Origin of the sequence: Thiocapsa rosea, from assembly GCF_003634315.1 — a bacterium.
GTDB classification, from domain to species: domain Bacteria; phylum Pseudomonadota; class Gammaproteobacteria; order Chromatiales; family Chromatiaceae; genus Thiocapsa; species Thiocapsa rosea.
Genome location: NZ_RBXL01000001.1, coordinates 3708083 through 3765544, shown reverse-complemented (window position 1 = coordinate 3765544; position 57462 = coordinate 3708083). Strand labels below are relative to the sequence as shown.

Here is a 57462-nt window from a genome sequence, read left to right as displayed (position 1 = left end):
GAAAACACGTCATCTCGGCGTTCTTGACCCGTCGCATCCAGCCACTGAGTTTGCGCTTGGCCTGACCTTTGGACAGGGGCATGTCGTAGACCTCGGTGAGGGCTTGGCTGAGGGCATGAGCTTGCGCGAGTTGCGGGGAATAGGCGAACAACCGGGCGCGGATCCGCCGTTCCTCGGCGCTCAAGTCGGATTCGCGCTTGCGCAGGATCCAATGGACGTTCTTGAGCCCGCCGTACTCGGTTTTCGACAGGTCGCGCTTGAGCCGGCGCAGTTCTGTCTTGCGCAACGTCTCCACGGCGTCGCGATACAAACGCGCGACATGGAAGCGATCGGCGCAGATGGCGACGTGCGTGCCGAAGACGGCCTTGGCCGCACCGATGAAGCCGCTGTACAGGTCGGTGCACACGACGCGAACGGTGCGCCGCAAGGATTTTGGGATCGTGCGCAAAAACGCCTCGATGGTCGCGCGCTTACGGTCCTTGAGCACGGCGAGGATGCTCAGGGTGTCCTCGACCCTGGCGCTGACGATCACCACGAAATTGCCGTGGCCTTTGGTCAAGGCGATCTCGTCGAGCCCGAGCACGGGCAGCGCCGTGAGCGTCGTCCAGTCGATCTGGCTCGGGACGCACCGATCGAGAATACCGTCGAGGTGCTCCGGGGTGACGGCCTCCTTGTGCGCGACGTCTTCCAGGGTGCTGTTGATCAGGGCGCGCATCAGGCTGTGTTCGAACGCACGGGTGAAGCCGCTGCGCGGGTCGTACCAGTCCACCCGTTGGGTGGTGGTGGGATGATCCCGGCAATCGGGGCAGCGATACCGTTTGGGACGAATGAGAATTTCGGTGCGATGCTCGAAGATCGACAGATGGCGCAACCGCCGTTCTTCACCGAGTCCATGCGGCTCAGTGATGCGTCGGCCGCAGCTCCGGCACTGCGTGCCCTCCTCGGTGCTGTGCACATGAATTTCCAGCACAGCGGCGTCCGTGATCTCGACGCGGTCGATGGCGATCTGCGGCAGTCCGAGCAGGCGCAGGAGTTGGCTCTGGTCAATCATCGGTTTTCCATTGAGTTAAAAGCGTTCGAATGGAAGTTTACCAAGATTGGCTGCGTAGAACACTGATTTTACTAAACTTGGCGTTCCCTGAGATCCGGGAGAGCCTCTTGTTTTGTACGGTGGCGAAGAAGAGCTGGGTTTCGCGCTCGCCATCGCGGTAATCGCTCGCGAGGGCGAAGATGTCGCGGATACGCTGGTAGACCCGGGCTTCGCTGGCGCGGATGTCGCGGATACGCGCAAGAAGCTCATCGAAATAGTCCACCGGGCTCGCCGTGCCTTTGAGCCGCTCATCATCGAGCGTGAAGCCCTTGACTAGGTACTCGCTGAGGCGTGCGGTAGCCCACTGCCGGAACTGAGTGCCGCGGGTCGAGCGCACGCGGTAGCCGACGGAGATGATCATCTCCAGGTTGTAGTGGTCGACGAGGCGCTTGACTTGCCGCTTGCCTTCGGTTTGAACAATTAAGTATTTCTTAAGAGTTGCCTCCGGCCGCAGCTCTTCCTCTTCGTAAATGGTTGTTATATGTTGGTTTATGTTGGGAACCGAGGTGCCGTAAAGCTCAGCGATCAGGCGCTGGGTCAGCCAGACGGTTTCGCCTTCGAGCAAAACGCGAATGGGCGCCGCGCCCTCGCCCGCGCGGTAGATCAGCAGGCCGCCACCGGGATGGTTTTCCTGTTGCTCACTCATGCGATGAGTCCATTCAGCAGCTCGGCGATTTCCCCTTCCAGTTGGCTGATGTCGGCCTCGATCTCGTCCAGCGGGCGCGGCGGCTTGTAAACATAGAAATGCCGATTGATCGGGATCTCGTAGCCGACCTTGGTCTTGTCGTAATCCACCCAGGCATCTGGCACATGAGGCAGTACCTCGCGCGCGATGTAGGCGTCGATCTCGGCTCGGAAGGCTGCGACCAGCCGATCGTTGGGCTTGTCCGGGCCGAAGTCCATCGGTAGGGGCAGCGCGGTGCCGGGCGGGAGCGGGATGTTTTCGGTGTCGCGTAGCTCGCTGTCGGGCTCAGGTTGACCATTGGTGTCTCGGCAGATCTCGGCGTCCGGATCGCGCTCGCCGAGAGCGGAAAAGATGGCCTTCTTGATCGGCGCCGGGAGCTTGATTCCCGCGTCCTTCGCGGCCTGCGTCAGGTCGGCCCCGAACGCGGCGCGGTCTATGTACCGCCCCTTGCCTTCCAGCGTCGTCAGCATTTCGCGGATTACGTCCTGAAGCCCCTGCCCCTCTAGGATCTCGCGTTCAACCGCCGCGGTGTGCTTGCGCTTCTTCGAGGTCGCCAGATTGGCGAAGGCGGTTTGGTAGTCGAGCTTCGCAATGCGCTCTGCGCTGGCCTCGAAATTCATCCGCAAGGGGCGCTCAACCGTGACCTTGAGGAAGCCGAATTCCCGGTTGTCGAAGATGCGGGAGATGACGCGGGTCTCCGTGTCGCCGTTGATCGGCACCTCGGCCGTCTCCCCGTCCTGGTAGTTGCCATAGACGCGGGTCAGATGGCGGATCTGCTCCTCGGTAATCTCGTTGCGCTTGTTGTTGAGGCTCTTCTTCATCTTCCGGAAGAAGCGGGTGCCGTCGATGAGCTGCACCTTGCCGCGCCGCTCGGTTGGCTTGCGGTTGGTCACCAGCCAGACGTAGGTGAAGATGCCGGTGTTGTAAAAGAGCTGGTCCGGCAGCGCGACGATGGCGTCGAGCCAGTCGTTTTCGATGATCCAGCGGCGGATGTTGGACGGCCCCGATCCGGCATCCCCGGAGAAAAGCGGCGAGCCGTTGAAGACAACCGCAATCTTGGAGCCCACCCGGTCCTCGTCCCCCGCAGCAAAGGGATGCATCTTGGAGATCATGTGCTGAAGGAACAGCAGCGAGCCGTCGTTGATGGCCGGCAGCCCGGCACCGAAGCGGCCCGAGAAGCCCAGGGTTTTATGCTCGCGCTCGACGGAGTCTTTTTGGTCCTTCCACTCGACGCCGAAGGGCGGGTTGGCCAGAAGGTAGTGGAAACGCCTGCCCTCGAAGCCGTCTCGGGTTTTGCCGTCGCCGAGGGTGTCGCCGAGCACGATGTTGGCCGTGTCCTCGTCCTTGATGAGCATATCCGAGCAGCAGATGGCCCAGGACTCGTCGTTGTATTCCTGGCCGTAGAGTGCAAGCTGCGCGCGTTTGTTCTGGTCGAGGATCAGCTTCTCCGACTCGGAGAGCATGCCGCCGGTCCCGCAGGCTGGATCGTAGATGGTGCGGTAGATGCCGGGTTTGTAGACGTCCTGCTCGCCGGTGTAGATGAGGTTCGCCATGAGGCGGATGACCTCGCGCGGGGTGAAGTGATCCCCGGCCTCCTCGTTGGCCTGCTCGTTGAAACGCATCACCAGATGCTCGAACAGGTAGCCCATCTGGAGGTTGTTGATCCGATTTGGGTGAAGATCGATCTCGGCCATCGCCTTGACGATGGTGAAGAGGCGGTTGCTGGCGTCCAGCTTCTCGATCTGGTCGGCGAACTTGAAGCGCTCGAAGATGCTCCGCGCGGTCGGCGAGCAACCGTTGATGTAGGAGACCAGGTTCGGGGCGATGTTCTCGGAGTCGCCGAGCAGGCGGGCGAAGGTGTAGGGACTGGTGTTGTAGAGCGGGTGTTTGCGGTTCGGATCGGCGGCCTTGCCGAGCAGCCGATCCATGGCCGCCGTGGGCATCTGCTGCGCCTCCAGCACGGCGCGCTGCTGCAGAACGGCATCCTTCGTAGGCTCCAGGACGCAATCGAGCCGGCGTAGAACAACCATCGGGAGCATGACCAGGCGATATTGCGGCGGCCGATACGGCCCCCTGAGCCGATTCGCGATCTCCCAGATCTTTCCTTTCAGCTCTTCGTGCGCCTGCATGTTCACGGATGGATTTCTCTTTCTTTGGTCGTCGGCACTCTTCGCCGCACTTCCCGGGGGGTCGCTCGCTCATCCACGGACCGATCTTATCGACCCCACAGCCGGTGGCATAGAGGATTCGCGAGCAAAAAAAAGGGCTTGCGGCGGTTAACCGTAAGCCCTTTTTCTATTTGGTAGCGGGGGCAGGATTTGAACCTACGACCTTCGGGTTATGAGCCCGACGAGCTGCCTGACTGCTCCACCCCGCAACTGAGTCGACAAGATTACAGGGGAAAGGCCGAGAGTGCAAGCGCTTTTTGATCGTCGATTCGCTCGACCCGCGTCCGACCTCCCCCTTCCTGCGCTGCATCACCGCCACCCGAAGCCGGAGACGGCGACGGGTCAAGGCTCACTCGGACGCGGACGAGACCGCCGGCTTGCTCGGTTTGAAGCGCTGCATGTACGGGTTGTCGTGCCGTCGCTCGACGATGAGATAGGGGCGGTTGGCTTTCTCGTGGCACTGGTTGCAGGCACCGAGCAGCCCGTTGTAATCGGCATCGACACGCGCCTCGTCGCCCGATTCAAAAGACGTCTCGAGGCTCTCGAAGCTCGGCACAAGGATCTCTTTGACGAGCTTGCCGATGGGGACACCGTCGGCATCGTCGATGTCTTCGATCTTCTCGATGACCTCTTCCACCTCGTGGATGTAGTAGGCGGCCAGCGGCTTGTTTCCGGCATCGACGGCGAGACCGAGCTTGTGTGTGTAGTACTGGAGGCGCCCCATCCAGGTCACGAGCCCGAGATCATGCTCGTCGTCGCCGGCAAGGATCGGCACCGGGGCGGTCAGGAGTGCGGCAGCCAGGATGACGGGGATGCTTGTCGTTCGAATCATGTGGGTTGTCCTCTTTTATGATGTCTCGAAGGTTTTCCGATGGTCGAAACCGCGCCAACTCCAACGGCAGTCAAGTCCTCGGGGGCCGACCTCATCCAAAAACACCGCATACCGCGCCGGGCGCGGTTTAAAGGGTCTTGAGATATTCGAGCAGGGCCAGACGCTCGGGGTCAGTCAGATCGTCGCCGAACACGTGGCCCTGATTGCCGTAGCCGGGAAGGCTCGTGTCGTAGATGTGGTTGCGCTCTTCCCAGCTCATGGCACCGGCCTTGCCGGTGTCCAACGCCCGATAGGTCCAGCCGAGGCTGACCTCATCATAGACGGGCCGTTCATCGCCTTCCCGATCGAACCGCCAGAAGGTCGGGCGCGAGCGGCTGTCGAGCAGGGCTGCAATCGTCGGCACCGAGCCGTTGTGCAGATAGGGCGCGGTCGCCCAGACCCCGTCCAGCGGCGGTGCGACATAGCCCAGCGCAGGCGCGGCCTGCGACAGCTCGCCGTAGAAGGAGCTTCCGAACCACTTCAGAAAGCGGTCGGCATCGCTGAAGCCATTGCGCGCGAGCTCGGGATCGGTCTTGACCTTACCGAGCGCGATGACGCGGTTCGGATAGGTCGGCGTCTCGCCGTAGGTCCCGTGACACTCCTTGCAGGTCTTCTCGAAGACCGCGGCACCGCGTTCGGCGAGCGCCCGATCGATGGCGAAGGGATACTCGGGCGGCTTCAGGGTTGCCAGATAGGCACGCACGTCGACGAACCAGGCGTCGATCTCGGCGGCCTCCTCCACCGAATCGGTGCAGGTGGTCGAGGCGAGGATCATGTAGCGGACATGGTCGCCGCGCCCTTCGCCGTTGTAGAACATCGCGTGCTTTTTGCCGACGTTCCACCAAGGCGGCACGCTCACCGGGAGCGGTGTCTGCGGCGGCGGCTCGATCAGCGGGGTGTCGGACCAGGCCAGCGTCTCCGGGTCGCGGTGTGCCATCAGGGCCAGCGTGAGGTTGTTGGCCGAGTTCACGCCGACGGTGTCCGTCATCATGTAGTCGGCAATGGCACCGACCCGATCGGCCCAGCGCCGCCACTCCGTCGCTTCGGGTCCGTCCGCGACCAGCGCGGCGGCGGCCTCGATCCCGACCAAGGGATCCTCAGTGAGATCGAGAAATTCGTTCCCCAGACCCATGACCAGCTCGCCGTTGAAGGTCGACGCATGACAAGCCAGACAGTTCGAGGTCACGATCTCGACACCGGAAGCCGCCACATGGGAGGTCAACATGTAGGGAAGCTCGGCGTTGCGTCCCGTGCGGCCCGGGAACTGCGGACCCGCATCCTGCGCGGCACCCCGGGTCTTGAGATAGGCACTGTAAGGTAGACCGCAGGTGACGACCGAGCGGTTGAGGAGCGCATCGTAACCCGTGTCGGGATCGCCCGGACGCTGGGGCGATGCCGGGATCTCCCCGACCTCGGCCTTGAAAACACCGTCCTTCTCGGTCGGACCTCGATCGCAGGCGACCAAGGACAGCGTCAGCAGGATCAGAGGGACGTGAAGGAACCTATCAGGGCGAGTGGCGAGTGGCGAGTGGTGAGTGGCTGGAAACCGTTTTTTGAACAGTGACTGCGCGACCTGTAAGCCAAAACCAGGGTGCGCATTGGGTATAAAAGGGATAGTGAACACCATAATGATCCGGTTGGATTTAAACCGCGCCCTGCTGCGGTATGCGTCGTTTGTTGGATTGGATTGGCCGCGCCGACTCCGATCATTGTCGGAGCCGGCGCGGTTTAAGGTATTAAAAAATATAAAATTCTAAACCGCATCCCCGCTAAGGCCCGTGGATGGACCAAACGTCGAACTCACTCGAAAGTGAGCATCTCGCTCGGGACGCGGTTAAGAGGGTGACGCGATCAGATCCCGGCCGGCCCGGCCACCTCGGCCGTGGTCTCGATCCGCCCGTGCCCGGCGATGGCGTCGCCGCCCAAACGACCGACGGCCTGCACGGCGCCGCTCCAGAGTCGGACCGCGTCGTCGGCCTCTTGATCCCGAGTGCGCGGGACGAGTTCCAGCTCCAGATCCAGGATGGGGATGCCCAACCGCCAGGCCACCGGGTAACGTGCCCCGGTGCGGGGGCTAAGCCAGCGCTCGAACGGCTCGAGCCGGATCTCGCGGCGCCGAAAACTCTGCACCTGACCGTCGGCGAGGATTAGGGCGCAGGCGGGGATGGGGGTGCCCGTGCCGTCTTCGCGACGCAGTTGGAGACAGAGCAGCTCGCGGTCTTGATCGAGCTGGATCGAGAATCGATTCAGGCCAACCTGCCCCCCGCTCCTCGGAAGCGTCCCCCAAGCATGATCGAGCCAGACCTGCCCCTCCACCGACCGGGACTGACTGTCCAGGATGAGTGTGCCGACGGCTGCCATGCGCGGGAGGAGGTACGCCTGAAGTCCGATCTCGCCGATGTCACCGCCCAACAAGCCCAAATCGGCAAATGGGAGGGGTGACTTGCCCGCAATCAGATCCAAGGTCAGGGCCGGCCCCTCGCCGCCTGCGACCAGATGCATCCGTGGCCGATTCGGTTCGCCGTCGGAGACCGACAGAAACCAGTCCTCGATCCAGACCGACATGGGTTGCACGTCGGCTCCGGCGAGTCCCGAAGCAGCTCGCGTCAACCGCTCGGCGGAGCGCACCCCGGGCTCGTCGGCCCGAACGAGCGTGAGTCGACCGCGGTAGACGGCGTTGGCCGCCCAGGCGGATGCACGTGGCGGCGGATTTGCAGCGAGGCCGAGACGTGTGATGCCGAGCTGGAAGGCGTAGCGTCCACCCTCGGCGTCGGTCAGCTGTCCGAACAGATTCCACAGCTCCCCCCGATACTCGGGATGGGCGCCATGATCCTCCGGGAAGCGCAATGGCCTGTCCTCGACAACCTCGGCAAAACCCTCCGCGCCGAGATCGAGATCGAGATCAAGCAGGGCGTCCAACGAAGGCGTAGGCATCGATTCAGGCCCCCGAGATCCGAGGGTCCAGAGCGAGGCGAGACCCGCGAGCAGGACCAACAGGCTGATCAGGACCAAAAGTGGCTTCATGCGCGCATCAACGCCGCGCGGCTTCATATTCGGCGATCGCCTGCGGGAGGAACCGCTGGATCTGGGCGATGCGCGCATCGTCGAGCGGGTGCGTGCTCAGGAACTCCGGCGTGCGGGTCCCGCTGCCCCGATTTTTGGCCTGAAAGCGCTCCCAGAACCCGACCGCCTCGGTCGGATCGAAGCCGGCTCGGGCCATATAGAGCAGCCCGACCCGGTCGGCCTCGTACTCCTGGGTGCGTGAATAGGGGAGCATGACACCGACCTCCGTGCCGATGCCGTAGGCCTGCAAGGCCAGATCACGGGTAACCGGCGATCGGCTGCCGAGTGCGGCAGACAGCGCCGAGCCGCCGACCTGCACGAGCATGTCCTGAGACATCCGCTCGGCCCCGTGGCGGGCCGTCACATGCGCGATCTCGTGTGCGATGACGGTGGCGAGTCCAGCCTCGGTCTGCGTGATCGGCAAGATGCCGGTGTTGATGCCGATCTTGCCGCCGGGCAGCGCGAAGGCATTGGGCTCGTCGGACTCGAACAGCACGAACTCCCACTGCGCATGCGGGATGTTCACAACGCTCGCAATGCGCCTGCCGACGGATTGGAGCTGGGCATTGGCCTGTCGGTCTCGCGAGACAGGCGTGTCTTGCTTGATCTTCTGAAAAGCCTGAAGCCCCAGCTGGGCCTCTTGCGCGCTGTCGATCAGCAGGACCTGGCGTCGGCCGGTCTCGGGTGCCGTGGCACAACCGGCAACCGCAACCGTGAACAGGAGGCAGGAGACGGCCAGCAGGCGCCGCCATCGCGCTGAATCCCGCCGCGGCGCCACCGCGAGCGCGGATGTGCGGCTCCTGCGAGGTTGTCCCCGGCGAGGCTTGCAGGGGGCACACCAGCCGAGGATCGAGCAGGCTTGTTGATGGGCTTGAATACGGCTTTGTCTTTGCATGACACCAGAGTGGGGGCATGCCGCTCGGCACACCAGAGGCTCGACCCATCCGGATGCGCATCGGCGTCCGGTCAGGTCTCGGGCGCGTCGTAATAGCTCAGGTCGAGCCAACCGGCGGCATCGCCGCGGTGCTCGACATTCCAGCGATTGATCCAATCGTAGAAGGGCCAGAACCGCGCGCTGTCGCGCAGGATCCCATAGCGCGACGCGAACCGATTCCAGTCGTCTTTGCCTTGAACGGCACGCAGATCCGTGAGGAAACGGCGCGCATCGGCGAGGTCCAGATCGATGAAGAGATTCGGGAAGCCGTTGACCAGGGTCGGATAGACACTCAGAGTGTCCTCCTCCGGGAGTGCTTGTCCGTTTTGAAACATGAGCGTGTACTGGGACTTGTAGACCCGGTTCGCCACCAACGAATAGACCCGATGCCGATCCTGCGGCGGACCCTCGGAACGATTCAGTCTCAACACCAGAACACTCGGCAACTCGGGGACAAAGCGCTGACCTTGGACCGCCGTCAGCATGGAGACAGCGGCCTCCCAGTCCTCGAAGTCCTTGATCGGGGCATCGACGGCGACCTCGGGCTTGACCCGCGGGTTCAGCCGATCCGGCAGGCCGCTGATGCGCGGCCCGAGGCGGTGCGCGATCTGCTCGACCAGGTCGCGGAGAGGATCCGGCCCACGAACGTCGACCCGGGTCGGCTGGTCCGCGGTCTCGAACGGGATCAGGCTCAGGGCCACGGAGCCGATACCGCGCGTCCATTGATGACGGATCCGCTCGCGCTCCTCGCGCGGCAGCAGCCCGAGGAAACCGTCCTCGAACTCCTGCCGCAGCATGTTGAAGAAGAGCAGGGTCTCGAGCTTCGGTCCGTCGCCGGCCCAGTATTCGAAGCTGGCCACGGTGTCGTAGTAGAGACGCTCCAACCCGCTGTAGCCCATCAGCCAGAAGGTCTGCGGCATGCCTCCCTGCGCGCCCTGGAGCACCGAGACGTTGGTCTCGTGACGCAGCACGGTCAGCCAGGCGTTGCGGTTCTCGCCGTCGCCGTCCCAGATCGCGTCGAGAGACCAGCCGTCCGGTTCGAGCCGAGCCCGGGTCTTGGCGTAGGCATCCAGATACTCGGCATTGCCGACGAGCGAGCGGTCCATGAAGAGATCCCAACCGTCGAGACCCAGGCTCGGGTCCTGCACCGAGACATCGTGCGCCGGGTCCAGGAAGAAGACCCAGAACTGATCCTTGACGGCATAGGTCGCGGTCTGTCCGTTGCAGACGGGTCCGTAGGTGATCCCGCCGATGATGACCTCGGCATTCTCGAGCAGGAAGCGGTAGCGGGACTCGGCCGGGATCGCCGCAAAGACACGAAAAGGATTGCCGACGTCCCAAGGCGGATCCAGATCCGCATCGGCGGCCCAATCCGGCGACAGGAAGAGATCGCTCAGGTGCGCGATCTCCGTCGGGGCGAGGTACCAGACGAAGAGGCTCTTCTGCACCGGTGCTGCGGTGAGTTTTTCCAGCCTGTACCAGAAGCGTTCCGCGCCGGGATCGCCGTACGGCAGTGCGGTGGAGATGAGATCGATCGGCGCGCTCTCGACCTGGCGGCCGCCTTCGCCGTCGTCCGCGACCCGCGCCGGCGGGGTACGGGAGCGTACCAAGCGGAAGCGATCTCCGGGGCTGTCCTCCAGAACGATGGTGGCCAGGAAGACGTGCTCGAAGATAAAGCGACTCACGAGCGCCTGGCGCGGATCCGATCCGTTGAAGAAGGCCTCCCAGGCGGCGACGGCCGTCGGGTTGGCGACCTGTTGCGCTTGGGCCTCCTCCGCCTCGGTCGGACCGGGCGAGCCCTGCGCGATCCAGTCCCGCAAGATCGCGAAATCCTCCTCGGCAAGCGCCGGCAGACCGAAGGGCATCCCCAGACCGGGGTGCTCCTGCAGCCTGGCCGCAAGCGCATCGGCCGTCGACGGACAGGTCGCCGCGAAGCGTTGCAGCCGAAACGGGTCGACGGACGCGCGCGAGAAGCCCGGGCCGTTGTGCCGCATGCCGGCGTCGATCATCCGGTAGAGGATGGAGTCGTCGAGATTGGTCTGCGTCGACCCGGTACGCGCCAGGACGGGATAGAAACCACGCTCGCGCCATTCGGCCGTGGAATCGGCGGCGTCCATATCGGTGCGCGGATCCGCGGTCAAACGCGTCGAATAGGGGTTCTCGCCGAAGCCGCCGCGATCGACCCCGCGGAAGGAATCCAGCTTGACGTTGCAGGGTGAGCCCAGACAGCCATGACAGGCGATGCAGCGGCGATCGAAGATGGGTTGGACTTGGGTGCTGTAGTGCGGCGCCTCGGAGCCGACGGATTCGGCCGAGACACCGGTGATCAACGCCCGGGCGGTGTCCTGCGGGTCCGCGGCACGCAGCGGCAACGACAGGATGATCGCTGCGATGGCGATGACCGCCATCAATCGCCGTGTCACGGCGTCGGTTCGTGTGTAAGGGGACATCCGCGAAGCCTCCGAAGCGGAGTGTACTTAGGTGATTTCCGGGAATCGTCATCCCGACAGCGAGTGCCTGGAAGGCATCGAGTCCTTGATGCCGTCAGACTTGATCAAAGCGTCGCCGAACTTTTTCGTTGTCGTTGTCGTGTTCGTCCGGAATCCGATGACGACAACGAGGCGTTAGTCATCCTCTCGTCCATGCCTCTTGGATTCCCAACCGGACGCAAGACTTCGGCCCCACACCCGGGTACGCCGACTTCAGTCGGCCCCCGGGGAGACGGACTTCAGTCCGCCGTGCGGGCGTGCTCGGTGGGCCGACTGAAGTCGGCGTACCCGGGCGGTCGCGGTCGGCGACCTGGACACTGCCGATGGGGCCGAAACGATGATCGAGCCCCTATCCCGAAAATCACCTCATCATCCCCGCAGCCCGAGGACGTCCTGCATGTCGAACATCCCTGGACCACGCCCGGCGATCCAGCTCGAGGCCCGGACGGCGCCACGCGCAAAGTTCATCCGGCTCGATGCCTTATGGGCGATCTCGACCCGCTCGCCGTCGGCGACAAACCAAACGCTGTGCTCGCCGACGATGTCCCCGGCCCGGATGGTCTCGAATCCGATGGTGCGGCGCTCGCGCGGTCCGGTCTGCCCTTCGCGCCCGTAGACGGCAACCTCGTCGAGATCCCGTCCCAAGGCCGAGGCGATCACCTCCCCCATTCCCAACGCGGTCCCGGACGGCGCATCGACCTTGTGACGGTGGTGCGCCTCGATAATCTCGATGTCGACCTCGTCGCCGAGCACACGCGCGGCGATGTCGAGCAACTTGAAGCAGAGATTCACACCGACGCTCATGTTGGGCGCAAAGACGATGCCGATCTCCCGACCGGCCGCAGCGATCATGTCGCGTTGCGCCTGGTCGAGCCCGGTCGTTCCAATCACCATGCACTTGCCGGCGGCGCGGCAGATCTCGAGATGTGCGAGCGTCGCCGTAGGCGAGGTGAAGTCGATCAAGACATCGAATTCGTCCAGACACTCGGCCAGATCCGACGCCACCGACACGTCCAAGCGCCCGACCCCCGCAAGCTCGCCGGCATCCGCCCCGAGCAACGAGCTACCCGCCCGCTCGGTCGCCGCACCCAAGACAAGCCCTTCGGCCTCGTTCACCGCCTGCACCAGCGTGCGGCCCATACGCCCGCCCGCCCCGGCCACGGCGATCCTGATCTTCTGCATCGTAGCTCCTTTGGCGAGTGGTTAGTGGTTAGTGGTTAGTGGTTAGTGGTTAGTGGTTAGTGGTTAGTGGTTAGTGGTCGGACCCGGAAACTCTCGGGGCATGGCCCCCCGAAAAAAATTCCTGAACCGCGTCGACTCCAACGCCGATCGATGCGAAAACGACCGACACCGGACTCGTCCTGGTCAAGGAAGCGCCGGACGCGGTTCAGCGTCAGAGGCCGATCTTGTCGATAAAGCTCTTCACGCTGTCGAGCCAAGAATGCGACTGCGGACTGTGCCGCGATCCGCCCTCCGTCATGCTCGTCTCGAACTCGCGCAGCAGCTCCTTTTGGCGCTCGGTGAGATTCACCGGCGTCTCGACCGTCACGCGACAGATGAGATCGCCGATCACACCACCGCGGACCGGTTTGACGCCCTTGCCGCGCACACGGAACATCTTGCCCGTCTGGGTGCCGGCCGGGATCTTGAGCATCACCTTACCGTCGAGCGTCGGGACCTCGAGCTCGCCGCCGAGTGCGGCGGTCACGAAACCGATCGGCACCTCGCAGTGCAGATGACTGTCCTCGCGGGTGAAGATCGGGTGCGCCTTGACCTGGATCTGGACATAGAGATCGCCGGGCGGCCCGCCGTACTCGCCGCGCTCGCCTTCGCCCGCGAGGCGAATCCGGTCGCCCGTGTCCACGCCGGCCGGAACGCGTACCGAGAGGGTCTTTTCCTCTTGGATCCGGCCCCGACCCCGACAATGGCTGCATGCCTCCTCGATCACGCTGCCCGTCCCGCGACAGGTCGGACAGGTCTGCTGGATGGAGAAGAAGCCCTGCTGCATCCGCACCTGACCGCTTCCGCCGCAGGTCGAGCAGGTCTTGGGTTTGGTGCCCGGCTTGGCCCCGGTACCGCCGCAGAACTGACAGTCCACCTGAACCGGGATACGGAACTTGACCTCCTTGCCGCTGACCGCGTCTTCGAGACTGAGCGACATGTCGTAGCGCAGATCCACCCCGCGCTGGGTGCGTCGAGCGCCCGAGCGCCCGCCGAAGATGTCCCCGAAGACGTCCCCGAAGATATCGGAGAAGGCCCCGCTATCCCCGCCCGGACCGCCGAATCCGCCCGCGCCGGCATCCACGCCGGCATGGCCGAACTGATCGTAGGCCGAGCGTTTCTTCGGATCGCTCAGGACATCGTAAGCCAGCTTGGCCTCTTTGAACTTTGCCTCGGTATCCGCATCCCCGCTGTTGCGGTCCGGGTGATACTTCATCGCCAGGCGACGGAATGCCTTCTTGAGATCGGCCTCGCTCGCGTTGCGCGCGACGCCCAAGACCTCGTAATAATCGCGTTTTGCCATTGAATCCTAAACCGCGTCCAGAGTCATGACCGATGGTGTCCCGGGAACGACCTCTCGAGACACGAGAGGTCGTTGTGCGTGACGCGGTTTCGATCGAAAAACATGACGATTTCAGACCACGCCAGCGATGGAGATCGGTCGATTCATGCGAAGCCGAGCCGACTCGGAAACAGCGCCTGTGCCCTCGATGCGTCGATGCCGCATCAAGGGCACTACAGCGTGACCGGTGACAGGGCCGAATTGCATCTGAAAACCACCGAGCACCCATCGGAACATGATCCCGTCCGGGGGATGGTTTCGAGCTGTCCGGCCGCTTGACTTACTTCTTGTCGTCTTTGACCTCTTCGAACTCGGCGTCGACCACGTCGTCACGCGCCGGACCGGCCGAACCCTCGGGCTCGCCGGCACCGGTCGGGCCAGCGCCGGGACCGGCACTGCTCTGCGCATAGAGCCGTTCCGCCATCTTCGCGGAGGCGTCGCCGAGGGTCTTGGTCAGCGACTCGATACGGTCCTTGTCCTCGCCCTTCATAACCTCCTCGAGCTCCTTGATCGCGGACTCGATCGAGTCCTTCTCGCCGGACTCCATCTTCTCGCCGAGCTGCTCCATGGACTTGCGCGCCGAATGAATCATCGTATCGGCATGGTTGCGCGCGGCCACCAGCGCGTGGAACTGGCGGTCTTCCTCGGCATGGGCCTCGGCATCCTTGACCATCTGCGCGATCTCGGCGTCCGACAGACCGGAAGACGCCTTGATGATGATCGACTGCTCCTTGCCGGTCGCCTTGTCTTTGGCCGAGACGTTGAGGATACCGTTGGCGTCGATGTCGAACTTGACCTCGATCTGCGGCACGCCGCGCGGTGCAGACGGGATGTCGCTGAGATCGAACCGACCCAGCGACTTGTTGTGGATCGCCCGCTCGCGCTCGCCCTGCAGGACATGCACGGTCACCGCGTTCTGATTGTCGTCGGCGGTCGAGAAGACCTGCTGGGCCGAGGTCGGGATGGTGGTGTTCTTCTCGATCAGCTTGGTCATGACGCCGCCGAGGGTCTCGATGCCGAGCGACAGCGGGGTGACGTCGAGGAGCAGCACGTCCTTGACCTGGCCGCCGAGCACACCGCCCTGGATGGCCGCACCGATGGCGACGGCCTCGTCCGGGTTCACGTCGCGGCGCGGCGTCTTGCCGAAGAACTCCTCGACCTTGGCCTGGACCTTGGGCATGCGGGTCTGGCCGCCGACCAGGATCACCTCGTCGACCTCGCCCGCCGTGAGGCCCGCGTCCTTCAACGCGATCCGGCAGGGCTCGATGGTGCGGTCGACCAGCTCTTCGACCAGCGACTCGAGCTTGGCGCGCGTGAGCTTGACGTTGAGATGCTTCGGCCCGGTCTGATCCGCCGTGATGTAGGGCAGATTGATGTCGGTCTGCTGGCTCGTGGAGAGCTCGATCTTGGCCTTCTCGGCGGCCTCCTTCAGGCGCTGCAGGGCCAGCGGGTCGTTGCGCAGATCCACCGCCTGGCTCTTTTTGAACTCGGCCACCAGGAAGTCGATGATGCGCATGTCGAAGTCTTCGCCGCCGAGGAAGGTATCCCCGTTGGTCGAGAGCACCTCGAACTGATGCTCGCCCTCGATCTCGGCGATCTCGATGATGGACACGTCGAAGGTGCCGCCGCCCAGATCGTAGACCGCGATCTTCTGATCGCCGCGCTTCTTGTCCATTCCGTAGGCGAGCGCCGCCGCGGTCGGCTCGTTGATGATGCGCTTGACCTCGAGACCGGCGATCCGCCCCGCGTCCTTGGTCGCCTGGCGCTGCGAGTCGTTGAAGTAGGCCGGGACCGTGATGACGGCCTCGGTGACCGCGTGGCCCAGATAATCCTCGGCGGTCTTCTTCATCTTCTGAAGGACCTTCGCGGAGATCTCCGGCGGGGCCATCTTCTTGCCGTTGACCTCGACCCAGGCGTCACCGTTGTCGGCCTTGACGATCTTGTAGGCGACCATGTCCTTGTCTTTGCTGACGACATTGTCCTCGTAGCGACGTCCGATCAGTCGCTTGATCGCGAACAGGGTATTGGCCGGGTTGGTGACCGATTGGCGCTTGGCGGACTGTCCGACCAGGACCTCCCCGTCACCCGTGTAGGCGACGATCGACGGCGTGGTGCGATCGCCTTCGGCGTTCTCGATGACCTTCACGTTGTCGCCTTCCATCACGGCGACGCAGGAGTTGGTCGTCCCGAGGTCGATACCGATGATTTTTCCCATGAGCATATTCTCCAAAAATGTGTCTTGTGTGGCCGAACGACCTCTAAGTTGCCTCGGAGGTTGGGGAAAATCCCCGATCGTTCAAGCCGAGATCAGGATGCCTGTTGAGAGACCATGACCAGCGCCGGGCGCACCAAGCGTCCGTTGAGCGTGTAGCCTTTCTGCATGACCGCCACGACGGTGTTCGGCGGCAGATCCGAGCGCGGCTGCATCGTCATCGCTTGATGAAACTCCGGGTCGAAGGGTTGCTCGATCGGATCCACCGAGACCACGCCGAAACGATCCATCACGTCGCCGAGCAGCTTCAGCGTCAGCTCCGTGCCTTCGCGCAGTTTGGCGATATCCGCCCCGTCCGCCAGCGCTGCATCGTGTCCCAGCTCAAGGCTGTCGCGCACCTGCAGGAGCTCGCGGACAAAGCTGTCGAGCGCGTATTTATGCGCCTTCTCCAGCTCGATGGTATGGCGCCGCCTGAGGTTCTCCATCTCGGCACGAACCCGCAGCGCCTGATCGCGGAGCGATTCCGACTCGGCGCGCGCGGCGATCAGCTCCGACTGGAGCTCCTCGGGCGTCGGCGCAGCACTCGCGCGATCGTCTTCGGCTTCTCCCGAACGGGATGCCGAGGCATCCTCGAGAAGGGCCTCCTCGTCCGCCATCGACGCGTTCGATTCGGTCTGTTTTGCTGATTCCGTACTCATTACGATCTCCAGTATCCCGGTCCGCCGTCGCGCCGCGCCTCGATGTCGGCGACTCGGCCGCACAGCCGACCCCAAAAACCAAACACTATTGTCTGAGCGCCGCCGCCAGCAGTCGCGCGGTGACGTCCACGATCGGGATGACGCGCTCGTAGTCCATGCGCGTCGGGCCGATCACGCCCAGCACCCCGACGACCTCGTCGTCCACCCGGTAGGTCTGGGTCACGACACTGCAGTCGCCGAGCAGCGAATAACCCGACTCCTCGCCGATAAAGATCTGGACCCCGTCGGCGGCGATGCACCGGTCGAGAATGTGCAAAATCTCGCGCTTCTCGTTGAAGGCTTCGAACAGCTGTCTGAGCCGCTCCATGCTGGCCAGCTCGCCGAACTCCATAAGATTGGTCTGACCTGCAATGAAGCAGTCGTCCTTGCGCTCGGCCGACTCGATCACCTCGTGGGCCAGCATGACCGCGCGCATCATGAGCTGATCCATGTTCAAGTGCGTGTTCTTGAGATCTTCGACGAGACGCTTGCGCACGTCTTTGATGTCCTGGCCGGTGAAGATCTCGTTGAGATAATTCGATGCCTGCTCCAGCTGCGACGCCGTGAAACGGCGCTCGGTGGCGATGATGCGGTTGTGAACCTCGCCCTCGCTGGTCACGAGGATCGCCAGCACCCGTGTCCCCGACAAGGGTAACAGCTCGATTTGGCGAAACACATTGCGCTCGTGTCGCGGCAGCATGACGACACCGGCCAGGTGCGTGATGCCCGACAAGAGTGTCGAGGCCATCTCGACGAGCGATTTGGCGTCCGAGCGCACATCGAAGCGGGTGCGCAGACTGGCGATGTCGTCCTCGGACGGCGGACGCACGGTCAGCAGCGTGTCGACGAACAGCCGATATCCCGCCACCGTCGGAACCCGTCCCGCGGAGGTGTGCGGCGAGACCACGAGACCCAGGTCCTCGAGATCCGCCATGACATTGCGCACCGTGGCCGGACTCAGATCCAACCCGGTGTCTTTCGCCAAGGTCCGCGAGCCCACGGGCTGACCCTCCCGAATGTAACGCTCCACGAGCGCCTTCAGGAAATGGAGCGCACGATCGCTGACCTGGCCCTCGGTATTACGTGTCTCGATTGACAAGGTGCGTCTGCCATGAAACCGGCGATGATATGGATTCCGACCGCAACGAGCGACGTCGTCGGAGCGCGTTCGAACCGACCGGACGCGATTTAGCACTCACCTCGACAGAGTGCTAACACCGCAATTTAGGGATTCGGGCCAAGCCTGTCAAGGCTGCTCGGCGCGCCTATTGGCGCCATCCCCCGCCCATGCTAGCTTTAGGCGTTGTAAGCGCTTCCGGATCCCAGCCTCTGACAGACCTCATGCCGCAATTCAACACCGTCGGCATCATCGCGAAACAAGGCGACCCGGAGAAGGTGGTCGGGACCTTGCTTCATCTCGTCACTTACCTGCGTTCGCGGCGCCTGCATGTGCGACTCGATGCGGAGAGCGCCCACCTGCTCGGTGCGGAGGTCGGGGCAGCGGTCCCGGTCGCGCAGCTCGGCGCCGGATGCGATCTGGTGATCGTGGTCGGCGGCGACGGGACCCTCCTTCACGCCGCGCGTATGATGGCCGCCTACGGCGTCCCTCTGGTGGGGATCAACCTGGGGCGACTCGGGTTCCTGGTCGATGTCTCGCCGCAAGACATCGAGTCCGCACTCGACCCGATCCTCGCCGGCGAATACCAATCGGACCGCCGCGCCATGTTGTCGGTGCGCGTGATCGCCGAGGACGGTCTCGAGCGCAGCTACTCGGCCCTGAACGATGTCGTCATCCACAAATGGAATACGGCCCGTATGATCGAGCTCGAGATGGACATCAACGGCGTCTTCGTCTCGGCCCAACGCTCGGATGGCTTGATTATCGCCACGCCGACCGGATCGACGGCCTATGCACTCTCGGGAGGCGGCCCGCTGGTCGACCCGGCCCTGGATGCGCTCTTGTTGGTGCCGATCTGCCCGCACGATCTGAGCAACCGGCCGCTGGTCGTCCCGGGCGATCGGCGGATCGAGGTCAGGGTGCGCGGACTCGATCAAGGCCATGTGCAGGTGACCTGCGACGGACAGGCGGACCTGCAGCTGCCCCCGCGCGCAACGATCGAGGTGGTTCGACATCCGCATTTCGCCCATCTGCTCCACCCGCGGGGCCACGATCACTACCAGATCCTGCGGGCGAAACTCGGCTGGGGCGGCCACATGCCCCCCCTCGTGACTTAGCAACGTTTCAGCAAGACGTTGAGCACCGAATCCAATCCTTGTCGTTGTCGTTGTCGTTGTCGATTACGATTGCGACAACGACAACGACAACGACCACCGTGGCAAAGGCATTCCCGTTCCCTAGGGCTGCCGTCGGACCTTTCCCGATGTTGACACACATCCTTGTCAAAGACCTGGCCATCGTCAGCTCGCTTGAGCTCGACTGCGCCTCGGGCATGACGGCGCTCACCGGCGAAACCGGCGCGGGCAAGTCGATCATGATCGACGCCTTGGGCCTTGCCCTCGGCGATAAGGCGGACGCCGCCATGATCCGCGCCGGCTGCGAGCGCGCCGAGATCGTCGCCGGGTTCGACCTGGCGGCGGTCCCCGGTGCGCGCGCTTGGCTCGCCGCGCAGGATCTCGACGAGGACGGCGACTGTCTGGTGCGCCGCCTGATCGTGCGCGACGGACGCTCGCGCGCCTATGTCAACGGCCGTCCCGCCACCGGCACCCAACTGCGCGACCTCGGCGATCTCTTGGTCGACATCCACGGCCAGCACGCCCACCAATCGCTCCTGCGAGCCAATGCCCAGCGCGATCTTTTGGACGCCTACGGGGGCCACGCGGTCCTCGCGGGATCGGTCGCCGTTGCCTTTCGCGAGTACCGTGCGCTCGACCAACAACTCGGGGCACTGGAGTCGGCGCGACAGGAACGGGCGGAGCGGCTCGATCTGCTGCGCTTTCAGGTCGAAGAGCTATCGGCATTGGGACTGAGCGCCGCGGAGATCGAGACCCTCGACCTAGAACAGCGACGCCTGAGCCACCTGGGGCGTCTGCAGGAGACCGCCGCGCGCGTCCTCGATATGCTCTCCGATGCCGAGCCGGCGATCTCGGATCAGTTACGCTCGGCCGGCTCCGATCTGGCCGATCTGGCCGCCATCGATCCGGCCTTGGTCGAGCCTCGCGACCTGCTGGAAACAGCGGCCATCCATGCCGGCGAGGCCGCTGCCAGCCTGCGCCATTATCTCGACGGTCTGGAGGTCGATCCGGCCGCCCTCGAAGCGGTCGAGACCCGCATCGCACAGCTTCACGACCTGGCGCGGAAATTCCGCGTCCTGCCGGTCGAGCTGCCGGAGGCATTGACCGCGCGCCAGGCCGAGCTGGAGACGCTCGAGCAAGCCGATCTGCGCCTCGGCGATCTGCGCGCGTCACGCGACACCGCGCTGAACGCCTTTCTCGACCAAGCGCGCGCGCTCGGTGAGGCACGGGCCGCGGCGGCAGAACGCCTGAACCGAACGGTGACGGAGGCGATGCAGCAGCTCGGCATGGCGGGCGGGCGCTTCGCCGTAGAGATCGAGGCACTGCCGCCCGAGCGCGCGGGCACGGGCGGACTGGAGCGCATCGCCTTCCTGGTCAGCGCCAACCCGGGCCAACCGCTGCAGCCGCTCGCGAAGGTCGCCTCGGGCGGTGAGCTCTCGCGCATCAGCCTCGGCATTCAGGTCGCCACCGCCGAGTGCGGAAGCGTCCCGACGCTGGTGTTCGACGAGGTCGATGTCGGAATCGGCGGCGGGATCGCCGAGATCGTCGGGCGTCTGCTGCGCCGACTCGGCGACGCGCGCCAGGTGCTCTGCGTGACCCATCTCCCCCAGGTTGCCGCCCAGGCCCATCAACAGCTTCGGGTCCGCAAGGAGACCCTCGACGGCCAGACCTACACCCGCATCGAGACACTCGATCCGGATGCGCGCGTCGACGAGATCGCCCGCATGCTCGGCGGCACCAAGATCACGGCACGTACCCGCGACCACGCCTGCGAGATGCTCGGCTGGGCCGGATGACACTCGACACGCAGGATGACGCTCAACACGACGGAGTAGACGCATGAAAGTCATGGTGACCGGCAGCGCCGGTTTTATCGGCTCGGCCCTGTCCTTACGCCTCCTCGACCGCGGCGACGAGGTGATCGGTATCGACAATCTGAACGACTACTACGATGTGGCGCTCAAGGAGGCACGCCTCGCCCGCACCCTGCCCTTCGAGGGCTTCCGCGACGAGCGCGTCGACATCGAAGACGGTGCGCGCATGCGCGAGCTCTTCGCCCTGCACCGCCCGGACCGGGTCGTGCACCTTGCAGCCCAAGCCGGCGTGCGCTACTCCATCGAAAACCCGATGGCCTACGTCAACACCAACCTGGTCGGCTTCGCGCACATCCTGGAAGGCTGTCGGGATGTCGGGGTCGAGCACCTGGTCTACGCCTCGAGCAGCTCGGTCTACGGCGCCAACACCGCCATGCCCTTCTCGATCCATCACAACGTCGATCACCCCTTGAGCCTCTATGCCGCCAGCAAGAAGGCCAACGAGCTGATGGCCCACACCTACAGCCATCTGTACCGCATCCCGACCACCGGCCTGCGATTCTTCACCGTCTACGGCCCTTGGGGACGACCCGATATGGCGCTCTTCAAATTCACCCGCGCCATCCTTGCCGGCAAGCCGATCGACGTCTTCAACTACGGCAAGCACCGTCGCGACTTCACCTTCGTCGACGACATCGTGGAAGGCGTCGTCCGCGTCCTGGATCGCGTACCGACCGGGGATTCGAGCTGGTCCGGCGCGCAGCCCGATCCCGCGACCAGTCAGGGGCCCTACCGCATCTACAACATCGGCAACAACAAGCCGGTCGAGCTGATGGACTACATCGCCTTCCTCGAAGAAGCGCTGGGTCGCAAGGCGCAGATCAACCTGCTCCCCCTGCAGCCGGGCGATGTCCCGGACACCTATGCCGACGTCACAGACCTGGTGCGCGACACGGGCTACTGCCCGGATACCCCGGTCGGCGAAGGGGTGGCGCGGTTCGTGGAGTGGTATCGAGGCTTCTACCGCCTCTAAACCGCGTCTTGAGTGACACACGTTGTTCGAGCGGGTGCTCGGGCTTACGAGGGCTAGCACGCCAGATGTGTCGAGACCGTTCGTTGTCGTTGTCGTAATCGACCATCGATACGACTAAAGACGACAACGACAACGACAACGAAAATGATCTCGGACGGTCTAGGCCGGAGTTGACGCGATTCAGTTGATTTTTTTGTGTGTTCCGGCACGACGCTCGGATGGGGGTATCGACGCCGGATTGGCTTAGGCCCGTTCTTGCAATCGCCAGCCGCACCCCAATACCATCCATACAGATGGTAAAGGGATGGTTAACATGTCAGGCGAGCTTCAAGAGACCCGTCGAAAACCGGTCGACAGCGAGAAGATCACGATCAACCTCGGTTACGTCGACCTAGGCCACGTCGATCTGTTGGTGCAGGAAGGCTTCTACTCGAACCGCACCGACTTTATCCGCACCGCGATCCGCAGCCAGCTCGATCGTCACGGCGAGGCGGTGCGTCAGTCGGTCGCCAGACACCGGCTCGACCTGGGCCTGCGCCGGTACGACCGGCAAGAGCTGGAGCGGGTGCAGGCGGCGGGCGAGACTCTCCATATCCAGGTGCTCGGCCTCGTCGTGATCGCCGAGGACGTGCCTCCCGATCTCGCACGCGAGACCATCGCCTCGATCCATGTGCTCGGCGCCTTCCAGGCCGGGTCCGCGGTGAAGGCCGCGTTGCGCGACCGCATTCGATGAGGGCGAAACCACTACGCGGCGCGGCAGAAAGGCGCACCCGCGCCCCATTTCTCGACTCGAGGACCCGACCCATGACTCATTTGGGCAAGATCGACATGGCCGAAGTCACCCGCCTGACCCGCGAAGGTCGGCTCCAGGACGCCATGGCCATGCTGCGCGGCGCGAGGGTCGATGCGCCTGCGGCGTCCGGGTCGGTACGCGACGCGGAGCCGGCGCCGTCCGAGGACACCTCGCGCGTGCTCGACATGCAGCCGCCTGCGCCGAACAACCCGGAAGTCTTGCGCGGCGTGCTCGGCCGCATGAGGCAACGGCTCGGGAGATCTCTGCCCGGTCGCAGCACCGGATTCCCGATCGACCGCGCGCCGGTCGAACTCCCGGACGGGGCGCGGTTCGAGGAACGACGCTACACCGCGTCTGCAGGCACCCTCGCCTACAAACTCTACATCCCGAGCGGCTACCGCGGACAGCCGCTGCCCCTGGTGGTGATGCTGCACGGATGCACCCAGTCTCCCGACGACTTCGCGGCCGGTACCGGCATGAACACCTTGGCCGAGCAGGAGCTGGTCCTGGTCGCCTATCCGGCGCAGTCCCTGGCGACCAGCGCCACCAAATGCTGGAGCTGGTTCAGGCCCGAGGACCAGCATCGCGGTCGCGGCGAGCCTGCGCTGATCGCCGGCATCACCCGCGAGATCATCCGCGATTACGCAGTGGACCCCGATCGCGTCTACATCGCCGGACTCTCCGCCGGCGGGGCCGCCGCAGCGATCATGGGGGCCACCTACCCGGACCTCTATGCCGCGATCGGCGTGCACTCCGGGCTGGCCTACGGGGCCGCCGACGATATGCCGTCCGCGCTCCTCGCGATGCGTCAGGGCGGAGCCTCTTCGGACACCTCGCGCCATCGGCACCACTGGCCGGACGGCAAGGCACCCTTGGTTCCGACCATCGTCTTTCACGGTGATCTCGACACCACGGTCAACCCGATCAACGCCGATCAGGTCATCGCCGGGACACCGGGCGTTGCGCGTTTACGTAAAACGCTCAGTCAGGGCGAATCGGCCGGGGGAATCCGCTACACCCGCAGCGTCTACGCCGACGATGCAGGACGGGCGCAGCTGGAGCAGTGGGTCCTGCACGGTGCCGGTCACGCTTGGTCCGGAGGCAGCGCGGACGGCTCCTATACCGAGCCGCGCGGACCCGACGCCAGCCGCGAAATGCTGCGGTTCTTCATGCAGCACGCCCGCAGCGCCGGAGCCTGAGCGCGGTTCGGATAGGGCGCTTATTTCGGCATGAGCGGGGGTTGTTGTGCCGCCTGCCGCCTGCCGCCTGCCGCCTGCCTCCTGCCATCTGCCATCTGCTCTCAGATCTGAGCAGACTCATGGCTGATAGCTGATAGCTGATAGCTGATAGCTGATCGCTAACGGCTGGAGTGCGGGGCTCGATCTCACTTCACTCGACCCAAGGCGGCGGCTCCGCACCGGAAAGCGCGACCGCCGCGGTTGCCGGTTCGGCCTGCGGCAACGGCGCCGGCGTGCCGACTGCATCCTCGTCGCCGATAAGGCCGAAGATGGCGTCCAGCCGGGCGATCAGCTCGCGCAGTTGCAGTGCGAGGATCGCAAGCTCGGCGTCCATGCGCGCTGCGGGTTCGAGATCGCCGTCGTCCAGCTCGTTGAGCAGGGCATCTCCGACGCGCAGGCGTTTCAGCGACATGTCCTCGGCCAGAACGAAATCCAGTCGCTCCTCCCAGCTCAGGGCCAGCTTCAAGACCTGCTTGCCGACACGCAGATGGGCCAGGATCTCCTCGCTGCCGAGATCCTGTCCGCGACAGCGGATCAGGCTTGCGGTGTCGCTGACATCGCGCAGCTCGCAGGCATCGCCGATCTGGAAATCGCTCGGCGCATCGCCGTTCAACAGCCAGCCGGTCATCACCTTGGGCGGCTCCATGCGCGGCGCGGGGGGGCGCGCCGGCAAGGTCTCGATGGTCTCGCGCAGCAGCGAGATCACGTCCTCGGCCTGCCGATCGCTCCCGGAGTCCACCACCAACCAACCTGCTTCGGTATCGACATACAGAAGCGTGCGACGTGAGCGGGTAAAGGCCCGCGGAAGCATCTCGGCCATGATCTGCTCGCGCAGCCGGCGCCGTTCGGCACGGCCCACATCGCGGGACTCCGCCGTCTCCAGATCGCTCACGCGCTCATCCAATGCCTCGGCGACCGCTGCCGAGGGAAGCAGCCGCTCTTGCTTGCGCGAGCAGATCAGAAAGCATCCCGAGACCGCATGCACGAGCGCGGTCGAGCCATCGCCGAGCGGCGCCGCCCAGCCCATCGTCGCGGTTTCCAGCGGACCGCAGGGCCGAAAGCGGCGCTCGTCGAGACGGGCCTCGAGGGTGTCGGCGTCCAGACCGAACGGGCGTCCCAATCGATACAGTCGTACATTCTTGAACATCATCGGCCCCGGTCAAAAAGGCCGGGATTATGACCGAGCCTCGCCGAACTGCAAGCGCCGGGTCGAGATGTCGACGCGGAAACACGAATTCGCAACGCACCCGGTATACTGTGGCGACGATCGACCCATCGCCACGCTCGGAATCCAAGGTGGATGAACTCTCGCTCCCCGGCCTGTTTTTCGCATTAGTCCTGTTGCTCATGCTTTCGGCCTTCTTCTCCGGGTCGGAGACGGCCCTGCTCACCATCAACCGCTACAAGCTCAAACACCTCGCGGACGGCGGCCACCGCGGCGCCCGCCTGGCCCGTGCACTGCTGGAACGACCCGACCGCTTGATCGGACTCATCCTGCTCGGGAACAACTTCGTCAACATCATGGCCTCGTCCTTGGCGACCATCATCGCCTTGCGTCTCGGCGGCGAGGCAGCGATCGGCATCGCCGCCGGCCTCTTGACCCTGGTGATCCTGATCTTTGCGGAGGTGACGCCCAAGACTTACGCCACGCTGCATCCCGAGCGCCTCGCCTTTCCGGCGGCCTACGTCTACAAGCCGTTGCTCAAATTGCTCTATCCGATCGTCTGGTTCGTCAATCTCTTCACCAACGGGCTGCTCCGGCTGATGGGGATCACGACGGAAGGGGCTCAGGGCACGGCGCTGAGCCGCGAGGAGCTGCGTACCGTGGTCAACGAGGCGGGTGCCATGATCCCGGAGCGCAGCCGCTCCATGCTGCTCGGCATCCTGGATCTGGAGCGCGCCACGGTCGAGGACATCATGATCCCACGCAACGAGGTGGACGGGATCGACATCCAGGACAGCGAGGACGAGATCCTGCAGGCGATCCGCAACTCCAGCTACACCCGCATGCCGCTGTTCGACGGCGGCATCGACAACGTCATCGGTGTCTTCCATGCAAAGCACGCCCTGCATGCGATGCTGGAGGAGGGTCTGGACAAGGAGCATCTGCGCGCCATCGCACGCGAGCCCTACTATGTCCCCGAAGGCACGCCGCTCTATCAACAACTGCTCAATTTCCAACGCGGGAAGCGGCGCGTCGCTCTGGTGGTCGACGAATACGGCGACTTTCTCGGACTTCTCACCCTGACCGATCTACTCGAAGAGATCGTCGGCGAGTTTACGACCGACCCGGCCGACAGCATCCCGGAGATCCATCGCGGCGAAGACGGCAGCCTCTTGATCGACGGCAGCATCGGCGTGCGTGATCTCAACCGGGCGCTGCGCTGGACGCTTCCCACCGATGGACCCCGGACACTGAACGGACTCATCCTGGAATACCTTGAGACCATCCCGGAGCCCGGCACCAGTCTCAAGCTTCACGATCATGCCATCGAGATCCTTCAAACCGCCGACAATGGGGTGAAGACCGTCAAAATCGTGACCCGCCCGGCCCGCAAGGGGCGGGCGATCGTCTAAGGTTAAAACGCAAAGAACGCAAAGGGGTTCAGTACCTTGCTTCAATGACGCTATTCACCCAAAGTGTGAACGTCGTTGGCATTGCAGTTTCTTGTTTTTCTTTGCGTCCTTTGCGCCTTTGCGTTTCCAAATGCCGGATTTAGATTTAGCCCCTCAGACCCCTTCGAGAGCCTCCGCGAGGGTCTTCACGGCCGTGATCTCCAACCCCTCCACCCCTTCCTTGGGGACATTCCCGACCGGCACGATCGCCCGACGGACACCGTGCTTGGCCGCCTCGCGCAAACGATCCGGACCATTGGGGACCGGGCGCACCTCGCCCGACAGACCGACCTCGCCGAAGACCGCGAGATCCAGCGGAAGCGGTCGGTCGCGATAGCTCGACAGCACAGCCATGACCAGCGGCAGGTCGACGGCGGTCTCGGTGATCCGCACCCCGCCGACCACGTTGACGAAGACATCCTGGTTGAACATGCCCACACCGCCATGACGATGCAGCACCGCCAGCAGCATGGACAAACGGTTGCCGTCGAGCCCCAAGGCCACCCGGCGCGGATTGGCGAGCGGGCTTTCGTCCACCAGCGCCTGCACCTCGACCAAAAGGGGTCGTGTGCCTTCGCGGGTCACCATGATCAGACTGCCCGGAACCGCCTCGTCGTGGCGTGAGAGAAAGATCGCCGAGGGGTTCTTGACCTCGCGCAGCCCGCGATCGCCCATCGCAAAGACACCGAGCTCGTGCACCGCACCGAAGCGATTCTTCACCGAGCGCACCAAGCGGAAGGCACCACCCGGCTCACCCTCGAAATAGAGCACGGTGTCGACCATGTGCTCGAGCACGCGCGGACCGGCCAGCGTTCCGTCCTTGGTCACATGGCCGACGAGGAAGACGACCGTGTCCTGCTGCTTGGCGAAGCGGACCAATTGCGCCGCCGCCTCGCGCACCTGCGAGACCGAGCCGGGGGCCGATTGCAGCGTGTCGGTGTAGAGGGTCTGGATGGAGTCGACCACCATCACCCGCGGCCGCTCTTGAGATGCAGCCGCGAGGATCGCCTCGACATTGGTCTCGGCAAGCAGACGGATGCTTTCGCCCGCCAGCCCGAGCCGGTGGGCGCGCAGGCCGATCTGCTGGGGCGACTCCTCGCCGCTGACGTAGAGCACCGGAAGGCTGCGCGCCAGCGAGGCGCTCGCCTGCAACAAGAGCGTGGACTTGCCGATCCCCGGATCCCCGCCGATCAAGACCACCGAGCCCGTCACCAGGCCGCCGCCCAGCACGCGATCCAGCTCGCCGATGCCGCTCTGGATCCGCACCCGATCTTCGGGGCTGACCTCGGCCAAGCTCTCCACGCGCGGAGACTCGGCCGCGCCTGCGTAGCCGCCGCGCACGGCGGGACGCGCGATCTCCGCGGTCTCCACCATGCTGTTCCAGGCCCCGCAGTCCGGGCACTGACCCGCCCACTTCGGCTGACGCGCACCACAGGCATTGCAGACATAGCTGCTGCGGGTCTTTCGGTTGCTCATCGGACAGGTCCGCGTCGTTCACTGAATGGGCGTCATTGTAGGCCGATTCGCCCTGGTCGATCCGGGCCCGATCCGGAGCAGGTCGGACGCGCGACGGGCCTCGCGCGGGGTCTCGACCTTGACTGAATCGATCCAGAACACTACTTTCTCAGAGGTAAAGACTTTGAATTCACTGTCCTTTAGACGTCGGCGGCAACGCCCGACGAAACGCGAGGATATGCAACATGAAGTCTGAGAAGAACCCACTGTCGAACCCAGCCGCGTCGGTCGATCGGGGCGCATGGACGGACACCGATAGCGTATGGCCGATCGAGACCTGGCTCTTCAACCGATTCATGCAGCTCATCGGGGATCCGGCCATCAGTGTCGTCTTCTGGGACGACCGGGAGCATTACCGGTGCCCCCGGGCCAACCCGGTCGCACGCATGCGCTTCGCCGACCGATCCACCTTTTGGCGACTCTTCGCGAATCCGAACTTGGAGTTCGGCGACGGCTACAGCTCCGGGCGAATCCGCATCGAGGGAGACCTGGTCGCCTTCACCGAAGCCCTCTACGAGGCCAAGATCAAGCGGACCCGGCCCGGCTTCCTCCAGCAGTTCGTCAAGCGCGGGTTCGTGCGGCCGCGACGCAACAGTCTCATGGGCTCGCGAGACAATATCCAACATCACTACGACCTGGGGAACGACTTCTATCGCCTCTGGCTCGACGAGGAGATGGCCTATACCTGCGCCTATTTCGCCGATCCGGGCGACACGCTCGAGCAGGCGCAAGCCGCGAAGCTCGACCATATCGCGCGCAAGCTGCAGCTGCGACCCGGCGAGGCGGTGGTCGAGGCCGGCTGCGGCTGGGGCGGGCTGGCACGGCACTTCGCGCGTCGTTACGGCGTGAAGGTGCGTGCCTACAACATCTCGCCGTCGCAGATCGCCTATGCGCGCGAGCGGGCGAAGGCCGAGGGGTTGGATGATCGGGTCGAGTATGTCGAGGACGACTACCGCAACATTCGAGGGACCTACGATGCCTTCGTCTCGGTCGGCATGCTCGAGCATGTCGGGGCCGAGCACTATGCGACCTTGGGCCAAGTCGTGGATCGCGTCCTCACGGACGACGGACGCGGCCTCATCCATTCCATCGGCCAGATCCGCCCCGATCCCCCCAGCGCATGGAACGAGCGGCGCATCTTCCCGGGGGCGAACCCACCGACGCTGCGCCGGATGATGGATATCTTCGAGGGTCCGGGCCTTTCGGTGGTCGACGTGGAGAACCTCCGCCTCCACTACGCCAACACAATCGAGCATTGGTTGGCCCGGTACGAGACGCATGAAACCGCGGTCCGGGAGATGTTCGACGACTTCTTCGTGCGGGCCTGGCGGCTTTATCTCGCCGCGTCCATCGCCAGCTTCCGCGCCGGTGCCTTGGAGCTCTATCAGGTTCTTTTCTCTCGCCCGGGCAAGAACGACATGGCCTGGACGCGTGCGCACCTCTACCGGGATTAAACCGCGCTTGATGCAGTCTGCGATCTTTCTGGATGGGATCAGCCTCGGCGGATTCGGCGAAAGTCGGAGTCTGCGCGGTTTAAGATTTTGAATAATAGAAACTTCTGAACCGCGCCTCCAGTCGACCCGACGGCATCTGCATCGCCAAACACAGAATGAGAATGACGCATTTCCCTCTAAACGCGGCTTAAGCGTCGACGCATCCGGCGGGCGGCAACCGACCCGACAGACAAGATCCTCGCGAGGACGGCTCATGATCAAGACGCAGGTCATCATCGTCGGAGGCGGTCCCGCGGGGGCATCCTGCGCATGGCAGCTACGCCGACGCGGCCTCGATTGCCTGATCCTGGACAAGGCGGTCTTCCCGCGGCCTAAACTGTGCGGGGGCTGGATCACGCCTGAACTCGTTGCGGATCTGGAGATGGACATCGCCGCCTATCCGCATCGCTTCCTGACCTTCGAGGTCACCCGGGCTCATCTGTTCGGAATCGGTCTGACGATGCGCTCGCCGCAGCATTCGATTCGCCGTATCGAGTTCGACGACTGGCTGCTCAAGCGCTCGGGGGCCGAGGTGGTGACCCACCAGGTCAAGCGGATCGAGCATACCGCGCACGGCTACCGCATCGACGACCGCTTCGAGTGCGATGCCCTGGTCGGCGCCGGCGGCACGGCCTGCCCGGTGTATCGTTCATTGTTTCGCGAGATCAACCCGCGCGCGCGATGGCTCCAGGTCGCCGCGCTTGAACAGGAGCTCCCGTATACCTGGAAGGACCCGGACTGCCACCTCTGGTTCTTCGAGAAGGGGCTCCCCGGCTACAGTTGGTACGTGCCCAAACAGGACGGCTATCTGAATCTCGGCGTCGGCGCCATGTCTCAGCAGCTCCAGGACAAGAACGCAAGCATTCACAGGCATTGGGAGCATCTCGTCGCCAGCCTGCGTCGCCGTCGGCTCGTCGACGACAGTGTGAAGCTCGAGCCTCAGGGTTATTCCTATTATCTGCGGGACGGCGTGCAGAGCATCCGACGGGAGAACGCCTACCTGGTCGGTGATGCCGCCGGACTCGCCACCCGCGATCTGGCCGAGGGGATCGGACCCGCGGTTCGCAGCGGCATCATCGCCGCCGATGCCATTGCCGACGACGGCGATTACAGCCTCGACTCGGTCTCGCGCTACAGCTTGAGCGCCGGTTTACCGCGCCGTGCGTTGGAATTGATGCTGGCGAAGCGCGGGGCCGCGAGTTCGGCCGTTGCATCGGTTTGAGTCCGCTCTCATCGCCACGCACGCTCGGTATAGAATCCGCACCACCTCAACCCAATCGACGACATCCCATGGCCGGGGCCAGCCTGCTGACACTGCTCGACGATATCGCAACCGTCCTCGACGATATCTCGGTGATGACCAAGGTCGCCGCGCGCAAGACCGCCGGCGTGCTCGGGGACGATCTGGCGCTGAACGCCCAGCAGGTCCTCGGGATACGCGCCGAGCGCGAGCTGCCGGTGGTTTGGGCGGTCGCCCTCGGCTCGCTCAAGAACAAGCTGATCCTGATTCCGACCGCGCTCCTTATCAGCGCCGTCGCGCCTTGGGCCATTACGCCGCTCCTGATGCTCGGCGGGGCCTTTCTCTGTTACGAGGGTTTCGAGAAACTGGCCCACTCAGTTCTGCATGCCGAGAAAAAGGGTGAACGTCATGCGGAGCTGACACGCACCCTTCTCGACCCGAATGTCGACATGGCGACCTTCGAAAACGACAGGATTCGGGGTGCGATCCGCACCGACTTCGTCCTCTCGGCCGAGATCATCGTCATCACACTCGGGATCGTCGCCGGCGCCTCCTTCGGCGTGCAGGTCGCGGTCTTGGGTGGCGTGGGTCTCCTGATGACCGTCGGCGTCTACGGACTGGTCGCGGGCATCGTCAAGATGGACGACGCCGGTTTCTATCTGCAGCAACGCACGGGCGAGGATCTCGGCGCCCGATTCGCGCGACGCCTCGGCGCACTGCTGCTCGCTGCCGCACCGCGCCTGATGCGCCTCCTTGCGGTCGTCGGGACTGCCGCCATGTTCCTGGTCGGAGGCGGGATCCTGGTCCACGGGCTTCCGGGGACGCACGATATCCTCCATCTCCTGACCCATGGCGCCGCCGCGGTTCCAACGATTGGACCGATCCTGGAAGCCCTGACCGAGCCGCTGTTCAACGCGCTGATCGGCGTGATCGCGGGCGCGATCATCCTCGGTGTCGTCACCTCAGGCTCTCGCGTCGCGAGCGTATTCCGAGCCTAAACCGCGTCCGGAGCGACATGCGTCGTTTTCATGTTGCGTTTAGCTTCGGAGATGTCCTCGACCCCGGTGAGACGCGGTTTAGAATTGAATATTGTTCAAGACTTTAAACGGCGCCAGCTCCGACAGTCGTCGGGGCTGGCGCGGTCAAGCCATTCCAACACATTGACGCATACCGCACCGGGCGCGGTCGACAATGAACCCTCGACCGAAAAACAAAGACCCGACGAACACACAGAGGATCGGTCGATGCGTCCGACACCCCCGGTAAAATCATGGCTCGTCGGATGCCGCAATCTCTGCCTCCGCTGTGCGGTCATCTGGGCGATCCTGGCCACGGCAACGACCGCTGCGCAGGATGTCGAGAACGCGGATCTCGCCGCACGGATGCAAAACGGCGGTGCGGTTCTGCTCCTACGCCACGCCTACGCACCGGGAACGGGCGATCCGGAGGGATTTCGTTTGGACGACTGCGCGACCCAACGCAACCTCAACGACGCCGGGCGCGAGCAGGCGCGATCCATCGGGGCTTGGCTGCGGGCGCGCGGGGTCGAGCATGCGCGGTTCTACTCAAGCGAATGGTGCCGCTGTTTGGAGACCGCCGAGCTGCTGGGGCTCGGGCCGGTCACGCCGCTGCCGGCACTCAACTCCTTCTACGAGCGCCGAGGGGATCGCGGGCCGAACCTGGCCGCACTCGAGGCGTTCCTCAAAGGCCAACCTCCAAACGGCGAGCCCATCGTGCTGGTCACGCATCAGGTGACGGTCACGGCGCTCACCGGCATCTATCCCGCCTCGGGAGAAGCGGTCTTGATGCGGCTTTCGGATCAGGACAGGGGCACGCTCGAGCCGGTCGGGAGGATGGACTTCGGTCCCTGAACAAGACCGAACCGGGCGCAGCAGAACGCAAAGCCCCGTGAGCAATTCAAAAACAAACGAAACACGTAGGATGGGTAGAGCGTGAGCGAAACCCATCCAGCCCGCGCCAAAGGCGTCAGACCCGAACCCTGCGATGCGGCGGTTTGGAGGATGGGTTTCGCTATCGCTCTACCCATCCTACGGCCGGGTCCGGGGGTCAGGCCGCGGCAGCCAGCCCGTTCCGTACCAATCGCGCCTTCAGCTCCTTGATCCGTCTCGGGACCGACTCGGGGTGACTCTGCGCACCCTTGAGCTGCTCGGCGAAGAGCTCGGTCTCGGCCCGGCCGACTTGCGTGAGCAGACGACCGAAGATCACGTTGACCTCGCCGGCCTCCAGCTCGTTCGTGACCTTGAACGCCTCGTCCAAGCTCATCTCGGGGACGCGGCGCTCGACCTCGCGCAGCGCCTTGAGTGATTCGCGCATCTCTCGGTCGCGCACGCTGGGTACGAACTCCACCTCGCGGTTGACGGCGACCTGGTAGAGACAGGCGAGCATGAGCCGTCCGTGCTCCATCTCCTCGTCGCGCAGATCCAGGAAGAAACGGTGCACGTCGGGATTGGATTTGAAGCGCTCGGCCATGGCCGCGTAGATATGCGCCACGCGGAACTCGAAGAGGGCCGAGAGCTTGTAGGCGTTGCCGACGGCTCCGGGCATGGGCACGCGCCGCGCCTGGTACTTCTCGGCGATGCGCTGCAGCAAGGTCTTGTCCTTGCTCAGCAGCATCCCGATGAAGACGTCGAGCCCGAACAGTTGAACGATCTTCACAGGGTTCTTGAGGCAGAAGCCTCGGTCGATCACGGCTTGCATCTAGGATCTCCGGTCTCGGTTCCGATTCGTCCGCTCGGCGCGGTCTGTCCGGGTACATCGACGCGCAGACAGCCGTCCGGGTCGGACTGGGTTTTCCTCGAATCAGGATAGCCGATTCGGCCACTGCGCATGTGTCGAATCAATCGCTCCCGTCGGCGCGCGCTGCATCGAGCCGCAGCGGTGCAGGCAGGCCCTCCGCCCGCCAACGGCGGTAATCCGCAAGCACCAAGGCATGGTCGAACGCCAGCCGCGGCGGAAGCGCATCCGGTAAAAAGACCTGCAGGGCGCGCGCATCGTCCATCGCCCGCGGCTCGCCGCGCGCCTCGGCCACATAGACCGCCGTGACCGTATGGCCGCGCGGATCGCGCGCCGGATCCGAATAGACCCCGAGCAGTGCGCGCAGGGTCACGGCGAGCCCGGTTTCCTCCGCAGCCTCGCGGATCGCCGCCGCCTCCATGCGCTCGCCGACATCGACGAAGCCGCCGGGGATGGCCCACCCGTAGGGCGGATTGAGACGCTCGATCAGCACGACGGGGCGGCCGGGCCGGTCGACCAGCTCGATGATGGCATCGGCGGCAAGCAAGGGGGTGACTGGGGAAGACATCGGGGTTTCCTTGGGTTCGGGGTTCGGGGTTCGGGGTTCGGGGTTCGGGGTTCGGGCACTGTAGGGCTCGCCGGGACATCGGCCAACGACCGGGCCTGTCGGAGCGAGTCCGGATCGCCAACGCATCCACACCGGTCAAAAATCGACCAGCACCGAGATCGGCCCCGCCCGCCCGCGGCTTAGCCGATGCCCGCACAGCTTATCCACACGAGCAGACACAGACCCCGGGGACAATCGAAACCACAGGATAAAGGGTCTCGATCGCCCTACTCCTCCTCGCAACTGACGCGGATCAATGCCGTAAGAGCGCGCAGCCGCTAGGGTCCGATCCCCGACACTTCACGGAGATCCCGGTGAGCAACCCCTTCGACCTCGACGACGACAACGCCTATCAACGCTGGAAAGAGCGCAAGCTCGCGGCGGCCCCGAACGCACTGACAGACCTCGTCGTCGAGATCGGCGATCCGCGCGCACTGAGCGACGCCGAGCATGCAGCCATCCTCGAGCGCTGCCGCCGGGCCAACATGGCCATCTACATCGGCACGAGCGGCGATGACCCGGACAAGGCGATCCCGGTCGCGCTCGGCGCACGCTTCGGTCTGCACCGGCTCGATCATAACCGCGGCGCCGACGAGGATGCCGTCACCTCGCTCACCGTGCAGACCGACGCCGCACATCGCAACTACATCCCCTACTCCGATCGCCCCATCGCCTGGCACACCGACGGCTACTACAACACCCCGGAGCAGCAGATCCACGGGTTGCTCCTGCACTGCGTCCAACCCGCCGAGACCGGCGGCGAGAACGCCCTTCTCGACCACGAGATCGCCTACATCCTGGTCCGCGATCGCGATCGCGAGCATATCCGCACCCTCATGCATCCGGCCTGCATGACGATCCCCGCCAATGTGGTGGACGGCATCGAGCTGCGCCCGGGCCGATCGGGACCCGTCTTCTCGATCCGCCCGGACGGACGCCTGCACATGCGCTATACGGACCGCAGCCGCAACATCGCTTGGCGCGACGATCCCTCGACCGCCGCCGCCGTGACCTGCCTCAAGGAGATCCTGCGCACGCCAACGCATTGGCACTTCACGGGCCGTCTCGAGTCCGGCTGGGGTCTGATCTCGAACAACGTGCTCCACACACGTACCGGGTTTACCGACGGCGCGAGGCCACGCTTGCTGTATCGCGCGCGCTATTACGACCGTCTCGGCGAAACTTGAAGGTCTAGGGCGGGATTCGTGACGATTACGATTACGACAACGACAACGACAACGACTTGGGAACGGTTCAAAAACAACCGAAACATGTCGGATGGGTAGGGGGTCGGCGAAACCCGTCCTGCATGCCCTCCGTGGCTCCGTGTGAGATTTCTGAAGCTGATCGGCGCTCAGGCACCGAAGTCACTCCCGTTGACGCCTAGGCCGCGATGCTGCACGCTCGCGTATCCCCGATAGGACGCCGTAACGGGGCCATGAAAATACCTTGGGGTAACGACAATGGCGCAAACGGATCAGTCACTCGATGGCCTGAGCAGCGAGGAGCGCAAAAAGGTCCAGGAGTTGATGCAGAAGGACGCGAAGGCCGAGCGACGGGTCCGCGGACCCTGGCTCTGGCTGACATCGCTGCTGGGTGCGGCGATGGTCCTGATCTACTTCTACGGCGCCGGCGTTCAGGCGCTCGACACCCAATATCACTTAGGCGTCTACGTCCTCATCACCTTTGTCCTGGTGTTCCTGCTCTATCCGGCGGGCGGGCGCTTCGCCGTTGGTGCGATGTCGGTCTGGACCGCCGCGATGCTCGCGGTCTTGGTCAGTTGTTTCTGGGTCTTCGACTCGCCGACCGCTTTCTACAATCAGGTCACGCTATTTCGCGAGACCTGGGACTACGACGGTCTCGCCAAGGCATGGGCCGATGACTTCGGCGCCCTGCGCACGACCCTGATCTTGATCCTGCCGTTCGCCGTCGTCCTGTTGCCGCTCGATCAATGGCTGTCGCGACGCTTCCACCAAAGCCCCACCGCAAGCGATGTCTTGATGGCGGCGATCGTCGCCGGCACCGTGGTCTACTGGATCAGCCAGTTCGAGGCGCTGAACTATCGCGCCGGTGCCGAGAACCAGGTCGACATGCTGGTAAGCATCATCGGTCTGCTCCTGTCGCTCGAGATCTGCCGACGGGTGCTGGGCTGGTCGATCACCCTGATCGGCATCGGCATGATCGCCTTTGCCCTGTTCGGACCCCACCTGCCCGAGTTGTTCGCCCATCGCGGCTTCCGCTTCGAGCGTTTGGCGACCTCGCTCTTTCTCACCACCAACGGCGTCTTCGGGGTGATGGCGAGCGTGCTCGCGACCTATGTCATCCTCTTTATCTTCTTCGGTGCCTTCCTGCAGAAGTCCGGGGCCGGCAAGTTCTTCATCGATCTGCCTTTGGCGCTGACCGGACGCTCGACCGGCGGACCCGCCAAGGTCGCAGTCGTCTCCTCGGCCCTGTTCGGCTCGGTCTCGGGCAGTGCGATCGCCAATACCGTCTCGTCCGGCGCCTTCACGATTCCGATGATGAAGCGCGCGGGCTTCAAACCCCATGTCGCAGGTGCGATCGAGCCGGCAGCCTCCATCGGCGGCATGTTCCTGCCGCCGATTATGGGTGCCGGCGGCTTCCTGATGGCGGAGCTGACCGGGATGCCCTACTCGCAGATCATGCTCCTGTCGGTCGGCCCTGCCCTGCTCTACTTCCTGTCGGTGTTCTTCATGGTCCATTTCGAGGCCAAGAAGCAGGGCTTGGTCGGTATACCAGGCGAGACGATCCCAAACTGGAGACCGGTGCTCAAGAGCGGTTGGTTCTACGCGCTGCCGTTGGTGATCATCACGGCCTTGATGCTGATGGGGCGCTCGCCCGGCAATGCCGCCTTCTGGGCCACTCTGTCCTGCATCCTGGTGAGCTGGGTACACCCGAGCACGCGGATGGGGCCGCGCGCGATCTGGGAGGCGATCCAGCTGGGAGCGCGCAACACCCTGATCATCGGCGCGACGCTGGGCGTGATCGGCATCATCGTCGGCGTCATCTCCTTGACCGGGATGGGGCTGAAGTTCTCGGATCTCGTGATCTCGATGGCCGGCGACAGCCTGTTCCTGGCCCTGGTGCTGATCGCGATTGCCTCCTTGGTGCTCGGAATGGGCGTGCCGGTGACCGCCGCCTATCTGATCGTCGCGGTGCTCGCGGTACCGGCGCTCGGGCACTTCGGTGTGGCGGCGATCGCGGCGCACATGATCGTCTACTGGTTGTCTCAAGACTCCAACATCACCCCTCCCGTGTGCGTCGCGGCCTATGCGGGGGCGGCCATTGCGGGAGCGGACCCCTGGAAGACCGGCTGGACGGCCTTCCGATTCGCCAAGATGCTCTACGTGATGCCGCTTCTGTTCGCCTACGTGCCGGCCATTCTCCTGGACGGCACGACCTGGGAGATCGTCAGCGCCTTCTTCTCGGCAACCTTGGGAACGATCGCGTTCGGCGCATTCGCCATGGGATTCCTGCGCCGCAATACGACACTCGTCGAATGGGTGGTGCTGGGGATCGCGACCTTCCTGCTCTATTGGCCGGGCTTTATCACGGATGCCGCCGGGCTGGCCGGGGTTGCGCTGGTCTGGTGGCTGCAACGCGATGCTGCAGCGACACCATTGAGCCCCGCCGCAAGGACCTAGTGCAGCACGGCAGATGTGTCGAGACCATTCGTTGTCGTTGTCGTTGTCGTAATCGACCATCGATACGACGACGACCACGATTGCGACAACGACAACGAAAATGATTTCGGACGGTCTCGGAATCTCTGCGCTGCTCCTCTAGATGAGGGAGGAAGCTGCGCGCAACACCGAACACCGAAGTCCTTCGCTGCGAAGGACTTCGTCGGCGGCAACGACGCGCGTCCCGACGACCCGATCCGTTTTCTCCAATCGCAGGTGAATCCCTATGGCCGAGATCAAGACCCTCCTCTTTGCAACCGATTTCTCGAAAGGCTCCGCGCGTGCGTGCGATCTCGCACGCTCCTTGGCAGACACCTGCGGCGCCTCTCTGACCCTGCTGCATGTCATCAACGAGTTCTCCGACCGCAACGCGCGCAAGGTCTCCGCCGAGGTCTACGAAAGGCTCGCGGCCGAGATCGAAAAACATGCCGTCGAGGACATGCAGGAGTTTCGCGACCGCTATTTCAAAGACATGCCGGTCACCACCGAGATCGCCGTCGGCAAGAGCCACGAGGAGATCATCCGACAAGCCAAGAAGATCGGTGCCGATCTCATCCTGATGGGCACCCAGGGACGGGCCGGTATCGAAAAGATGCTGATGGGTTCGACGGCCGAGAAGGTGGTCCGCAGCTCGCCTATTCCCGTACTCACCGTCAGGGAGTAAGGTTCCCCCGGCCGCCATGCCGCGCCGATCCCGCACGCATCGACGCCCGGGAAACGGATGCAGGATGCATCCGGACCGGGTGTCGAGGCGTCTGCCGAAAGCCGCGACTTGGCCGCCATCGGAAAACCCGGCGGATAGCGTTTCCGCCTATGTCAGAGCGACAGCCTGTCGCAACACCACGAGGAATCGAGAATGATCAAAAAGCAGAGGTTCAAGCTGACCCGCGTGGCCGGTCTCGCCGCCGCCGCGATCACGGCGGTCGTCCTTGCCGGCGTGCCGATCGCCAACGCCCAGGTGCAGCGACTGGCCTTCTCGGGCGGACCCGACGGCGGCACCTTCCAGTTCTTCTCCAACGGGATCGCGACCCTGTTGTCGCGCAACGTCGAAGGCGTGGATGTTTCGAACATGGCCTCGGCCGGATCGGTTGAAAACCTGCGTCGCGTCAACTCGCGCGATGCCGATTTCGGCATCGTCTACGCCGGCGACCTCTATCTCGGCATGAAGGGGCAACTGACCAACGACACCGCCCAATATCGCAATACGCGCGCCGTCTCCTTCCTCTATGGTGCGCCGGCGCATCTGCTCGTCCTCGAGGGTTCGGGCATCACGGATGTCGCGCAGCTCGAAGGCAAGCAGGTCGCCGTGGGTCCGGCCGGCTCGGGTGCCGCCGCATCGGCGCAACGCTTCTTCGAAAGCCTGGGGCTTTGGGACAAGATTCGCCCGCAGTTCATCGGCTACAACCAAGGCGCATCCGCCCTTGGCGATCGCCAGATCGACGCGCTCTGGGTGTTCGCAGGCTTCCCGAATGCCTCCGTGATCCAGGCAGCGACCAGCAATAAGGTCCGCCTGCTCCAGGTCTGGGATGCCGCTCAGCAAGGCAGCCTGCCGCAGGATCATCCCTACTACGTCAAGGTCGTCATCCCCGCCGGCACCTATCCGGGCGTCGACTACGACGTCGCCACCATCTCCGACGGCGCCCTCTGGGTCGCCGGCCGTCATATCTCCGACGATCTGATGTACCAGGCCATCAGCGAGATCTATTCCGACGAGGGTCTAGCCTTTATGCACAGCGTTTCGCAGGCGGCAACGGCCATGACGCTGGAAAGCGGGCTGGAAGGTGTCGTCACGCCGGTCCATGCGGGCGCTCAGAAGTTTTGGATCGAGCAGGGCAAGACCCTGACCGACGACCAGAAGTAGCTCGCGGCCGAGGCTATCTTTTTTAGTATGTTAAACCGCGCCGGCTCCAGCAGACGTCAAGTCTGCCGGGGCCGATCCATCCAAAAACAACGCATACCACACTGGGCGCGGTTTAACGGCAGAGCCGCAACCAGGAAAAGTGGTCGAAGGCCCTGATCGTTGTCGTTGTCGTTGTCGTTGTCGTAATCGGATTTCGGACGAACACGAACACGATTACGACAACGACAACGACAACGACAACGAGAAGGTGGCAGAGGTGCTCTCTTGTCGCGTTGTTTTACTTATTTTCGAACCGTTCCCAAGCGTTCCCCGGGGGTTCCCTATAAACCCTGGCAAGTGTATGGTTACGCCGCCTGGCGATGTCACGGCAGGCTCGAGTCGATTTGACCCCCAAGCGGTCACGCGATCGGATGTCGGGTCGGCATCGAATCCTCACAGACCATCACTGCAAGAGGTGCCTCGCATGGAACTGACCAAAAACATCGGTGAGAAAGACCGCAAGATTCGCTTTGCCGTCGGCGCCCTGATCGTCCTCTGGGGCGTGTTCAATGGCAGCTGGCTGGCGCTCGTCGGACTCGTCGTGATGGGCACCGCGTTCGTGCGGTCTTGCCCGGCCTACAGCCTCATGACGATGAGCACGATCGAGAAGCAATAGCCCACGCAGGCCACATGAGTAGCGTAGGATGGGTAGAGCGCAGCGAAACCCATCCTCCCGGTACAACGCCTAAAACGAAGAACCCGGCCCGAGCGCAGCGAAGCGCATCTTTTCCGCGCCGCGTACTGGATTGGGCGCTTGAGCGTTGAGGATGGGTTTCGCTGCGCTCTACCCATCCTACGCAAATCAAGGTGTTCGCCTTGTTTCCGAATTGGCGCTTATCCGCCGACCAACCCCAGCCAATCCAAGACCGAAGGCAGCAGCGCCGCGGTTAGAAAGGCCGACAGCGCCATTGCCAGACCCGAGAAGGCGCCCATCGTCGGGCTGACCTGGAACGCACGCGCGGTGCCGATACCGTGCGAGGTCACGCCCATGGCAACCCCTTTGACCGCATCATCGCGAATCCGCAGAAGCCTCAGCACACCCGTGCCGAAGACGGCGCCGACGATGCCGGTACTCACCACCAGAACCGCCGTGAGCGACGGGATCCCGCCGAGCTTCTCCGAGATGCCCATCGCCACCGGCGCCGTGACGGACTTGGGGGCCAGAGAGATCTGAGTGGCGGTATCGGCACCGAGCCAGGCCGCAAGCCCGATCGCACTCAAGCTCGCCGTCAGCACTCCGACCAGCAGGGCCGCACCGATGGGTACTGCGAGCGCCCCGAGCCGCTCGCGCTGCCGATACAGCGGAATGGCCAGCGCGACCGTCGCCGGACCGAGCAGGAAGTGAACAAATTGCGCCCCGTCGAAATAGACCGCGTAGGGCGTTCCGGTGAGCGTCAGGATCCCGATCAAGAGCGCGACCGCCACCGCGACCGGATTCAGGAGCGGACTGCCGCGCCCGAGCCGGTAGAGCCGATCGGCCGCCAGGTAGCAGACCAATGTTGCCGACAGCCAGAGCAGCGGCGACGCGGAGAGATAGACCCAAATCTCGGTGAAGGGGGTGTCAGTCACCGGCGGCACCGCGTCGACGCCGCTGGACGGTCGCGAGGAGCCGCTGCGCGCCGGCCATCGTCAATGCGGTGACCGCCAGCGTCAGGAGTGTGCCGAGCAGCAGCGCTGCGGCGATTGCCGGCCACTGACCCTGAAGACGCTCCCAGTGCAGCATGACGCCGACTCCGGCCGGGACAAATAAGAGCGAGAAATGCGCAAGCAGCGTATCGGCCGTGCGCCCGACCTCCTCCGAGATCCCGCCGCGCAGAAAGAGCCACCCCAGCAGGAGCAACATCCCGAGCACCGGCCCCGGGACGGGCAAACCGGTCAGCAGGACGACGGTCTCGCCGGCGAGCTGGCACAGCAGAATCAGGGTCAGAGCGTGCAGCATCGTCTTGCCCGCGTCTCAAGTTATCCGCGCCTTAACCGGGCTGAATCGGGAAGCCCGTACGCGGACCCATCTCGAAGCGATCGCGGCTGAACAGGGGTGGCCCCTGCATGTAGACGCTCACGAGTCGGGCGAGGGATTCCAACGCATCGAAGTGGATCCGTTCGTAGCCGTGCGAGGCATCCACTCCGAAGGTCACGAGCGCCGTGCGCACGTCATTGCCGGCCGTCAGGGCCGCGGCGCTGTCGGAGCGATAGTACTTGAAGACATCGCGCTGATGCGGGATCGCGAACTCCTGGCAGAGCTGGATGATGCGATGGGTCAGATGATAATCGAAGGGGCCGACCTCGTCCGCCATGGCGATGGTGACGCCGAATTCGCTCGAATTCTGCCCCGGGGCGGTCGTGCCGTTGTCAATGGTCAGCATCTCGGCGACATCCTGCTGAAGCGCAGCCGACGCCCCGGATCCCACCTCCTCGGAGATGGTGAAGAGCGGATGACAGTCGACCGGAAGCTCCAGCCCTTCGCGTCGCACCGCCTCGATCGCTGCGAGCAGGACCGCGGTGCCGGCCTTGTCGTCGAGATGGCGTGAGTTGATGAAGCCGGTATCGGTGATCTCGGGGCTGGTGTCGATCGCCAGGAAATCGCCGACATGCACGCCCAAGCGCAGGAGGTCGGCGATGTCGCGCACGCGCGCGTCGATACGAAACTCCACGAAATCCCAGCCGCCGGGCTGATTGTCAATCTCGGGCGCGAAGGTGTGTCCGGATGCCTTGAGCGGCAGGATGGTGCCGCGCCATTGGCAGTTGTCGGTGAAGAGCGTCGCACGCGCACCCTCGGCAAAACGCGCATTCCAGTGCCCGACCGGGACCAGCTGCAGACGACCGTTCTCCTTGAGCGACTTCACCATGGCGCCGAGCGTATCGATATGGGCCACGATGGCGCGATCGGGCTGGGAGACCTCGCCCTTGAGCGTCGCGCGGATAGCGCCCCGGCGGGTCAGCTCGAAGGGGACCTCCAAGCGTTCGAGCTCCTCGCACACCAGATGCACCACGCGATCCGTATAGCCGGAAGGGCTGGGCGTATGCAGCAGCTTGAGCAGGATCTCGACCAGGTAGCGCGTATCGATGGCAGGCAACTTCAAAACATGGACTCCCGGGCGGCGGTCTGAGGAAACAGCAGGTCGACGAAACGCTCGGCGGTCGGTTGGGGCTCGTGATTGGCCAAACCGGGCCGCTCGTTGGCCTCGATAATCACATAATCGGTCCCGCACACCGAAGGAACAAGGAAGTCGAGCCCCGTCACCGGGATCGCCAACGCCCGCGCCGCGGCAACGGCGGCCTCGGCGAGGACGGGATTGAGCTGCTCGGTGACGTCGTGGATGGTCCCGCCGGTATGGAGATTCGCGGTCTTGCGCACCGTGAGCAGCTCTCCCTCCGGCAGGATCGCCTCCAGATCGTAGCCGGCGGAGACGACGCACCGCTTGGTCTCGTCGTCCATCGGAATGCTGCTCTCCCCACCGGTTGCCGCGCGGCGGCGTCGGCTTTGAGCCTGAATGAGGTCGCGCACGCTGTGCTGCCCGGTCCCGGTCACCTGTGCCGGGCGACGGATCGCGGCGGCGACCACCTGGTCGGCGATCACGACGATGCGCAGATCATCGCCCGCGACATACTCCTCCAGGATCACCTGGTCGCAGACTCTACGCGCCGCGGCGATCGCACGCTCGAGGGTCTCGGGATCGCGCACGTCGACACTGATCCCGGCACCCTGCTCGCCGCGCACGGGTTTCACGACCACGCGGCCGAGCTTGGAGAGAAACGCCTCGGCCTGGTCCAACGCCTCGAAACGGGTCTGCTCCGGGACCCGCAGCCCGGCATTGCGCAACAGCCGATGGGTGACCGCCTTATCGTCGCAGCGGCTCATGGCAACGGCGCTGGTCAGCTCGCTCAAACTCTCGCGACAGACGATCCTGCGCCCGCCGAGCACCAGAGCGAAATAGCCGCCCTCCGCGTCGAGCACCTCGATGGCGATCCCGCGCCGGCGCGCCTCGTTGACGATGATGGTCGCGTAGGGATTAAGCTTGGCCTCCGGCTGTTGGCCCATGAAGAGCGGCTCGTTGAAGGCGTTCTTGTTCTTGAGCGCGAAGGCCGGGATGCGCTCGAAGCCGAGCTTGCGATAGAGCCGGATGGCTTGGGTGTTGTCGTGGATGACCGACAGGTCCAGAAAGCCGCGACCGCGGGCCTGATAATACTCGATCACCTGTCGCACCAGTGCGTCGCCCACACCCGGATAAGGGGCCTGGGCATCGACGGCGAGGGCCCAAAGGCTCGCACCGTTCTCGGGGTCTGCAAAGGCTGCGACATGATCCACGCCGGTCACCGCACCCACGATACGGCCGTCCTGCTCCTCTTCGGCGACCCAGTAGGTCAGGACCTTGGAGGTGCGCTGCGCCGAGATAAAGTCGGCACTGGGCGGGACCATGCGACGGGTGACATAGAGCCGGTGGATCGCCTCGGCGTCGTCGCGGCTGTTGAGCAAGCGCACGTGAAACCCTTTGGGCCGACGCGGCGAGCACTGGTAGCGCTCGAGCCAGAGGCGGAAGGTGTGGGAGGGGTCCAGGAACAGATCCCGCGGCGCGTAGGAGAGCACCACGTGAGGGTCGCTCAGATAGAGCGCCACGTCGCGCTTGCCGCGGTGCTCCTCGCGGAGCGTCTCGGCGAGCGCCTTGGGGTCCGAGAAGGTCTGACCGAAGAGCAGCCGCCCCCAGCCGCAGTCGACGATCGCGGGCTGCGCGAGCGCCTGATCCGCGCGCGGTTGGCGGTCCCAGTTCTTGAGCGACGGAGCACGACTGCGCTCAAGTCGATGACGCATCCGATCTCTGCTCATTGGTCTCAGACCCCTTGCTCTTGCAGCCACATCTCCAACAGCGCGACCTGCCACAGCTTGGAGCCGCGCAGCGGGGTCAGGTGATCGTCCGGCGCCGCCAGCAGGGTGTCGATGTAGGCCGGCTGAAAGAGACCGCGCTCGCGGGCACGCGGCGAATGCAGCAAATCGCGCACGGTCGCCAAGACATCGCCGCGCAGATACTTGAGCGCGGGCACCGGGAAGTAGCCTTTGGGCCGGTCGATCACCGAGGTCGGGATGAGCCGTCGTCCGATCGCCTTGAGCACGCCTTTGCCCTCATCGCAAAGTTTGTGTCGGTCAGGCATACGCGCGGCCAGCTCGACCAGCTGATGGTCCAGGAAGGGTACGCGCGCCTCCAGGCCCCACGCCATGGTCATATTGTCGACACGTTTGACCGGGTCGTCGACCAGCATGATCTGCTGATCGATCCGCAACGCCTTGTCGACCGGCGCATCCGCACCGGCACGGGCGAAATGCGCGGCGATAAAGGCGCGGCTGGCGTCTTCGCCGTGAAACCGCGGATCGACCGCGCGACGGTAGTCCTCGTGGGTGCGATCGCAGAAGGCCTGTGCATAGTCGCCGACCGGATCGGTGCTGCCGAGCATCGGCGGATACCAGTGATAGCCGGCGAAGACCTCGTCCGCACCCTGCCCGCTCTGGACCACCTTCACATGCTTGGCGACCTCTTGAGAGAGCAGATAGAAGCCGATCACGTCGTGGCTCACCATAGGCTCGGCCATGGCGCGCACGCAGTTGGGCAGCTCGGGTAAAAGGCGCGAAGCCGAGTCGACCCGGATCTTGTGATGCCTTGTCGCGAAGGTGTCGGCGATGATGTCCGAGTACTGAAACTCGTCGCCCACCTCGGAGCCGACGGTCTCGAAGCCGACCGAGAAGGTGTTGATGCCGCGCTGGCCTTGCTCGGCCAACAGGGCCACGATGAGGCTCGAATCCAACCCACCGGACAGCAGCACGCCCACATCGACATCCGCCACCAGACGGCGCGCGACGGCGGTGCGCAGCGCGGACAGGGTGAGCTCCTGCCAATCCTCGAAAGACAGGTCGCGTTCCTCGGGGCGAGGCACGAAGCTGATATCCCAATAGCAGCGATCGCGCTGGCGTCCGTCCGGCTCGATGGTCCGAATGGTGGCCGGCGCGAGCTTGCGCACGCCGCTCAGGATGGTGTGCGACGCCGGGACCACGGCATGGAAGTGCATGTAATGATGCAGGGCCACCGGGTCGATCTCGGTCGAGACACCGCCGCCCGCGAGCACGGCCGGCAGGGTCGAGGCAAAGCGCAGCCCGCCCGGCACCTCGGCGTAATAGAGCGGCTTGATCCCGAGACGGTCGCGCACCAGGGTCAGGCGACCCGAGTCCCGCTCGGCTATGGCGAAGGCGAACATGCCGTGAAAGCGATCCACGCAGGCATCGCCCCAGGCATGAAACGCCTTCAGGACCACCTCGGTGTCGCCGTGCGAGAAGAACCGATAGCCTTTGCCTTCCAGCTCGGCGCGCAGCTCTTTGTAGTTGTAGATGCAGCCGTTGAAGGCGATCGAGAGCCCCAGCGCGCTGTCGACCATGGGTTGCGCCGCATGGTTGCTCAGGTCGATGATCGAGAGCCTGCGATGCGCAAGCGCGACCCGTCCCTGCTGCCAGAGGCCGTCGCCGTCCGGGCCGCGCGGGATGATGGCCGCACTCATGGCGCTCAAGGCGCCGAGGTCGATCGGGTTGTCGTCGAAGCGGATCTCACCGCAAAGTCCACACATGAGCTTCTCCTGAAGGTCCGGAGTACAGGGTGCGACGGGCTGGCGGACGCGAGGGCACGGGGTCGTGCGCCGGCGTCGCCCTGGCTCGGCCGCTGCACTCGGAAGGCACGAAATCGATTCGGGCGGGGCGGGGTTTTGTTGCAGCGCGCTTAGGGATCGAACCCGACACAGGGGTCCGAAACGCAGGTGCGGCGCCGTGCGAAGGCGATGCAAAAGCGGGGCGGGCAGATCGGCGGAATCGGCATCGCCGTTCGTCCGCGCATCTGGACATTCACGATGAACACGCATAGATCATACCCAATACGGGGACATCTGGCCACCGCGCGACCAGCACCGGAGCGTCGGCAGACCCGTCGAACGGCCCCCAGGATAGACGACTTGCAGTCGTCCTCTTCAGCCGGACCGACGGCCCGCGAGGTCGCGTTCGACGTGACGAACTTAGGCGATTTCCGTGAAGAGGTATCCCGACTGCGCATGCCCGGAAGATTTGTGGGGTATGTGGGGGCGAATTATTTCGCCCCTACGCGTCGGTAGGTTCTTTCCCGGAAATCATCTCGGAGCGTCTCGGAATCTCCAGCACTGTTCCGCTAGTTCCATTTGTCCGGCGCGGCCCCACCCTCTTGTCCAGCATCTGTTCAAGTCGATCTCCGGCAGCGCGCCCAAGGCCATCTCCCGGATCACCTCACCAGGACCATTTAGGCAACACCATGGCAAAGAAACCCAATCTCACTCAGGTGTTCACGCACAGCCATTACGCCTCGAGCTTCGAGGCCGAGTCCGACGACGAGGTCTACGACGAGCGCAAAGAGGCGTTGGTCAAGAGCATGCTCGGCGAGATCGGTGAAGACCCCGATCGCGAGGGACTGCGCCGCACCCCCTTGAGGGTCGCCAAGGCCATGGACTTTCTCACCAGCGGCTATTCCATGTCCGCCGAGGAGATCATCAAGAAGGCGCTCTTCGCGGAAGACGTCAAAGAGATGGTGGTCGTACGCGATATCGAGTTCTACTCCATGTGCGAGCACCACATGCTGCCCTTCTTCGGCCATGCACATGTCGGCTATCTGCCCAACGGCAAGGTCGTCGGGCTGAGCAAGATCGCCCGTGTGGTCGACGTCTTCGCACGCCGACTGCAGGTCCAGGAGCGCCTGACCAGCCAGGTCGCCGACTCCCTCATGGAGCATCTCGGCGCGCACGGTGTCGCCGTCGTCATGGAAGCCAGCCACACCTGCATGATGATGCGCGGCGTGCAGAAACAACGCAGCTCCACCGTCTCGAGCGCCATGCGCGGTACCTTCGAGACCGACCCACGCACGCGCTCCGAGTTCATGTCGTTCATCAAAGGATGATCGCGACAATCCAACCGACGATTCAAAAACAACCAAAACCCGTAGGATGGGTAGAGCGAAGCGAAACCCATCCTCACAACTCCAACGCTCGATCCGGTGGACGGCACGCCCCGCCAATCAACGTGGGTAGAGCGTCGCGAAACCCATCCTCACAACTCCAACACCCAATCCGGACGGCCGCACGACCCGCCAATCAACGTGCTCACCCTGTCTCTGAATCATCACACATCGAGCATACGCCGCGACAGCACGGCGTCGGACAGCGCGGCATGCGCATCGCGGATCATGCGTTCGGTGGTCGGCCAGTCAACACAGGCGTCGGTCACCGAGCAGCCGTATCGCAGCTGGCCGAGGTCCGCCGGGATCGATTGCTGTCCAGCCTCGATAAAGCTCTCCACCATCAAGCCGACGATCGAGCGTTTTCCGCCGGAGACCTGATTCACGCAATCGTGCATCACCAGCGGCTGAAGCTCCGGTCGCTTGAAGCTGTTGGCATGCGAGCAATCGATGACGATGTTCGCGGGTAGGCCGGCCTTGGTCAGTGCCTCCTCGGCCATGGCAACGCTGACGGTGTCGTAATTCGGGCGATTGCCCCCGCCACGCAGCACCAGATGCGCGTAGCGGTTACCACGGGTCCTGACGACACTGGTCAAACCTTGGGCATTGATGCCCAAAAAACTGTGCGGCTGGGCCGCCGAGAGGATCGCATTGATCGCGGTATCGACCGAGCCGTCCGTGCCGTTCTTGAAGCCGACCGGGGTCGACAACCCCGAGGACATCTCGCGATGGGTCTGCGACTCCGAAGTCCGCGCACCGATGGCCGTCCAACAGATCAAGTCCCACAGATATTGCGGGACGATGGAATCGAGCGCCTCGGTCGCGGTGGGCAAACCCAGCTCGGTGACCTCGAGCAGAAATCGCCGCGCCTTCTCCATGCCCTCGGCGATGCTGAAGGTGTCGTCCAGATTCGGATCGTTGATGTAACCCTTCCATCCGGTGGTCGTGCGCGGCTTTTGGAAATAGACCCGCATCGCCAACACCACGCGATCCGAGACCGCATCGGCCAGCACCTTGAGCCGCCGGGCGTAATCCAGGCCGGCGACCGGATCATGGATCGAGCAAGGCCCGACGACGACAAAGATCCGTGGATCGCGCCGATCCAGGATCGCCTGCAGGGTCTCGCGACCGGCGAGCACGGTCGCCGATGCCGCATCCGAGATCGGCACGGCACGATGGATCTCCAGCGGCGAGGGCATCGGATCGAAGCCGCTGACATTGAGGTTTTCCGTTTTCTGCACGGGCATTCACCTTAAGAATTCAATCGAAGGCCCGGGGTGGCGTCGATCATGAGACCGCCCCCAAACCTGAAGAGGACTCGTGACACCCGCTGCGCGGTGTCACGCATGCCCCGTGGCGCTCTGCGCCACGCGCAAACGTTGGCCCGAATCACAAGCGAACCCGCCGGAGTCTCGTCGACCCAACGGCCGGGCACGGGGATTCTCCGCGGTACCGCGGATCCCTGTCCATGAGAAAACCGCCCATTGACCCTCAAGCGACGGGTCATTGCGCAATCCACCTCTCCGGTGGATCATGTCTTCAGGCCAAGCCCGGCGGTGCTGCAACGGAGGTCAACATGGCCCTCTCTCAGGACGATATCCAATTCATCAAAGCCCACATGGGCGAGTGGCTCGCCGAGCAGAGCCTCGGCAAACCCTCCGTCGTCTATGAGATCGAGCTGCGCGAGCGCATGGTGCGGGTCGAGGAGGCGCTCAAACATCAGGGAGAGCTGATGCGGCAGGGATTCGAGCAGATGGAGAAGCGCTTCGAGCTGATGGAGAAGCGCTTCGAGCAGATGGATAGACGCTTCGAACAAAGCGACAAACGCATCGAGGATCTCATCAAGCGTCACGACCATCAGTTCATGTGGCTGATCGGCTTCATCACGACCATCGCCGCGCTCATCATCGCCGCCGGAAAATGGCTATAAAGACTCTTTCCGGGCTTCGCCATGTCTCGGCAGAATCGCCACTTATGGTTTGCCCCGGTAGGGACCTTCACCGTACAGATAAAACACCTCTGCAAGCGCTCCGCGCCCCGTGCCGGCTTGACCCAGGTGACGCGCGAGCCCGGCGAACAGGATGACCACTCAATCGTCGTCGCGCTGTCATCCGATCTCGGTCAATACTGACGATCGGTGTCTTTCATGCGGCGATCGGTCTCCTGCTGCGGGTCACCGAGACATGGCGCCAGGCGATCGATGGCTCCGGTTGCCGCAACGACGGATTGCCGTCGATCCGGAAACGGGGCCGTTGTCGATCAATGATGGGGGCGCCGCGTCGACCCGTTCGGAGCCGTGGATCGCACGGGCTAAGGTGTGCACCGAGAATCTCGCGTTGCTCGAAGCCCAAGGCGACACCATGGCGCACCTGATCCGGGATGGCGATCTGCTCATCGTCGACGTAAACGATCGCGAGATCGCCGATGGGTCCGTCGTTGTCGTTCGTTATGGTGGAGCCTTGCGATCCCGGCGGATTGAGCTGCGCTACGACGGCTCGCTCGTCCTACGCTGCGAAGACCAAGCCCGCTATCCGGACGAGGTGGTCCCCGGCTCCGACCGCGACCGCTCCGTTTAGGTCATCGGTCGGGTCCTGTGGCGCGCCGGAGTCATCTGAGTGCACACGACCAAACAGGTGTCGAATCCGTCAAACCGCCGCCTTGCCGGCGCGTACACCGGGTGGCATAGTCATCGCACGCGGATCAACAGAATCATCCCATGAGCTCAAGTGTCGCCCTCTATGACGCACTGACCAGCGCACCCGACGATCGCGCCCGCGCGCGCGTCATCGCCGAGGCGTTCGAACGTCTCGAAGAGCGTTATCCCCATCTCCCGGACCTCGCCACGCAGGGACATGTGCGCGAGTCTGAGTTGCGGCTGCAGAAGGAAATCGAGCAAGTCCGGGCCGGGCTGCGCGAGACCGAGCTCAGACTAAAGAAAGACATCGAACAATTACGCGCCGAGCTCAAGGCGGACATCGAGCAATTACGCGCCGAGCTCAAGGCGGACATCGAGCAATTACGCGCCGAGCTCAAGGCGGACATCGAGCAAATCCGTGCCAATCTACAAACAACCGAGTTGCGTCTGCTCAAGGAGATCGAGCAGGTCCGTGGCGAAATCACCCGCACCAAACTCGATCTGCTCAAGTGGATCGTCCCGCTGATGCTCGCCCAGGTCGCGGCCATCGCCGCGCTCGTGAAATTACTCTGATAAGGAGCGACTCAAAAACAAACGGAACATGTAGGCTGGGGTGAGCTTGCGAACCCCAGCTTGACGCCTGCGTCAGGGGTGCCAGGGGTTCGCAAGCTCACCCCAGCCTACGCATGAATCAAGGAGGCTGCCATCCGAGACAAGGAAGCCGCGCTCGCCGAGATCGCCCGCCTCAAGGCACTCCTGCAGCAGCAAAAGAACGGCTGAGCTGCCATCCGAGAAAAGGGCGTTGCGTCCACGGACCGGCCGTGAGGGTGCGCAAGCCGCCCCCGCCGCCATGTCGCGGGCGAGACGCGTTGCCCCCTATCATCCCGCGGCCCGTGACCCACCAGTCGATTGCGCTGACGATAGGAAGCGCAACACCCGCCGCCGGTGCGTTGTGCCTCGCACGGATCGGCACACGCGACGAGACGCCGAATCCTCATCGTGGATGCCATCCGTAATCCGGCGGTCGCGATCCGATCGCACGACCCGCCCGAGCGACAAGAGTGGGGACCCCGACCCCACCGTGTTTCGTCTTCAGACCTGACACCGATGCCACCGCTCGCTGCTTCAGGCTCCGTTCTGATGGAGTTCGCTCCGAATCGTTTCGCGCACGACATCCGCGAGCGTCTGCCCTTCAACGAACTGGCGCAGTGCATCGTTCATCAGCGTTTGATAATTGCTGCCCATCATCTCGGCGCGCGCCTTGAATGCCGCCAAGATCCGGTTGTCCACCCGCATCGTCACCTGCGACTGGCTTCCTTGCTCGGCCTGCAGACGTGCCAATGCCGGTACTTCGGAAACAGACTTGGCATCGGTAAAATCAAGGTCGGCATAGTCGTCGAAAAGGGGATCAGAACTGTTGCTCATAGTGCCGCCGTTGGGATTGGTTAGCTTTCCAGGCGGAAATCAAACGAATGCGATTCCCGCGGAGTGTCCACACCGCCACGAGGACACGTCCCCGCCCGCCCATGCCAAGGGTCACGAATCGCTGCTCGCCGTTTGCGTCCACGTCCTCGCGTGTCAGCGCGAAGGGATCAAGCAGCACATGACGTGCTTCATCGAAGGTCACACCGTCGTGATTGACCGGATTGGCAGCGGCTTTGTCCGGGTCGAATTCGATCTCCGTGGAGCGACGTTAAGCGTGTCTGTCGGGATATTCAAGTCGTGGCGCCGAGATCGGGCCGGTTGTTGAGCTCTTGGCATTGCCCATGTCGCTCGGCAACCGTACACTCTTCGCATGCGGTACCCGATCAACCCGAAAGTCGACTGTGTCTTCAAGGCCCTGCTGGGCGCGGAGGAGAATCGCGCGCTGCTCATCGATTTTCTCAATGCGATGCTGACCGAGACGCTTCCCAGTCCGGTGGTCGAGGTGCAAATCCTCGATCCCTACAACCCGCAGGAAACCCTCAAAGACAAGCTCACCATCGTCGACGTGAAAGCCCGCGATGCCGCCGGCCGGGTTTTTCAGGTCGAGATCCAGTTGTCGGTCTATGCAGATCTGACCGCGCGCATGCTCTACGGCTGGGCGGACCTGTACCGCCGACAACTGCGTCGCGGCCAAGACTACAGCATCCTCAAACCGACCTATGCGATCTGGCTGCTCGATCAAACCCTGCGCGAGGACACGCCGGACTATGCTCACCGCTATCGGATGCGCGATGATCATGGACAGCATCTCCTCGACCTCGGCGGCATCTGGATCTTCGAGCTGAGCAAATTCGCCGTCCAGCAGGTCGAAACCGAACAAGAACGTTGGCTGAAATTCTTCAACGAGGCCGAAACCCTCGATGACGAGAAACTGCCCGAGTGGATGCAAACCCCTGTGATGAGGCAAGCCATGAGCACCTTGACCACCTTCTCCGAGAGAGACCGCGCCTATCACGCCTACCAGGCGCGTCAAGAGTTCCTGCGCCAGCAGCGCTCCATCCAACAGGAGCTGGAGAAAGAGCGGGCTGCCAAAGAAGCCGAGCGACAAGCCAAGGAGGCGGAACGCCAAGCCAAGGAGGAAGCTCTTCAAGCCAAGGAGGCGGCGCTTCAAGCCAAGGAAGCCGCGCTCGCCGAGGTCGCACGCCTGCAGGCACTGTTGAACCAATCGCGCGACGCCTGAGCGCCTGCGGTCATAACCTCCGCTGTCGCTTAGATGCGTGGCTTGCCCGCGCTCAACCTCACGGATTGCACCACCGGATGGCGTCGGGAGCCGGCGTTATTTGAGTCTGGCCCCTTTTCCCACACGATGAACCAGGCGGGATTCTCACCCGCTAGAACACGCGGCCTTGCCAGGCCGCACCGTCCCGGTTTCTCCGAGCGAGGTCCGCGAACCGACAGGATGACCACTCAATCGGATTCGCGATAAACCTCGCGCCGATGACCCACCTTCACGACCTCCACAACCCGCTCCGGATCATCGATCGTGTAAAGGATACGATAGCGTCCCTGTCGTACTCGATAACGCTCTTGGGCGGAGAGCCTCTCACAGCCCGGTGGGCGCGGCTCCTCGCGCAAGCCTTCGATGCGCGCCATGATGCGCGCAACATCGGCTCGAGGGATCCCGCGCAGATCCTTTGCGACCCCGGATCGGAAGCTCAGATCATAAAGCTCATAGCGTGCCATCGACTTTTAGCTGGGCGAGGAACTCTTCGTAACTAAGGCTCGGCTCGCCGACACGTTCGGCAAAAGCGGCCAGGTCTTCCTGGTCCTCGCGCAGGGCCTCACGAATAGCGTCGTTGACGATCTCCGACATGCTGCGACGCGCGCTCGCAGCCTTGAGCCGGAGTGCCTGATGTAACGCAGGCTCCAGGTAAAGTGTCGCGCGAACGGACTGACTGTTCATGGATGCTCCCAAGACGTTTAAACGTTTTAACATCATAGCAGACCACAGACCTATCCGAAGGCCGTTCCCCTCCGAGACAAGGACACGGTTCTCGCCGAGATCACGTACCTGAGAACCCGGCTCAGGCTAGCGTTCAAAGCCAGCATCGCTGACCGAATTTGATCGAATCACCATCAACCCCGCCTTGATGAACGGACAGCCCTGTATCCGCGGCATGAGACTGACCGTGCGCCGCGTGGTTGAAGCCGTGGCCGCTTATCCGGACCGCGACGATCTCAAACAGGACTATCCGGAAATCGACGACGAAGACATCCGGCAAGCGTTGGAATTTGCGGCCATCAGCCTCGACGATCAGATCCTCACGTTGGACGTCGCGTGATGAAACTGCTGCTGGATCAGGGTCTGCCACGCAGCACGGTTCAACACCTCCGAGAGCACGGCATGATCGTTGACCATGTGGCTGAAATTGGCCTTGATCGCGCGCCCGACGAGGACATCATTGCGTTTGCGCGAAGCCGGGGGCAACTGATCGTTACTCTGGATGCGGATTTTCATGCGCTGCTGGTAGTCAATGCCCCAGCTTAATGCCGGCACGGATCTCGAACATGCTGGGGCGAGTGTTCGCGACCTTGAGCCACTGCACACCCCGCTGAACCTGAACCCGATATTCCGCTCTCCGACGACGAGCTCGAGCGCGGTTTCGGGGCGATGTTTCCCGTTTTCCCGTTTGCCGTTCGTCGGGACACCAGCATGCTATGCTTGTATAGCGCTTTAACTTAGGAGACTGATCATGCTGGCCATCCGACTCCCCGCCGACGTGGAGCAGCGGCTAGAAGCCTTGGCACGGGCCACGGGGCGCACCAAGACCTTCTATGCCCGCGAAGCCATCCTTGAGCATCTGGACGACCTCGAGGACGTGTACTTGGCCGAGCAGCGGCTGATCGACATTCGCGCGGGCAAGACTCAAACCGTGCCGCTGGATGAATTGATGACGCGCTATGGCCTGGACGATTGAGTTCGATCCGGCCGCCGAACGCGAGCTTGGCAAGCTCGATCCGCCCATCGCCCGCCGCATTCCGGCGTTTCTGCATGGGCGTGTCGCGCCGCTCGATGACCCGCGCCATCTCGGAGAAGCCCTCAAGGGGTCGAGGTTGGGGGATTTATGGAAGTACCGGGTCGGCGATGATCGCCTTATCGTGAGTATCGAGGATGAGACGGTGCGCCTCCTCGTGGTCCGCCTCGGTCACCGACGGGACGTGTATCGGCGGTGAGTCGCGCCACGTGCCTGGAAAATAAATCTGTCCCCTTTAGGCACACCCGCCCCGACTTGCCAAATGTATCGCGATGCGATACTTACCTTTTCATGATCCTAGGCACCAAGGGCAAGTTTGCTGCGCAAGCGGTTCAGGGTCGCTTCGGCAAGGGCTTCCCGGGCGACTTGGTCAAACGCACTCGCGCCATGTTGTCGGCACTCGATGCGGCCGTCGAGCTGGAGGACCTTCGCTTCCCCCCCGGCAACCATCTCGAAGCGCTGTCCGGCGATCGTGCCGGCCTGCATTCGGTTCGTATCAATGACCAATGGCGGATCTGTTTCGCTTGGACCGACCAAGGACCAAAAGATGTCGAGATCATCGATGACCACTGATAGGCGTTGATATGAGCTTGCTTTCCAACCCCGCGCATCCAGGCGAAGTCTTATCCGAACTGTATCTCAAACCACTGGGCATGAGCGCCGGCGCGCTGGCCAAACGCCTCGATGTGCCGCGCACGCGGATTGAACGGCTGTTAAAACAGGAAACGGCCCTTTCAGCCGACAGTGCGATTCGACTTTCAACCTTCTTCAATACCACCCCGGAGTACTGGATGAACCTGCAGCGCGGGTGGGATTTGGCACGAGCACAAAGAACCGTCGACGTTTCAAGGATCAGACCCCTCGAAGCCGCCTGACGCACCTCGGTATTGAGAAAGGCGTGCTCGTAGCGCCAGCACCCGTCGATCAGGCTGACGAGAGGACGCGCAACACCCGCCGGCGGTGCGTTGTGCCTCGCACCCCTCGGCTCGGCACAACCGACCGGTCCGAACGCGTTGCCGGCTCACGTCCAAGCCCGATCCGCAGTGCCCGCTGCACCGGCGAGTGACTCGAGAACCTCGTCACGCATTGTCGACACCCGGACGCCGCCATACGCTCTACGCATGCACCGCCCCATCGACCCCAAGATCGACTGCGTCTTCAAAACCCTGTTCGGGTCCGACGACCGGCGCGATCTGCTCATCCATCTCCTCAACGCCTTGCTCGCGGAGGATCTCGAAGCACCCGTTGCCGAGGTCGACATCCTCAACCCCTACAACGAGCGCGAGACCCTCGACGACAAGCTCACCATCGTCGACGTCAAGGCCCGCGACACGGCCCGGCGGATCTTTCAGGTGGAGATCCAGCTCCTGGTCTTCCCCCACTACCTGGCCCCGCGCATCCTCTATGCCTGGGCCGATCTCTACAGCCAGCAACTGCACAGCGGCCAGGACTACGACGCGCTCCGGCCGACCTATACGATCTGGATCCTCGACCAGACCCTCTTTGTCGAGCGACCGGAGTATGCTCACCGCTACTGTCTGCGCGACGACCTGGGGCGCCGGCTCGTCGACCACGGCGCCATCCGGCTCTTCGAGTTGAGCAAATTCCAGCTCGCGCGGGTCGAAACAGACGCCGAACGTTGGCTAAAATTCCTCAAGGACGGTGAACACCTCGATCCCGAGCATCTCCCCGAGTGGATGCAGCATCCCATCATGAGGCAGGCCATGAGCATCTTAAGCCGCTTTTCCGAGAAAGAGAGCGACTATCATCGCTATCAGTCCCGACAGGAAGCGCTGCGCGTGCAACGCTCCATCCAGCGCGCGCTGGACGAGGCACGCGCAGCCACGGAAGCCGCACGTGCGGATGAGCAGGCCGCACGCGCAGCCACGGAAGCCGCACGCGCGGATGAGCAAGCCGCACGCGCGGATGAGCAAGCCGCACGCGCGGATGAGCAAGCCGCACGCGCGGATGAGCAGGCCGCACGCGCAGCCACGGAAGCCGCACGCGCGGATGAGCAAGCCGCACGCGCGGCCGCGGAAGCCGAGCGCATGGCTAAGGAAGAGGCACGCGCAGCCATGGAAGCAGCCCTCCAAGAGAATGAATCCGCGCTCGCCGAGATCGCCCGCCTCAAGGCACTCCTGCAGCAGCAAAAGGACGGCTGAGCGGCTCCGAGAAAAGGGCGTTGCGTCCACGAACCGGCCGTGCGGGTGCGCAAGCCGCCCCCGCCGCCGCAGCATGGGCGAGACGCGCTACCCCCGATCATCCCGCGGCCCGTGACGCACCCGTAGGTTGCGCTGACGATAGGAAGCGCAACGACCCGCCGGTGGTGCATTGAGCCTCGAACGACTCGGCACACGCGACGAGACGCCGAATCCTCGTCGCGGATGCAATCTGCTCGTTCATTTCCTCAACGCCTTGCTCGCGGAGGATCTCGAAGCACCCGTCGCCGAGGTCGATATCCTCAACCCCTACAACGAGCGCGAGACCCTCGACGACAAGCTCACCATCGTCGACGTCAAGGCCCGCGACCAGCAGTTCTAAATTTAAGACCATTATGTTATGAGGGACTCCTAAGAAGCTACTGGAGAGTCC

General features: G+C 63.8%; 54 protein-coding genes, 1 tRNA gene and 1 pseudogene (1 of these 56 running past the window's edge). 28 read left to right on the top strand and 28 right to left on the bottom strand.

Annotation, left to right across the window (positions count from 1 at the left end; genetic code table 11):
• The 14 genes from BDD21_RS16975 to hrcA all read right to left on the bottom strand — a co-directional run.
• On the bottom strand, nt 1-1051 hold the 5' portion of the coding sequence (locus BDD21_RS16975) for an ISL3 family transposase (protein ID WP_120795416.1). It extends 200 nt beyond the left edge of the window; 1051 of the gene's 1251 nt are visible here — the first part of the coding sequence; it begins with the start codon at nt 1049-1051; the stop codon falls past the left edge of the window.
• A 37-nt stretch (nt 1052-1088) separates the two neighbouring features.
• Nucleotides 1089-1736 (bottom strand): RhuM family protein, encoded by a 648-nt coding sequence (rhuM, locus tag BDD21_RS16970; protein ID WP_120798149.1) that lies wholly within the window; start codon nt 1734-1736, stop codon nt 1089-1091.
• Nucleotides 1733-3910, bottom strand: coding sequence for a type I restriction-modification system subunit M (locus BDD21_RS16965; RefSeq protein WP_120798148.1), 2178 nt, complete (start codon nt 3908-3910; stop codon nt 1733-1735). Before BDD21_RS16965 ends, rhuM begins: the two co-directional genes overlap by 4 nt.
• 165 nt (nt 3911-4075) lie before the next feature.
• Nucleotides 4076-4152: transfer RNA gene (locus tag BDD21_RS16960), tRNA-Met, on the bottom strand.
• Nucleotides 4153-4292: 140 nt separating this feature from the next.
• Nucleotides 4293-4775: a hypothetical protein gene (locus tag BDD21_RS16955; protein ID WP_120798147.1), complete on the bottom strand. Its 483-nt coding sequence runs from the start codon at nt 4773-4775 to the stop codon at nt 4293-4295.
• Nucleotides 4776-4902: 127 nt separating this feature from the next.
• Entirely contained in the window at nt 4903-6279 is a 1377-nt protein-coding gene (locus tag BDD21_RS16950) for a c-type cytochrome (protein ID WP_245969658.1), read from the bottom strand.
• A gap of 386 nt (nt 6280-6665) precedes the next feature.
• A complete protein-coding gene (locus BDD21_RS16945) occupies nt 6666-7838 on the bottom strand; it encodes a lipocalin-like domain-containing protein (RefSeq protein ID WP_170164793.1) in 1173 nt (390 codons plus the stop codon).
• 7 nt (nt 7839-7845) lie between these two features.
• Nucleotides 7846-8655: a M48 family metallopeptidase gene (locus tag BDD21_RS16940; RefSeq protein WP_245969657.1), complete on the bottom strand. Its 810-nt coding sequence runs from the start codon at nt 8653-8655 to the stop codon at nt 7846-7848.
• Nucleotides 8656-8843: 188 nt separating this feature from the next.
• The gene (locus BDD21_RS16935; protein ID WP_120798145.1) at nt 8844-11261 is read right to left on the bottom strand and encodes a fatty acid cis/trans isomerase; all 2418 of its coding nucleotides are present in this window, start codon (nt 11259-11261) and stop codon (nt 8844-8846) included.
• A 408-nt stretch (nt 11262-11669) separates the two neighbouring features.
• On the bottom strand, nt 11670-12482 hold the full coding sequence (gene dapB / locus BDD21_RS16930) for a 4-hydroxy-tetrahydrodipicolinate reductase (RefSeq protein WP_120798144.1): 813 nt from the start codon (nt 12480-12482) through the stop codon (nt 11670-11672).
• Between the two features lie 211 nt (nt 12483-12693).
• On the bottom strand, nt 12694-13824 hold the full coding sequence (dnaJ, locus tag BDD21_RS16925) for a molecular chaperone DnaJ (RefSeq protein ID WP_120798143.1): 1131 nt from the start codon (nt 13822-13824) through the stop codon (nt 12694-12696).
• Between the two features lie 319 nt (nt 13825-14143).
• Nucleotides 14144-16078, bottom strand: a complete 1935-nt coding sequence (gene dnaK / locus BDD21_RS16920) for a molecular chaperone DnaK (RefSeq protein ID WP_120798142.1) — start codon at nt 16076-16078, stop codon at nt 14144-14146.
• A gap of 92 nt (nt 16079-16170) precedes the next feature.
• Nucleotides 16171-16773, bottom strand: coding sequence for a nucleotide exchange factor GrpE (gene grpE / locus BDD21_RS16915; protein WP_120798141.1), 603 nt, complete (start codon nt 16771-16773; stop codon nt 16171-16173).
• 85 nt (nt 16774-16858) lie between these two features.
• Complete coding sequence (gene hrcA / locus BDD21_RS16910; protein WP_120798140.1) at nt 16859-17911, bottom strand: heat-inducible transcriptional repressor HrcA; 1053 nt, start codon at nt 17909-17911, stop codon at nt 16859-16861.
• Between the two features lie 242 nt (nt 17912-18153).
• Between hrcA and BDD21_RS16905 the strand changes: the two genes are divergently transcribed.
• The 5 genes from BDD21_RS16905 (at nt 18154) to BDD21_RS16885 (ending at nt 23904) form a co-directional block, all read left to right on the top strand.
• Nucleotides 18154-19047, top strand: a complete 894-nt coding sequence (locus tag BDD21_RS16905; protein WP_120798139.1) for an NAD(+) kinase — start codon at nt 18154-18156, stop codon at nt 19045-19047.
• 146 nt (nt 19048-19193) lie between these two features.
• Nucleotides 19194-20861, top strand: a complete 1668-nt coding sequence (gene recN / locus BDD21_RS16900; protein WP_120798138.1) for a DNA repair protein RecN — start codon at nt 19194-19196, stop codon at nt 20859-20861.
• Between the two features lie 43 nt (nt 20862-20904).
• Nucleotides 20905-21912, top strand: a complete 1008-nt coding sequence (locus tag BDD21_RS16895) for an NAD-dependent epimerase (protein WP_120798137.1) — start codon at nt 20905-20907, stop codon at nt 21910-21912.
• A gap of 313 nt (nt 21913-22225) precedes the next feature.
• Nucleotides 22226-22645, top strand: coding sequence for a CopG family transcriptional regulator (locus BDD21_RS16890; RefSeq protein ID WP_245969656.1), 420 nt, complete (start codon nt 22226-22228; stop codon nt 22643-22645).
• 71 nt (nt 22646-22716) lie between these two features.
• Nucleotides 22717-23904, top strand: coding sequence for an extracellular catalytic domain type 1 short-chain-length polyhydroxyalkanoate depolymerase (locus tag BDD21_RS16885; protein ID WP_120798135.1), 1188 nt, complete (start codon nt 22717-22719; stop codon nt 23902-23904).
• Nucleotides 23905-24094: 190 nt separating this feature from the next.
• On the opposite strand, the gene BDD21_RS16880 is transcribed toward BDD21_RS16885, so the two are convergent.
• On the bottom strand, nt 24095-25090 hold the full coding sequence (locus tag BDD21_RS16880) for a recombination-associated protein RdgC (protein WP_120799981.1): 996 nt from the start codon (nt 25088-25090) through the stop codon (nt 24095-24097).
• 149 nt (nt 25091-25239) lie between these two features.
• Between BDD21_RS16880 and BDD21_RS16875 the strand changes: the two genes are divergently transcribed.
• A complete protein-coding gene (locus BDD21_RS16875; RefSeq protein ID WP_120799980.1) occupies nt 25240-26520 on the top strand; it encodes an HlyC/CorC family transporter in 1281 nt (426 codons plus the stop codon).
• A 153-nt stretch (nt 26521-26673) separates the two neighbouring features.
• On the opposite strand, the gene radA is transcribed toward BDD21_RS16875, so the two are convergent.
• Complete coding sequence (gene radA, locus BDD21_RS16870) at nt 26674-28035, bottom strand: DNA repair protein RadA (RefSeq protein ID WP_120798134.1); 1362 nt, start codon at nt 28033-28035, stop codon at nt 26674-26676.
• A gap of 224 nt (nt 28036-28259) precedes the next feature.
• On the opposite strand from radA, the gene BDD21_RS16865 reads away from it, so the two are divergent.
• From BDD21_RS16865 to BDD21_RS16850, 4 genes are all read left to right on the top strand, one after another.
• On the top strand, nt 28260-29528 hold the full coding sequence (locus BDD21_RS16865) for an SAM-dependent methyltransferase (protein WP_120798133.1): 1269 nt from the start codon (nt 28260-28262) through the stop codon (nt 29526-29528).
• A gap of 253 nt (nt 29529-29781) precedes the next feature.
• Nucleotides 29782-30789 (top strand): FAD-dependent oxidoreductase, encoded by a 1008-nt coding sequence (locus BDD21_RS16860; RefSeq protein ID WP_120798132.1) that lies wholly within the window; start codon nt 29782-29784, stop codon nt 30787-30789.
• 68 nt (nt 30790-30857) lie between these two features.
• On the top strand, nt 30858-31805 hold the full coding sequence (locus tag BDD21_RS16855; RefSeq protein WP_120798131.1) for a DUF808 domain-containing protein: 948 nt from the start codon (nt 30858-30860) through the stop codon (nt 31803-31805).
• A 246-nt stretch (nt 31806-32051) separates the two neighbouring features.
• Nucleotides 32052-32678 carry a histidine phosphatase family protein gene (locus tag BDD21_RS16850; protein WP_120798130.1) on the top strand — a complete coding sequence of 209 codons (627 nt, stop codon included), beginning with the start codon at nt 32052-32054 and terminating at the stop codon, nt 32676-32678.
• Nucleotides 32679-32874: 196 nt separating this feature from the next.
• Here BDD21_RS16850 and BDD21_RS16845 read toward each other — a convergent pair whose 3' ends face one another.
• Together BDD21_RS16845 and BDD21_RS16840 are read right to left on the bottom strand one after the other, a co-directional pair.
• Nucleotides 32875-33525 carry a hypothetical protein gene (locus BDD21_RS16845; protein ID WP_120798129.1) on the bottom strand — a complete coding sequence of 217 codons (651 nt, stop codon included), beginning with the start codon at nt 33523-33525 and terminating at the stop codon, nt 32875-32877.
• Between the two features lie 139 nt (nt 33526-33664).
• A complete protein-coding gene (locus tag BDD21_RS16840; protein WP_120798128.1) occupies nt 33665-34129 on the bottom strand; it encodes an NUDIX domain-containing protein in 465 nt (154 codons plus the stop codon).
• Nucleotides 34130-34482: 353 nt separating this feature from the next.
• Between BDD21_RS16840 and BDD21_RS16835 the strand changes: the two genes are divergently transcribed.
• The 5 genes from BDD21_RS16835 to BDD21_RS16815 all read left to right on the top strand — a co-directional run bounded on the left by BDD21_RS16835 (nt 34483) and on the right by BDD21_RS16815 (nt 40385).
• Nucleotides 34483-35355: a TauD/TfdA family dioxygenase gene (locus BDD21_RS16835; protein WP_120798127.1), complete on the top strand. Its 873-nt coding sequence runs from the start codon at nt 34483-34485 to the stop codon at nt 35353-35355.
• A gap of 276 nt (nt 35356-35631) precedes the next feature.
• Nucleotides 35632-37830: a TRAP transporter permease gene (locus BDD21_RS16830; protein WP_120798126.1), complete on the top strand. Its 2199-nt coding sequence runs from the start codon at nt 35632-35634 to the stop codon at nt 37828-37830.
• A gap of 265 nt (nt 37831-38095) precedes the next feature.
• Nucleotides 38096-38533, top strand: a complete 438-nt coding sequence (locus tag BDD21_RS16825) for a universal stress protein (RefSeq protein ID WP_120798125.1) — start codon at nt 38096-38098, stop codon at nt 38531-38533.
• Between the two features lie 192 nt (nt 38534-38725).
• Complete coding sequence (locus tag BDD21_RS16820) at nt 38726-39730, top strand: TAXI family TRAP transporter solute-binding subunit (RefSeq protein ID WP_120798124.1); 1005 nt, start codon at nt 38726-38728, stop codon at nt 39728-39730.
• A 463-nt stretch (nt 39731-40193) separates the two neighbouring features.
• On the top strand, nt 40194-40385 hold the full coding sequence (locus BDD21_RS16815; RefSeq protein WP_120798123.1) for a YgaP family membrane protein: 192 nt from the start codon (nt 40194-40196) through the stop codon (nt 40383-40385).
• Nucleotides 40386-40603: 218 nt separating this feature from the next.
• Here BDD21_RS16815 and BDD21_RS16810 read toward each other — a convergent pair whose 3' ends face one another.
• Genes BDD21_RS16810 through BDD21_RS16790 form a run of 5 tightly spaced genes read right to left on the bottom strand, consistent with a single transcriptional unit; the run spans nt 40604 to nt 46372 of the window.
• Nucleotides 40604-41338, bottom strand: coding sequence for an LrgB family protein (locus BDD21_RS16810; protein ID WP_170164792.1), 735 nt, complete (start codon nt 41336-41338; stop codon nt 40604-40606).
• Nucleotides 41331-41708: a CidA/LrgA family protein gene (locus BDD21_RS16805; RefSeq protein ID WP_120799979.1), complete on the bottom strand. Its 378-nt coding sequence runs from the start codon at nt 41706-41708 to the stop codon at nt 41331-41333. The genes BDD21_RS16810 and BDD21_RS16805 overlap by 8 nt, the downstream gene beginning before the upstream one ends.
• 31 nt (nt 41709-41739) lie before the next feature.
• Nucleotides 41740-42849 carry an osmoprotectant NAGGN system M42 family peptidase gene (locus BDD21_RS16800; RefSeq protein WP_120798121.1) on the bottom strand — a complete coding sequence of 370 codons (1110 nt, stop codon included), beginning with the start codon at nt 42847-42849 and terminating at the stop codon, nt 41740-41742.
• Nucleotides 42846-44576: an N-acetylglutaminylglutamine synthetase gene (ngg, locus tag BDD21_RS16795; RefSeq protein ID WP_120798120.1), complete on the bottom strand. Its 1731-nt coding sequence runs from the start codon at nt 44574-44576 to the stop codon at nt 42846-42848. The genes BDD21_RS16800 and ngg overlap by 4 nt, the downstream gene beginning before the upstream one ends.
• Before the next feature lie 20 nt (nt 44577-44596).
• Nucleotides 44597-46372, bottom strand: a complete 1776-nt coding sequence (locus tag BDD21_RS16790; protein WP_120798119.1) for an N-acetylglutaminylglutamine amidotransferase — start codon at nt 46370-46372, stop codon at nt 44597-44599.
• A 707-nt stretch (nt 46373-47079) separates the two neighbouring features.
• Here BDD21_RS16790 and folE point away from each other — a divergent pair.
• Complete coding sequence (folE, locus tag BDD21_RS16785) at nt 47080-47718, top strand: GTP cyclohydrolase I FolE (RefSeq protein ID WP_120798118.1); 639 nt, start codon at nt 47080-47082, stop codon at nt 47716-47718.
• A gap of 221 nt (nt 47719-47939) precedes the next feature.
• Here the strand turns inward: folE and BDD21_RS16780 are convergent, their stop codons facing one another.
• Nucleotides 47940-49022, bottom strand: a complete 1083-nt coding sequence (locus BDD21_RS16780; protein ID WP_120798117.1) for a 3-deoxy-7-phosphoheptulonate synthase — start codon at nt 49020-49022, stop codon at nt 47940-47942.
• A 329-nt stretch (nt 49023-49351) separates the two neighbouring features.
• On the opposite strand from BDD21_RS16780, the gene BDD21_RS16775 reads away from it, so the two are divergent.
• From BDD21_RS16775 to BDD21_RS16765, 3 genes are all read left to right on the top strand, one after another.
• Nucleotides 49352-49705, top strand: coding sequence for a hypothetical protein (locus BDD21_RS16775; RefSeq protein ID WP_120798116.1), 354 nt, complete (start codon nt 49352-49354; stop codon nt 49703-49705).
• 322 nt (nt 49706-50027) lie between these two features.
• Nucleotides 50028-50351 (top strand): S24 family peptidase, encoded by a 324-nt coding sequence (locus BDD21_RS16770; protein ID WP_170164790.1) that lies wholly within the window; start codon nt 50028-50030, stop codon nt 50349-50351.
• Between the two features lie 140 nt (nt 50352-50491).
• A complete protein-coding gene (locus BDD21_RS16765; RefSeq protein WP_120798114.1) occupies nt 50492-50983 on the top strand; it encodes a coiled-coil domain-containing protein in 492 nt (163 codons plus the stop codon).
• Nucleotides 50984-51535: 552 nt separating this feature from the next.
• On the opposite strand, the gene BDD21_RS16760 is transcribed toward BDD21_RS16765, so the two are convergent.
• Complete coding sequence (locus BDD21_RS16760; RefSeq protein ID WP_120798113.1) at nt 51536-51835, bottom strand: BrnA antitoxin family protein; 300 nt, start codon at nt 51833-51835, stop codon at nt 51536-51538.
• Nucleotides 51819-52088, bottom strand: a complete 270-nt coding sequence (locus BDD21_RS16755; protein WP_120798112.1) for a BrnT family toxin — start codon at nt 52086-52088, stop codon at nt 51819-51821. Before BDD21_RS16755 ends, BDD21_RS16760 begins: the two co-directional genes overlap by 17 nt.
• Nucleotides 52089-52205: 117 nt before the next feature.
• On the opposite strand from BDD21_RS16755, the gene BDD21_RS16750 reads away from it, so the two are divergent.
• Nucleotides 52206-53075 carry an Rpn family recombination-promoting nuclease/putative transposase gene (locus BDD21_RS16750; protein ID WP_120798111.1) on the top strand — a complete coding sequence of 290 codons (870 nt, stop codon included), beginning with the start codon at nt 52206-52208 and terminating at the stop codon, nt 53073-53075.
• A 227-nt stretch (nt 53076-53302) separates the two neighbouring features.
• Here the strand turns inward: BDD21_RS16750 and BDD21_RS16745 are convergent, their stop codons facing one another.
• The gene (locus BDD21_RS16745; protein WP_120798110.1) at nt 53303-53578 is read right to left on the bottom strand and encodes a type II toxin-antitoxin system RelE family toxin; all 276 of its coding nucleotides are present in this window, start codon (nt 53576-53578) and stop codon (nt 53303-53305) included.
• Nucleotides 53565-53798 (bottom strand): CopG family transcriptional regulator, encoded by a 234-nt coding sequence (locus BDD21_RS16740; protein WP_120799978.1) that lies wholly within the window; start codon nt 53796-53798, stop codon nt 53565-53567. The genes BDD21_RS16745 and BDD21_RS16740 overlap by 14 nt, the downstream gene beginning before the upstream one ends.
• A 148-nt stretch (nt 53799-53946) precedes the next feature.
• Between BDD21_RS16740 and BDD21_RS16735 the strand changes: the two genes are divergently transcribed.
• The 8 genes and pseudogenes from BDD21_RS16735 to BDD21_RS16700 form a co-directional block, all read left to right on the top strand.
• Complete coding sequence (locus BDD21_RS16735) at nt 53947-54177, top strand: DUF433 domain-containing protein (RefSeq protein WP_120798109.1); 231 nt, start codon at nt 53947-53949, stop codon at nt 54175-54177.
• The gene (locus BDD21_RS27525; protein ID WP_147431122.1) at nt 54177-54383 is read left to right on the top strand and encodes a DUF5615 family PIN-like protein; all 207 of its coding nucleotides are present in this window, start codon (nt 54177-54179) and stop codon (nt 54381-54383) included. Before BDD21_RS16735 ends, BDD21_RS27525 begins: the two co-directional genes overlap by 1 nt.
• Nucleotides 54384-54588: 205 nt before the next feature.
• On the top strand, nt 54589-54813 hold the full coding sequence (relB, locus tag BDD21_RS16725; RefSeq protein WP_120798107.1) for a type II toxin-antitoxin system RelB family antitoxin: 225 nt from the start codon (nt 54589-54591) through the stop codon (nt 54811-54813).
• The gene (locus BDD21_RS16720) at nt 54797-55069 is read left to right on the top strand and encodes a type II toxin-antitoxin system RelE family toxin (protein WP_120798106.1); all 273 of its coding nucleotides are present in this window, start codon (nt 54797-54799) and stop codon (nt 55067-55069) included. Before relB ends, BDD21_RS16720 begins: the two co-directional genes overlap by 17 nt.
• A 92-nt stretch (nt 55070-55161) precedes the next feature.
• Nucleotides 55162-55443: a type II toxin-antitoxin system RelE/ParE family toxin gene (locus tag BDD21_RS29065; RefSeq protein ID WP_120798105.1), complete on the top strand. Its 282-nt coding sequence runs from the start codon at nt 55162-55164 to the stop codon at nt 55441-55443.
• Between the two features lie 11 nt (nt 55444-55454).
• Nucleotides 55455-55745 (top strand): HigA family addiction module antitoxin, encoded by a 291-nt coding sequence (locus BDD21_RS16710; protein ID WP_120798104.1) that lies wholly within the window; start codon nt 55455-55457, stop codon nt 55743-55745.
• Between the two features lie 246 nt (nt 55746-55991).
• Entirely contained in the window at nt 55992-57032 is a 1041-nt protein-coding gene (locus BDD21_RS16705) for an Rpn family recombination-promoting nuclease/putative transposase (protein ID WP_120798103.1), read from the top strand.
• Between the two features lie 226 nt (nt 57033-57258).
• Nucleotides 57259-57399 (top strand): annotated as a pseudogene (locus BDD21_RS16700) (PD-(D/E)XK nuclease family transposase); the annotation flags it as partial.
• Between the last annotated feature and the right edge of the window lie 63 nt (nt 57400-57462).

Coding starts and splice junctions, on each gene's coding strand:
- BDD21_RS16830 (WP_120798126.1), top strand. CDS start 35,632: ATGGCGCAAACGGATCAGTCACTCGATGGCCTGAGCAGCGAGGAGCGC.
- BDD21_RS27525 (WP_147431122.1), top strand. CDS start 54,177: ATGAAACTGCTGCTGGATCAGGGTCTGCCACGCAGCACGGTTCAACAC.
- BDD21_RS16805 (WP_120799979.1), bottom strand. CDS start 41,708: ATGCTGCACGCTCTGACCCTGATTCTGCTGTGCCAGCTCGCCGGCGAG.
- BDD21_RS16885 (WP_120798135.1), top strand. CDS start 22,717: ATGACTCATTTGGGCAAGATCGACATGGCCGAAGTCACCCGCCTGACC.
- BDD21_RS16955 (WP_120798147.1), bottom strand. CDS start 4,775: ATGATTCGAACGACAAGCATCCCCGTCATCCTGGCTGCCGCACTCCTG.
- BDD21_RS16820 (WP_120798124.1), top strand. CDS start 38,726: ATGATCAAAAAGCAGAGGTTCAAGCTGACCCGCGTGGCCGGTCTCGCC.
- BDD21_RS16720 (WP_120798106.1), top strand. CDS start 54,797: ATGGCCTGGACGATTGAGTTCGATCCGGCCGCCGAACGCGAGCTTGGC.
- BDD21_RS16775 (WP_120798116.1), top strand. CDS start 49,352: ATGGCCCTCTCTCAGGACGATATCCAATTCATCAAAGCCCACATGGGC.
- BDD21_RS16945 (WP_170164793.1), bottom strand. CDS start 7,838: ATGAAGCCACTTTTGGTCCTGATCAGCCTGTTGGTCCTGCTCGCGGGT.
- BDD21_RS16750 (WP_120798111.1), top strand. CDS start 52,206: ATGCGGTACCCGATCAACCCGAAAGTCGACTGTGTCTTCAAGGCCCTG.
- dnaK (WP_120798142.1), bottom strand. CDS start 16,078: ATGGGAAAAATCATCGGTATCGACCTCGGGACGACCAACTCCTGCGTC.
- BDD21_RS16710 (WP_120798104.1), top strand. CDS start 55,455: ATGAGCTTGCTTTCCAACCCCGCGCATCCAGGCGAAGTCTTATCCGAA.
- BDD21_RS16845 (WP_120798129.1), bottom strand. CDS start 33,525: ATGCAAGCCGTGATCGACCGAGGCTTCTGCCTCAAGAACCCTGTGAAG.
- BDD21_RS16890 (WP_245969656.1), top strand. CDS start 22,226: ATGTCAGGCGAGCTTCAAGAGACCCGTCGAAAACCGGTCGACAGCGAG.
- BDD21_RS16760 (WP_120798113.1), bottom strand. CDS start 51,835: ATGAGCAACAGTTCTGATCCCCTTTTCGACGACTATGCCGACCTTGAT.
- BDD21_RS16780 (WP_120798117.1), bottom strand. CDS start 49,022: ATGCCCGTGCAGAAAACGGAAAACCTCAATGTCAGCGGCTTCGATCCG.
- folE (WP_120798118.1), top strand. CDS start 47,080: ATGGCAAAGAAACCCAATCTCACTCAGGTGTTCACGCACAGCCATTAC.
- BDD21_RS16825 (WP_120798125.1), top strand. CDS start 38,096: ATGGCCGAGATCAAGACCCTCCTCTTTGCAACCGATTTCTCGAAAGGC.
- dapB (WP_120798144.1), bottom strand. CDS start 12,482: ATGCAGAAGATCAGGATCGCCGTGGCCGGGGCGGGCGGGCGTATGGGC.
- grpE (WP_120798141.1), bottom strand. CDS start 16,773: ATGAGTACGGAATCAGCAAAACAGACCGAATCGAACGCGTCGATGGCG.
- BDD21_RS16865 (WP_120798133.1), top strand. CDS start 28,260: ATGAAGTCTGAGAAGAACCCACTGTCGAACCCAGCCGCGTCGGTCGAT.
- BDD21_RS16705 (WP_120798103.1), top strand. CDS start 55,992: ATGCACCGCCCCATCGACCCCAAGATCGACTGCGTCTTCAAAACCCTG.
- dnaJ (WP_120798143.1), bottom strand. CDS start 13,824: ATGGCAAAACGCGATTATTACGAGGTCTTGGGCGTCGCGCGCAACGCG.
- BDD21_RS16895 (WP_120798137.1), top strand. CDS start 20,905: ATGAAAGTCATGGTGACCGGCAGCGCCGGTTTTATCGGCTCGGCCCTG.
- BDD21_RS29065 (WP_120798105.1), top strand. CDS start 55,162: ATGATCCTAGGCACCAAGGGCAAGTTTGCTGCGCAAGCGGTTCAGGGT.
- relB (WP_120798107.1), top strand. CDS start 54,589: ATGCTGGCCATCCGACTCCCCGCCGACGTGGAGCAGCGGCTAGAAGCC.
- BDD21_RS16935 (WP_120798145.1), bottom strand. CDS start 11,261: ATGTCCCCTTACACACGAACCGACGCCGTGACACGGCGATTGATGGCG.
- BDD21_RS16850 (WP_120798130.1), top strand. CDS start 32,052: ATGCGTCCGACACCCCCGGTAAAATCATGGCTCGTCGGATGCCGCAAT.
- BDD21_RS16860 (WP_120798132.1), top strand. CDS start 29,782: ATGATCAAGACGCAGGTCATCATCGTCGGAGGCGGTCCCGCGGGGGCA.
- BDD21_RS16855 (WP_120798131.1), top strand. CDS start 30,858: ATGGCCGGGGCCAGCCTGCTGACACTGCTCGACGATATCGCAACCGTC.
- BDD21_RS16790 (WP_120798119.1), bottom strand. CDS start 46,372: ATGTGTGGACTTTGCGGTGAGATCCGCTTCGACGACAACCCGATCGAC.
- ngg (WP_120798120.1), bottom strand. CDS start 44,576: ATGCGTCATCGACTTGAGCGCAGTCGTGCTCCGTCGCTCAAGAACTGG.
- BDD21_RS16905 (WP_120798139.1), top strand. CDS start 18,154: ATGCCGCAATTCAACACCGTCGGCATCATCGCGAAACAAGGCGACCCG.
- rhuM (WP_120798149.1), bottom strand. CDS start 1,736: ATGAGTGAGCAACAGGAAAACCATCCCGGTGGCGGCCTGCTGATCTAC.
- BDD21_RS16740 (WP_120799978.1), bottom strand. CDS start 53,798: ATGAACAGTCAGTCCGTTCGCGCGACACTTTACCTGGAGCCTGCGTTA.
- radA (WP_120798134.1), bottom strand. CDS start 28,035: ATGAGCAACCGAAAGACCCGCAGCAGCTATGTCTGCAATGCCTGTGGT.
- BDD21_RS16840 (WP_120798128.1), bottom strand. CDS start 34,129: ATGTCTTCCCCAGTCACCCCCTTGCTTGCCGCCGATGCCATCATCGAG.
- BDD21_RS16745 (WP_120798110.1), bottom strand. CDS start 53,578: ATGGCACGCTATGAGCTTTATGATCTGAGCTTCCGATCCGGGGTCGCA.
- BDD21_RS16880 (WP_120799981.1), bottom strand. CDS start 25,090: ATGTTCAAGAATGTACGACTGTATCGATTGGGACGCCCGTTCGGTCTG.
- BDD21_RS16765 (WP_120798114.1), top strand. CDS start 50,492: ATGAGCTCAAGTGTCGCCCTCTATGACGCACTGACCAGCGCACCCGAC.
- BDD21_RS16815 (WP_120798123.1), top strand. CDS start 40,194: ATGGAACTGACCAAAAACATCGGTGAGAAAGACCGCAAGATTCGCTTT.
- recN (WP_120798138.1), top strand. CDS start 19,194: ATGTTGACACACATCCTTGTCAAAGACCTGGCCATCGTCAGCTCGCTT.